Genomic DNA, 54,650 nt, shown 5'->3' with positions numbered 1-54,650 from the left:
CTGTGGATCCGCTCGCTGACTTCGTGGTGCTGGTGAAGCCGCAGTTCGAGGTCGGCCGCTTGGGAGTGCGGGAGGGGATCGTCCGGGATCCGGAGCTGCGTCGCGAGGCCCTCTCGGACGTCCTGTGGTCGGCCTGGGACCTGGGGCTCGGCGTCGTCGGGCTGGCCGAGTCGCCACTCCCGGGGGGCGCTGGGAATCGCGAGTATCTGGCGCACCTCCACCGCGACCGCGGAACGATTCCGACAGAATGGAGGGACGCGGTCACCGCGTTCACCACCGGGTGACGCGATCGTGTCCGCCGCTGTCGACCGACCAGAAGGACACACCCTCGATGCAGTCCCCTCGTGACGAGCGCAACATCCTCGTCGTCGCCCACACCGGACGGACGGACTCCCTCGATGCGGCGGTCCTCGTCGTCGAGCGTCTCCGGAACTCCGGCGCCCACCCCGTCCTCTGCGCCGACGACAAGGGCGACATCGTCGCGGTCGCTCCGGATCTGAGCGACGTCGCCGTGCTCGGGTCCGACGTGCCGCTCGAGTCCATCGAGCTCGTGTTCGTGCTCGGCGGGGACGGGACTATCCTCCGCGCGGCGGAGATCGTCCGGTCCGGGACGGCCCCTCTGCTCGGCGTGAACCTCGGTCACGTCGGGTTCCTCGCCGAGAGCGAGCGGGACGATCTCGACGACGCCGTCGCCCGTGCGCTCGACGGCGACTACGCGGTCGAGGAGCGGATGACCCTGCAGGTGCGCGTCAAGATCGACGAGGCCGTCGTCTACGAGACCTGGGCGCTCAACGAGGCCACCGTCGAGAAGGGCAGCCGCGAGCGGATGCTCGAGGTCATGGTGGGCGTCGACGGACGGCCGCTGTCGAGCTTCGGCTGCGACGGCATCGTCGTGTCCACTCCGACCGGTTCCACCGCTTACGCCTTCTCCGGAGGCGGCCCCGTCGTGTGGCCGACCGTCGAGGCGATGCTCCTCGTTCCGCTCAGTGCCCATGCGCTCTTCGCGCGGCCCCTCGTCGTGGGTCCGTCGTCGAGCCTCGCCGTCGAGGTCAAGGAGAGGACCGACGGCGTCGGCGTCCTCTGGGCCGACGGCCGGCGCGCCTACGAGCTGCCGCCGGGAGCGCGCGTCGTCTACCGTCGCTCGCCCGTGCCCGTGCGCTTCGCGCGCCTGCACGACGCCCCCTTCACCGATCGACTCGTGCACAAGTTCGGTCTCCCCATCCGCGGATGGCGGGGGTCGGCGGAGACGGAGTAAGGCCCGATGCTCGAAGAGCTGCAGATCCGCGACCTCGGAGTGATCGCCGAGGCGACGCTCCCGCTCGGACCGGGCTTCACCGCGGTCACCGGCGAGACCGGCGCCGGCAAGACGATGGTGGTCACGGCGCTCGGCCTCGTGCTGGGCGCGCGCTCGGACGCGTCCGCGGTGCGCTCGGGAGCGAAGCAGGCCTGGGTGTCGGGGCGCTGGCTGGTCCCCGAGGAGGGCCCGGTCGCCGAGCGCGTCCATGACGCCGGCGGTGATCTCGACGGCCCGGAGCTGCTCCTCGCGCGGTCGGTCTCGGCGGAGGGACGCGGGCGAGCCGTCGTCGGCGGCCGGAGCGCACCTGTCAGCGTGCTGAGCGAGCTCGCCGATCAGCTGGTCGTCGTGCACGGGCAGTCGGACCAGATTCGCCTCCGCTCCGCCGCGGCGCAGCGCGAGGCGCTCGACCGGTTCGGGGGACCCGGTCTCGCCGACGCCCTCCGCGACTACGCGAGCGCCTTCGAGCGCTGGCGGGCCAACCGGGAGGAGCTCGACTCGCTCACCGAGGCCCGGGAGACGCGCGCCCGCGAAGCCGAACGGCTCCGCTCGGCCCTCGCCGAGATCGAGGTGGTCGCCCCCCAGCGCGGGGAGGACGTCGAGCTCGCGGCGCAGTCCGCCCGGCTCGGGAGCATCGAGCAGCTCCGGCTCGCCGCCGGCGAGGCCCGCGAGGCGATCTCGTCCGAGGAGCTGGACGGGCGGGACGCGCTCGGGCTCCTCGAGACGGCGCGGCGCGTGCTGGAGCGGGCGGCCGAGCACGACGCCGCCCTGCAGCCGACGGTCCAGACGCTCGGCGAGGCGGCGGTGCTCCTCGTCGACGCCGCCGGCGGGCTCTCCTCCTACCTGGCGGAGCTCGACCTCGACGGCGCGCACGACCTGGAGCTGATCGAGAACCGGCGGGCGGAGCTGTCCCTGCTCGCCCGCACCTACGGACCGACGCTGGACGACGTGCTCGACCTGGTGGACTCCTCCGGACTCCGCCTGCTCGAGCTCGACGGCGACGACGAGAGGATCGCGGCTCTCGAGGCCGACACCGCGGCCGACGCGGACCTCGTCGACCGCCTCGCGACCCGGCTGACCGAGCTGCGGACCGCGGCGGCCGCCGAGCTGGGGGAGCGGGTCAGCGACGAGCTCACCGCGCTGGCCATGGCGGATGCGCGCCTGCACGTGAAGGTGACGGCCGCGGGGGAGCCGAGCGTCCACGGGCGCGACTCCGTCGAGATGCTGCTCCAGCCGCACACCGGGGCCGCACCCCGGCCCCTCGCCCGCGGAGCCTCGGGCGGCGAGCTCTCGAGGGTGATGCTCGCGATCGAGGTCGTGGTCGCCGCCAACGACCCGGTGCCGACGTTCGTCTTCGACGAGGTCGACGCGGGGGTCGGCGGAGCAGCGGCGATCGAGATCGGCCGACGGCTCGCGCGGCTCGCCGAGACGTCGCAGGTCATCGTGGTGACCCACCTCGCGCAGGTCGCCGCATTCGCCACGAACCACCTCCGCGTCGAGAAGGGCTCGGACGGCGCGGTGACCTCGAGCGCCGTGACGCAGCTCGACTCCGAGGAGCGGGTGTCCGAGATGGCGCGCCTGCTCTCGGGGCTCACCGACTCCGCCAACGCTCTCGCTCATGCGCGGGAGCTCCTCGAATCGAGCCGACGGGGCTGATCGCGAGCGGCCCGGGACGACATCGATCCGTCCCGGGCGGTCCGCCGCCGCCGTTCTGCTGTTACGGTGGAACCCCGTGGTGGACTTTACGAACGCGGGCCTTTCCTCTTCTTCTCCCTCGGATCCCGAGGGCTCCTCCGGGTCCTCGACCCGGAACGCTTCGACGGCCGGGCAGGACGCCCCCTCGAAGATCACGAAGCACATCTTCGTCACCGGCGGTGTCGTCTCCTCGCTCGGCAAGGGACTCACGGCCGCGAGCCTGGGCAACCTGCTGACCGCGCGCGGGCTGCGCGTCGTCATGCAGAAGCTCGACCCGTACCTCAACGTGGACCCGGGGACGATGAACCCGTTCCAGCACGGCGAGGTCTTCGTGACCGACGACGGCGCCGAGACCGATCTCGACATCGGCCACTACGAGCGCTTCCTCGACATCAACCTGAACCAGGCCGCGAACGTCACGACCGGCCAGATCTACTCGCGGGTCATCGCGCGCGAGCGCGCCGGCGAGTACCTCGGCGACACGGTCCAGGTCATCCCGCACATCACGGACGAGATCAAGCGGCGCATGCGCCTCCAGTCGGAGGACGACCCGCAGCCGGACGTCATCATCACCGAGATCGGCGGCACCGTCGGCGACATCGAGAGCCAGCCGTTCATCGAGTCGGCCCGCCAGGTCCGCCACGAGCTCGGCCGCCGCAACGTCTTCTTCGTGCACGTCTCGCTGGTGCCCTTCATGGGCGCCTCCGGCGAGCAGAAGACCAAGCCCACCCAGCACTCCGTCGCGGCGCTGCGCTCGATCGGCATCCAGCCGGACGCGCTGGTGCTGCGGAGCGACCGGCCCGTGTCGGAGTCGAACAAGCGCAAGATCGCGCTGATGTGCGACGTCGACGAGCAGGCCGTGGTCAACGCCAAGGACGTCGCGTCGATCTACGAGATCCCGCAGATGCTCAACGAGCAGGGCCTCGACGCTTACATCATCGACCAGCTGGGCCTCCCGGCCGGCGAGGTCGTCTGGGACGGCTGGTCGCGACTGCTCGAGGCCGTGCACGAGCCCAAGCACGAGGTCACCATCGGCCTGGTCGGGAAGTACATCGACCTGCCCGACGCCTACCTCTCCGTGACGGAGGCTCTGCGAGCCGGCGGCTTCGCGCAGCAGACGAAGGTCGCCATCCGCTGGATCGCCTCCGACGGGCTCGAGGACCCCGAGGCTGCGGCCAAGGCGCTCTCCGAGCTCGACGGCATCTGCGTGCCCGGCGGCTTCGGCATCCGCGGCATCGAGGGCAAGCTCGGCGCGCTGCGCTTCGCGCGGGAGAACGGGATACCGACCCTCGGGCTCTGCCTCGGCCTGCAGTGCATGGTCATCGAGTACGCCCGCAACGAGGCCGGCCTCGAGGGGGCCTCGTCGTCGGAGTTCGACCCGGAGACGGAGTTCCCCGTCATCGCGACGATGGCCGAGCAGGTCGAGATCCTCGCGTCCGGGGACATGGGCGGCACGATGCGCCTCGGCCTCTACACGGCCGAGCTAGCCGAGGGCTCGATCGTCGCCGAGGTGTACGGCGCACCTGAGGCGGCCGAGCGCCACCGGCACCGCTACGAGGTCAACAACCGCTACCGCGACCGGATCGCCGAGGCGGGGCTCTGGTTCTCCGGCCTCTCGCCCGACGGCCACCTCGTGGAGTACGTCGAGCTGCCCCGCGAGAAGCACCCCTACTACGTGGGCACGCAGGCGCACCCGGAGCTCCGCTCGCGCCCGAACGCCGCGCACCCGCTCTTCCGCGGCCTCGTGACCGCCGCCCTCGAGCGCCAGGAGGCCTCGCGCCTCTTCCCGGCATCGGAGGCGGGCGCCGATGAGTGAGCCGCTGTCGGACGAGCTCGTCGAGCCGGAGGTCCTGACCAGTGAGCGCGTCTTCGACGGGATGGTCTGGGGCGTCCGCGCGGAGACGTTCCGCTACGGCGGCGGCGAGCTGCGCCGGGAGTTCCTCGATCACACGGGAGCCGTCGCGGTGCTGGCCCTCGACGACGAGGACCGCGTCGCCCTGATCAAGCAGTACCGGCACCCGGTCCGCACCCGCGAGTGGGAGATCCCGGCCGGCCTGCTCGACGTCGAGGGCGAGGATCCGCTGGTCGCCGCTCAGCGGGAGCTGGGCGAGGAGACGGACCTGCAGGCCGAGCGCTGGGACCTGCTCTCGGAGTTCGCCACCTCGCCGGGCGGCAGCGACGAGGTCATCCGGATCTACCTGGCCCGCGGGCTCTCGTCCACCGGCTCCGCCTTCGACCGCGAGGCGGAGGAGGCCGACATGGAGCTGCGGTGGGTGCCGCTGGACGAGGCGGTCGAGGCGGTCCTCGCCCGCCGGGTGCAGAACCCCTCGCTGACGATCGCGGTGCTCGCGGCGCACGCGTTCCGCTCGCGCGACTGGGACGGGCTGGGCGACGCGTCCTCGCCGTGGACGCGCCACCCGCGGGTCCGCCACCCCCGGGGGTGAGCCCCCGCGCCTGCGCCGAGGCGTACCTCCGGCAGGCGAGCGTGGAGCGCGGGCTCTCGGCGCACACGCTCGCGGCCTACCGGCGCGACCTGGAGCTCTACCTCGGCTGGCTCGAGGAGCGCGGGACCGTCGATCTGGCGCAGCTCGGACGCGTCGACGTGGGGGAGTTCTCCTCCTGGCTGGCCGCACGCCCGGAGCGGCCGCTCGCGGCGAGCTCGCGCGCACGGATCCTCTCGAGCGTCCGAGGGCTGCACCGCTTCGCCCTCGAGGAGGGGGTCGTCGCGGACGACGTGGCCCGGGACGTGCTGCCGCCGAAGATCCCGATGACCCTGCCGAAGGCGGTCACGGTCGAGCAGATGGCGGCGCTGCTCGACGCTGCGCGCGGCGAGGAGCTCGCGGACCTGCGGGACCGGGCCCTGCTGGAGCTGCTCTACGCGACGGGCGCGCGCATCTCGGAGGCGGTGGACCTGAACGTCGACGACGTGGTCGCCGCGGAGGTGGTGCGGCTGACGGGCAAGGGGTCCAAGCAGCGGATGGTGCCGCTCGGCCGCTTCGCCCGCGAGGCGGTCGACGAGTACCTCGTGCGTGCGCGGCCCGAGCTCTCGCGGAGGGGGCGCGCGACGCCGGCGCTCTTCCTGGGGGTCCGCGGGAGCCGCCTGTCGCGGCAGAGCGCCTGGCTGGTCATCCGCGCCGTCGCCGAGAAGGCTGGGCTGGACCGGGAGATCTCGCCGCACACCTTCCGGCACTCCTTCGCGACCCACCTGCTCGCGGGCGGCGCCGACGTCCGCGTGGTGCAGGAGCTCCTCGGGCACGCCTCGGTGGCGACGACGCAGATCTACACGCTGGTGACGGCGGACACGCTCCGGGACGTCTACACGTCCGCGCACCCGCGAGCGCGGCGCTAGAGCCGCGGACCCGCGCGGCGGGGCGCGGCGGCCGGGGAGCGGGGCGCCGGTACACTCGTCGGAGGCCGCGCGGGAGCGCACGCCGCCACGGAAGCGAGGACGACGCAGGTGACACGCAAGACGGACGACAAGGCCGAGCTCACCGGTCTCGAAGCCCCGACGCTCGGCCCGACCGGCCGCCCCCTGCGCGACTTCCCGCTGCCGGTGGAGCTCACCGGTCACGGCCCCGCCCGGATCATCTCGCTCTGCAACCAGAAGGGCGGCGTCGGCAAGACGACGACGACCATCAACCTGGGCGCGACCCTCGCCGAGTACGGCCGCCGCGTGCTGGCCATCGACTTCGACCCGCAGGGCGCCCTCTCGGCCGGCCTCGGGGTCACCACCTACGACGCCATCACGATCTACGACCTGCTCCTCGGCACCGTGAAGGACCCGGCCGAGGCGATCCGGAGGACCCGCGTGCCGGGCCTGGACGTCATCCCGGCCAACATCGACCTCTCCGCCGCCGAGGTCCACCTCGTCAACGAGGTCGCGCGCGAGCAGATCCTCGCCCGGGTGCTCCGCAAGGTGAGCGCGGACTACGACGTCATCCTGATCGACTGCCAGCCCTCGCTGGGCCTGCTCACGGTCAACGCGCTCACCGCGAGCCACGGCGTCCTCATCCCGCTCGAGTGCGAGTTCTTCGCGCTGCGCGGCGTCGCCCTGCTGATCGAGACGATCGACAAGGTCCGCGACCGGCTCAACCCGGTGATCGAGCTCGACGGCATCCTGCCCACGATGTACGACTCCCGCACCCTGCACTCGCGGGAGGTGCTCGACCGGGTGGTCGACGCCTTCGGCGACAGCGTGCTCGAGACGGTGATCGGCCGCACGGTGAAGTTCCCGGACGCCAGCGTGTCCGGCGTCCCGATCACCCAGTTCGCGCCCGAGCACAACGCCGCGAAGGCGTACCGCAAGCTCGCCAGGGAGCTGATCTCGCGTGGCGCGGTCGCCTGAGGTCCTCCTCGAGGAGCGCGCCGCTCCCCCCGGGTTCCACCTCGCGCTGACCAACTTCGAGGGTCCGTTCGACCTCCTGCTGAGCCTCATCGCGAAGCAGCAGGTCGACATCACCGAGATCGCGCTGAGCGCCGTGACGGACGAGTTCCTCTCGTACCTGCACGGGATCGACTCGCTCGAGGGGCTGGATCGCGCGTCGGAGTTCCTCGTCGTCGCCGCGACGCTCCTCGACCTGAAGATCGCCGGACTCCTGCCCCAGGGCGAGCTCGTCGACGCCGAGGACGCGGCGCTGCTGGAGGCGCGAGACCTGCTGTTCGCCCGGCTCCTGCAGTACCGCGCCTTCAAGCAGGTGTCGTCGTGGTTCGCCGAGCGGATCGCGATCGAGACCGCCCGCCACGTGCGGGACGTGCCTCTGGAGGAGGAGTACCGGTCCGCGAAGCCGGAGCTCGTCTGGACCCTGTCGCCCGCCGACTTCGCCGCCCTCGCGACCGTCGCCCTCGCTCCGCGCGAGCTGCCGACGGTGGGCCTGGACCACCTGCACGCCCCGCAGATCAGCATCCGGGAGCAGGCCGCGCACGTCGTGGCGATGCTGTGCGCCCGCGGGAGGGCCACCTTCGGCGAGCTGATCGCGGACGCCGACGAGAAGGGCGTGATCGTCGCGCGCTTCCTGGCCGTGCTCGAGCTCTACCGGCACGCCGCGATCTCGTTCGACCAGCCGGAGCCGCTCGGCGAGCTCACGCTGCGCTGGGTCGCCGAGCAGTGGAGCGATGCGAGCCTCGCCGCGCTCGGAGCCGACTATGACTCCTGACGCCGGCCCCGGGACCGTCGCGTTCGAGATCGACCGGGCGATCGAGGCGATCCTGATGGTCGCGGACGAGCCGCAGCCGCTCGCCTCCCTCGCGACCGCGCTGTCGAGGCCGATCGCCGTGGTCCGCCAGTCGATCGAGCGCCTGGTCGCCGACTACGACGGCGCCGACGGGGCGATCCGCCGGGGCTTCGAGCTGCGCGAGGTCGGTGCCGGCTGGCGGATCTACGTGCGCCGCGAGTACGACCCGGTGGTCAAGGACTTCGTCCTGACGCAGAACCCGACGCGGCTCTCGCAGGCGGCGCTCGAGACGCTCGCCGTGATCGCCTACAAGCAGCCGGTCTCGCGCGGTCAGGTCGCGCAGATCCGCGCGGTCAACGTCGACTCCGTCGCGCGCACCCTCCTCGGCCGCGGCCTCATCGCGGAGGTCGGCCACGACCCCGAGACGGGCGCGGTCCTCTACGGCACCACCGAGCAGCTGCTCGTGCACCTCGGCCTCACCTCGCTCGACGAGCTGCCGAAGATCTCCCCCCTACTGAGCGACGGAAGAGACGGATTCGATGAGCGCGCCTGACAGCGGCCCCGACGGCGAACGACTGCAGAAGGTCCTCGCGGCAGCGGGGGTCGCCTCCCGACGAGTGGTCGAGGAGATGATCGTGGCGCGGCGGATCCGCGTCAACGGCGAGGTGGCGGACGAGCTCGGCCGCCGCATCGATCCGGCGACCGACCGGATCGAGGTCGACGGGGTCGCGGTGCAGCTGGACACCTCGCGCCGCTACGTCATGCTCAACAAGCCGATCGGCGTCGTCAGCTCGCTGGCGGACGAGAACGGACGCACCGACCTCAGCCTCTACACGAAGAACTTCGAGGAGCGGCTGTTCAACGTCGGGCGCCTCGACGCCGAGACCTCGGGACTGCTGGTGCTGACCAACGACGGCGAGCTCGCCCACGTCCTCGCGCACCCGTCGTTCGGAGTGACGAAGACCTACATCGCGAAGGTGCACGGGCAGGTCCTCCCGCAGACGATCGCGACGCTGACCTCCGGGATCGAGCTCGACGACGGACCGGTGGCCGCCGACAAGGCGCGTCTCCTCGGCCGGCCGGAGGGCCGCTCGAACGCCTCGCTCGTCGAGATCACCCTGCACTCCGGTCGCAACCGGGTCGTCCGCCGGATGATGGCGGCTGTCGGCCACCCGGTGATCGAGCTCGTCCGGCGCCAGTTCGGGCCGCTGCACCTGGGCACCCTGCGCTCGGGCGATCTGCGCGACCTGACCCGGGAGGAGCTGGGCGCGCTGCTCACGATCGCGCGGCAGGGCGGCGAGGCGGTGGCGGCCGCTCCCGCGGTCCCCTCGAAGAAGGTGAGCGCGGGTGCGCGGCGGCCCCGGCCTGACAGCGGCGAGCGCGTCGCCCCGGCGGAGCGCGGCTCGGCCGGGCGATCCTCGGATCGCGGCGGATCGGCGGGACGGTCGTCCGACCGCGGCGGCTCGGCGGGACGGTCGTCCGATCGCGGCGGCTCCTCCGCCGGCGGCGGGCGGAGCGACGGTCCTCCGCGCCGGTCCGGCGCCGACAAGCAGCGCCGCGCCGATCGCTAGGCTGTCGGGGTGAACGAGCTCCTGCACCCCGCGCCGCCCGCGATGCGGACGACCGGGACGGTGCGGGTGGTCGGCTCCGGACTGCTCGGCGCCTCCATCGGCCTCGGCCTCGCCTCCCGCGGGATCGACGTCGTCCTCGACGACGCCTCGCCCGCGAGCCTCTCCCTCGCCATCGACTACGGGGCCGGCCGCGCCGCCTCCGCCGACGACCGGCCCTCCGTCGTCGTCGTCTGCGTCCCCCCTGACGTCACAGCGAGCGTCGTCGAGCGCGAGCTCGCGGCGCACCCCGGAGCCGTCGTCACCGACGTGGCGAGCGTCAAGACCCAGCCGCTGCGCGAGCTGCGCTCCCGCGGCGTCGACCTCGCCCGCTACATCGGCTCGCACCCGATGGCCGGCCGCGAGCGCGGCGGACCGGTCGCCGCGCGGGGAGACCTCTTCGTCGGCAGACCCTGGGTGATCTGCCGCGACGGCGAGACCGCGCCCGACGCGCTCGCAAGGGTGGAGGGCCTCGCTCTCGACCTCGGCGGCACCATCGTCGAGATGGACCCGGAGGAGCACGACCTCTCGGTCGGCCTCGTCTCGCACGCCCCGCAGGTGATCTCGTCACTGCTCGGCCAGCGCCTCCTCGACGCCCCGAACGCGGCGCTCCGCCTCGCCGGGCAGGGCGTCCGCGACGTCTCGCGCCTGGCGGCCTCGGCCCCCGAGCTCTGGATGCAGATCCTGGCCGCGAACCGCGAGCACGTCGTCGCGGTGCTCGACGCCTTCCGCGACGACGTCGCCGCGGTCGCCGACGCTCTCCGCGACCTCGAGGCGCCCGGCTCGCGCCGCGTGCTCGCCGAGCACCTGGCCGCGGGCAACGCCGGAGTGGCGCGCCTGCCCGGCAAGCACGGCCAGGACCAGCGCTTCTCGACCCTGATCGTCCTCGTCGACGACTCTCCCGGAACCCTCGCGCGGCTCCTGGTGGAGATCGGCGAGGCGGGCGTCAATCTCGAGGACGTGCGCCTCGAGCACGCGCAGGGGCGCCGAGTGGGTCTCGCCGAGATCTCGGTGGTGCCCGAAGCGGTCGCGCCGCTGACCGAAGAACTGACCATACGCGGCTGGAGGATCGCCGGATGAGCACCGAGCAGAACAGGCAGGAGGGCGGCCTGAACAGGATGACGCCCGCCCGCCGGGCACAGCAGAGCATCCCGGAGGACGGGGGCGCGGCTCCCGAGCGCGAGGCGCGCTCCGAGGCCGCCGAGCAGGGCGACTTCGGCGAGGCCGTCGTGGTCGCCATCGACGGCCCGGCCGGCAGCGGCAAGTCCAGCGTGTCGAGGGCTGCCGCCCGCCGCCTCGACTTCGAGTTCCTCGACACGGGAGCGGCCTACCGCGCGCTCGCCTGGCACGGGCTCGACCGCGGCCTCGACTTCAAGGACCAGGACGCGATCGTCGACGCGCTCGACGGCTTCGACTACTCCATCGGCACCGACCCCGAGTCGTACTCGGTGTGGGTCGGTCCGACCGAGGTGACCACCGCCATCCGCGAGCCCCGGGTGACCGCGCGCGTCTCGGCCGTGGCGAAGGTCCCCGAGGTCCGTCGGAGGATCACACTGCTGTTCCGGAGGATCATCGGCGAGACGCGTCGGGAGGGCATCATCGTCGAGGGCCGCGACATCACGACGGTCGTCGCACCGACCGCTCCGGTCCGGATCCTGCTGACGGCGAGCGAAGAGGCTAGAATGGCCAGGCGTTCGCGCGAGGTCACCACGGAATCCGCCGAGGCGACGGGTCAGGCGCTGCGGTCGAGGGACCGCGCCGACTCGCAGGTGGTCGACTTCATGAACGCCGCAGAAGGAGTCACTCTTCTCGACTCCACTCATCTCGACTTCGAGCAGACCGTCGACGCGGTCGTCGCCGAGGTCCGAACTTCGAGAGCAAGGGCCGGTCATGGCACAGGACACGCACGTCGGTGACGACGAGCTGAACTTCGGAGACGACGACCTCGTCGAGCGCCTCGGCGACCTCGACGAGCAGCTCGCCTCCTCACGCGCGCAGGCGCTCCGCAGCGGACTCGAGGACTACGACCTCGACGAGGAGGACCTCGACCTCCTCGAGTTCGCCGGGGAGGACTCGGACGAGGTCCGCTACCTCCCCGCCCTCCCGGTCGTGGCGATCGTGGGCCGCCCCAACGTCGGCAAGTCCGCGCTGGTGAACCGCATCCTCGGCCGCCGCGAGGCCGTCGTCGAGGACACCCCGGGCGTCACGCGCGACCGCGTGTCCTACAAGGCGGAGTGGATCGACCGGGCGTTCACCATCGTCGACACCGGCGGCTGGGAGCCCGACGCCCGCGGCATCGACGCCTCCGTCGCCATGCAGGCCGAGATCGCCATCGACCTCGCCGACGCCGTCATCTTCGTCGTCGACGCGAACGTCGGCGCGACCGCGACCGACGAGCACGTCGTGAAGCTGCTGCGCAAGACGAAGAAGCCGGTCTTCCTCGCCGCGAACAAGGTGGACGACGCCCGCCAGGAGCCGAACGCCGCCTCGCTGTGGTCGCTCGGCCTGGGCGAGCCCCGCCCCGTCTCGGCCGTCCACGGCCGCGGCGTCGCCGACCTTCTCGACGCGGTGCTCGAGAAGCTCCCTCTGGAGTCGGCCGTCGCCAAGCGCGAGGTCGGCGGACCGCGCCGCGTCGCGATCCTCGGCCGCCCGAACGTCGGCAAGTCCAGCCTGCTCAACAAGGCGGCGGGGGAGGAGCGGGTCGTCGTCAACGAGCTCGCCGGCACCACGCGCGACCCGGTCGACGAGCAGGTCGAGATCGCCGGCAAGGTCTGGCGCTTCGTCGACACCGCGGGCATCCGCCGCCGCGTGCACCTCCAGCAGGGCGCCGACTTCTACGCGTCGCTGCGCACCTCGACCGCGCTCGAGAAGGCCGAGGTCGCCGTCGTCGTCCTCGACGTCTCGCAGCCGATCTCGGAGCAGGACGTCCGCATCATCGACCTGGTGCTGGAGTCGGGCCGGGCGCTCGTGCTCGCCTTCAACAAGTGGGACCTCCTCGACGACGAGCGCCGCCGCTACCTCGAGCGCGAGATCGAGACCGACCTCGCCCACGTGGCGTGGGCGCCCCGCGTCAACATCTCGGCCCGCACCGGCCGCCACCTCGAGAAGCTCGTGCCGGCGCTCGAGCTCGCCCTCGAGTCGTGGGACACGCGCATCCCGACGGGCAAGTTCAACGCGTTCCTCGCCGAGCTCACCGCGGCGCACCCGCACCCCCTCCGCGGAGGCAAGCAGCCCCGCGTGCTCTTCGGCACGCAGGCCTCGTCCCGCCCGCCGACATTCGTCCTCTTCACGACGGGGTTCCTCGACCCGGGCTACCGCCGCTACATCGCGCGCCGCCTGCGCGAGATCTACGGCTTCCAGGGGTCGCCGGTGAACGTCAACATGCGCGTCCGCGAGAAGCGCGCGCGCTGAGCGCAGCCGCACCGTGTCCGGCCCGTGGGAGCTCCTCCCGCGGGCCGTCCGCGTCTCCGGGAGGAGCGGTCGTCGAGTCGAGGGGCGGATGCCGCTCCGATGCGGCTCGATCGAGCGGGTCGGCCTCGTCGCGAGCGGGAGTGACGGGCGGCGCGGTGCTGCCGAAGGCCCAGCGGCCTCCCTCGAACCGGGCGGTCGTCTCTCCGATCGGGCGTCGGCAGGGCCGGGAGGCCGATCAGTCGCCGGTGGCGAAGGGCCACCACGGCGGCAGGAGCCGTCGGTAGGCGGCGAGGTAGCTGCCGGGATCGCGGGGCGCGGGCAGGCGGAGCCACTGCTCCATCAGGCCGACGGAGCCCGCCGCGAGGAACGAGGCCGTCGCGTTCTCGAGGAACCCGAGCGGTGCGTCCGCGGCCGGGACGTCGAGGATCCCGGTGTCGAGCGTCGCGGAGACGGCGGTACGGAAGTGCCCCGCGAGCATCGCGCGGAGGCCCGAGTCGCCGCCGGGGGCGTCGAAGGCGCGGAGGTAGAGGTCGCGGTGGCCGTCCAGGTGGCCGAGGACGCGGGAGGTGCCCTCGCGGATGCTCGCGTCGGTCGCGGCGCCGCTCCGGAGCTGCTGCAGGTAGCCCTCGCGGATCGCGTCGAGCTCGTCCCGCAGGGCGGCGCAGAGCAGTTCTGCGGCGGAGGAGGCGTGGGCGTAGAAGGTGGAGCGGTTCACGCCGGCGAGATCCGTGATCTCGGAGACGGTGAGGGTGGCGACGTCGCGGCCGGTCGCGAGTTCGATGATGGCCCGGTGCAGGGCCACCTGTGATCGCTTCTGCCGCGCATCCACTGCTGACGCCTCCCGAGCTGCCGACGGCGCGTCGACCCGTGCCGACGCGTTCCGCGCAGCGAGTCTACGGGGCCCGCTCGTTTTCACTTCCGGCGTCGGCATCCGCTAAGGTAGTCGAGTTGCCCGGGCCTCGGCCCGGTCTGCCACGGGCTGTGGCGCAGCTTGGTAGCGCACTTGACTGGGGGTCAAGGGGTCGCAGGTTCAAATCCTGTCAGCCCGACGGAAAGCCCTGATGAGACCACTGGTCGTCGTCAGGGCTTCCGTCGTTTCCGGGCCTCGTCGTGAGGCTGCGGGCCGCTCACCGGAGCGCTGCGGCGACCTCGGCGAAGGCCTCGCGACGTCGGGCGGAGCGCGCCTCCCGCTCGGCGGGATCTCGTGCCCAGAGCGCCTGTCGCGACGGGTGGAAGGTGCGGATCACCGTGAGGCCGCGCTCGCGCTCGATCGCCGGGTGCCGCCTGAGGAGGCGCCGCCAGCCGTGATCGGCGTCGCCGCCCTGCAGGAGGACCACCTCGACGCCTGGGGCGAGCGCGAGCAGATGCAGGACGGTCTCGACGCCGGCGTCGAGCTGCTCGGCGTTCGGCGCCTGGTTGATGTACCAGGGGTAGGCGTTCCACGGCAGCAGGTCGGCGGGGGCGAGGCCCACCTCGTCCATCAGCCCGGCCATGAGCTCCGCCGTCGGGTCGTCGTTCTCGGTGCAGAGGAAGCCGCTTCCGACGCCGTCCTGGGTGGCGGGGCCGGGATCGCGGAGGACGCTGAGGACGCGCGCCTCCACTCCGCCGTGCAGGGGAGCGACGTAGGGCAGCCAGCCGCGTCCGTAGGGGTTCCGCAGCTCGTCGACCCAGCGGTTCACGGGAGCCACGTGCGGTGCATAGCGCTGCTCCCACTGGGCGCGGCGGAAGGAGAGGTCGGCCATGGAGCGGGGCATGTCCGCACCCTAGAGGGTCACCGGGGCGGCGCGGCACCCTTCCTGGTCGTCGGCCGTGCCGGCGGCGTCCGGACTGAGAAGCCGGAGCGGCATGCACGGCGTCTCCCCGACCGCCCGCAAGGGCGGCGGCAGGCCGGCTCCCTAGCGTCGGTGGACGTGACCCACTCCGCTCCGCTCGCCCGCTGGTGGCGCGAACCCTGGTGGGCGCGGCTCACCCTCCTCGCGATCCTGTGCGGTTCGACGGTCCTCACCGGCTGGAATCTCGCCCGGGGCGGAGACGCCGTCTTCTACGAGGCGGCGGCACGGTCGATGTCGGAGTCGTGGCACGCGCTGGCGTTCGGAGCCTTCGATCCCGCCGCCACGGTGACGCTGGACAAGCTGGCGGGGTTCGCGGTGCCGCAGGCGCTGAGCATCCGGCTGTTCGGCATGTCGACGTCGTCGATCGCGCTGCCGCAGCTGATCGAGGGGCTGATCACGGTCGCGGCGTGCTCGGTCGTCGGGCTCCGGTGGGGCGGCCGGGGGCTCGGGCTGGTCGCGGCGGCAGCGGCGGCGAGCACGCCGATCCTCGTGTCGATGTTCGGGCACCCGATGGAGGACGGGCTGCTCACGGCGGCACTCGCTGTGGCGCTGGTGTGGTGGCAGCGAGCGGTGCTGACCGGGCGGTGGTGGCCGCTCCTGATGACCGGGCTGTCCATCGGGATCGGCTTCCAGGCGAAGATGATGCAGGCCTGGTTCGTCCTGCCGGCGCTCGTGGTGGCGACTCTCGTCGGGGTGCACGGGTGGCGCCGAGCCCTCGCCTGGGCGGGCGGGCTCCTGGCCGTCGCGGTGGGTGCCTCCGTGGCGTGGACGGTCGCGATCCAGGCGGTGCCCGCGGGCGGCCGGCCGTACATCGACGGGTCGACGGGGAACGACGTGTTCGCGATGGTGTTCGGATTCAACGGGCTCGACCGGCTGATCTCGGGCGCGGTGCCCGGCGCCGTCGTCGCGTCCGCCCACGTCGCGGCGATGGGCGGAGCGGCGGGATCGTCGCCGGTGAAGCTTCTGCTCGCGCAGTACGCGACCCAGGTGGGCTGGCTGTACCCCGCGGCGCTCGCGGGGCTGATCCTGGGGGCGGTGCGCTGGCGGCCGCGGCGGGGGAGCACCCGCGGTCCGTTCGCCCTCCTGGTCCTGACCGCGGTGTGGCTGGCGACGGCGGCGGCGGTGCTCTCGGTGGCGACGGTGCCGCACACCGCCTACGTCGCGGCGATCGGAGTGCAGCTGGCGCTCCTCGCGGCGCTGGGCTGGGCGGAGGCGGTGCGGCTGCTCGCGTCGACCCGGGTCGTCGCGCGGCTGGTGCTGCCGCTCCTCCTCGTCGCGCAGACGGCGTGGAGCGCGGCGCTCGCCGTGGGCGGGCAGCTGCCCGCGGTGCTGGGCCTGCCGTTCGCGGCGCTCGCCGGAGCAGGGCTCGTCGTGGTCGCGGTGGCGGCGCGGCGACGGAGGGGCGGTGCGGTGGAGCGAGCGGTCGGGAGCCGGAGGGAAGCGGCCCGGCGTCGTCCCGTCGCGCTCGCGGCAGCGGTCGTGATCCTGGCCGGGCCGGTCGCGTTCAGCCTGCAGGTGCTCGACGCGTCCCTCGACGGGTCGGGCGGCGACGCGCTCGTCGGCCTGCGCTTCCCGCAGCGGGCCGAGACCTCGGCTCCGTTCGCGGTCTCGTCGCCGGACGCGGTCGGCGGGCACGACTCGATGACCGCCGACGAGACCGGCCTGGTCGCCGCCGCTCGTGCCGCCGGCGGCGGGGTGGACGGGGCGCCCCTGTTCCTCACCGACTCCTGGGCGATCTCGGCGCCGATCATCACGGCGACCGGCGCGAGCGTGCTCACCGACGGCGGCTACTCCGGCCAGGCGCGGGTCTTCACCGAGCAGGACGTCACCCGGATGATCGCGGCAGGACGCACGCCTCTGCTGGTGCTGAAGAACTCCGCTCCGCCGACCGAGTCGGTGCGGAAGGCCGCAGTGGCGGACGGGTGCACCGAGCTGCAGGAGTGGGGGCCGGCGGCGACGGAGTCGGGGGAGCACGCCTCCGCGGTCACCGGGTTCTCCTTGTGGAGGTGCGGACCGGTGCCGCAGAGCTCGGCGGGCGGGGTGGCGGCTGTCGGCCGGTGACGGCGTCTGGTGATTCTCGCGTCGATGCGATCGCGACCCCGGCGGAACGGCGAGGAGCGGCTGCCGCCTGCCGCTCGGAGGATCGAGCCGGGCCGAGGAGGTCGGGTCCGCGAGCGGGAGGGCCCCTGGCGCCCCGTCCGCGCGATGGCGGCCCGCCGCCTATCCTTGAGGGCGATGTCGAACTCCCGCGCCGAGGCCGCCTACCTGCGCTCCCTCGGCGCCTTCCGGACGCCGACCCTCGATCTCCTCCACGGCCGCTACGCGCCGTTCGTCGTCGCCGCCCTGTCGCTCGTGTTCACCGTCGACCGGCAGGCCGTGGCGGTCGCCGACGCGCACGCCGAGGTGGGGGAGCTGCTCGAGGAGCTGCGCTCGGCCGGGTACGACGAGGGCGAGCGCGCTCTGCCGAGCGGCACGGCGCGCGAGGTGTGCCGCTACTGGGTCCGCGTCGGCTGGCTCGTGCCGCAGATCGAGGGCGAGGCCGAGGTCTACCGGCTGAGCGCCCACGCCGTGAGCGCCCTCGAGATCACCGGGCGCACCGGAGGTGGCCGCACGCGCGTCTCGAACTCGCGGGTGCGCACCCTGCTGGAGGCGGTCGAGCGACTGGCCGCGGACGTCGAGCCCGACCCGGAGGCCCGGCTCTCGCGGCTCCGCGAGGAGCGGGCGCGCCTGGACGTCGAGATCGCCGCCCTCGAGGAGGGCGCCGGTCTCGAGCCGGCCGACGACGAGCAGCTCCTGGAGGAGGCCGAGAACGTGGTGCACCTCGCCCGCGAGCTGCCGGCCGACTTCGCGCGGGTGGCGGAGTCGATCAAGGCGATGCAGCGCGACGTGGTCGCGGATCTGCGCCGCGACGTCCGCCCGACCGGCGAGGTGCTGCGGGAGTACCTCGAGCGCGGGCAGCACGTGATGCAGGCGACCAGCGAGGGCCGTGCGTTCGCCGGAGCCCTCCGCCTCCTGGGCGACCCCGAGCGGATCGACGCGCTCGCCGACCAGCTCCACACGGTGCTCGTGCAGCCGTTCTCCCGCCTGATGGACCCGGCCCAGCGCGGGGAGCTGGCCGCGATCGGCCGCCGGGTGGAGCTGGGCGTGCAGGAGGTCCTGACCGCGCAGCGTCGCGCGTCCCACGTCATCACGGGCCAGGTCCGCACCCACGACCCCGCTCGCGACCGCCAGGTGGACGAGCTGCTGCGCGACGTGATGGCGGGGCTCCAGGAGTGGACGGGCGGGATCTCGCCGGACGCGCCGGTCACGCCGCTGCGGCACCTGCCCGTCGCCGGGATCGGCCACCTGCGCCAGACCCTGGGAGACGTGCGCCCGGCCGGCGGGCCGGCGCCCCTGGCCGGAGACGACGGCGACGCCGAGTTTGTCGGCGACGACAGCCGGGCCTGGGGCGGTCCCCGCTACGCGGAGCTGGAGGCCTACGTGGCGGAGCTCGGCGACGAGTTCGATCTGGCGGACGCGTTCAGCGCGGCTCCGGAGGACACGCGACGGCCCGTCGACCTGCTCGGGCTGCTCGAGATCGCGCACCGGACGGGCCTCGTCGACCGCGAGGGCTACTCCGTCGTGAGCACGCGCCGACCCGACGGGACCGTGCGCCGCTTCGCCTTCGGATCCGTGACCGCCCGCACCGAGGAGGAGACCGACGATGAGTGACACCCTGGCGACCGACGGGCCCGCCGCCGATCCGTTCATCGCGCCCGTGTCGATGGAGGAGGACCCCGACGAGCTCTTCCCCGGCGACCGCGGCGTCCTCGACACCGAGGTGCGCCGGGTGCTCGTGCACGTGCTGCAGCGCCGCTTCCTCCTCGCCGACCGCCACCGCGAGCAGTGGGCCGTGCTCCAGGAGCACCGGCAGCTGATCGAGTCGCGGCTGAACGACCTGTTCGTGCGGCTCGTCGTCGACCACGAGCGCGGGGTCGCCTACAAGCAGCAGGTGCGCTCCGACGAGGTGGAGATGCCGGTGCTGCTGCGCGACCTCCCCTACACCCGCGCCGAGACGCTGGTGCTGGTGCACCTGCGCACGGTCCATCAGCGGGAGTCGGCGGCCGGCGAGGCGTCGGCGCGCGTGGACGTCGAGGAGGTCGAGCAGACGGTGCTCAGCTACTTCGCCGACGCCGAGCGCGACACCGCCCGCCGGCAGCGCATGGTCCGCAAGGCGCTGGAGCGGCTCGGCCGCGACGGCATCGTCGACGAGGAGTCCGCAGGGCGGTACCGGATCAGCCCGATCGTGGAGATCGTGCTGAGCGCGCCGAAGCTGCGGGAGCTGAGCGACTGGCTGCGCGGGCGGGCGGGCGAGGCCGCTTCCTCGGTGGTCGCAGACGCGGCGCTCGCCGAGGAGCCCGGCTCGGACGACGCGGAGCAGGCGGACGACGACGCGCTCGAGGGCGACGGCCTCGACGAGGACGCGGACCCGCCCACGGACGGCGTCCTGCCCGGAGCCGATGTCGCGGACGACGAGCCGCTGGACGACGAGCCGACCGACGACGACACCCCCGACCCGGAGGACGACCCCCGATGACGATGCTCGACACCCTCTTCGGCCTGATCCCCGCCGCCTCCCGCGGTCAGCAGTGGCTCGCCGAGGACCTGCAGCTGGTCAACTGGGGCGGCTACGACGGCGCGCACCGGGTCCGCTTCTCGCCGGGGGCCACACTGCTCTGCGGCGGCTCCGGCTCCGGCAAGTCCACGCTGATGGACGCCTACATCGCCCTGATGATGCCGCACACCACGCCGTTCAACGGCGCCTCGAACGGCGGAGTGACGGGCCGTCCGCGCGGCGAGGACCAGCGCAACATCCTCTCCTACGCGCGCGGCAAGCTCGACGAGTCGCGCACGGACGAGGGCACGACCATGCGCGTCCTGCGCGGCGACGGAGTCGACACCTGGACCGCCGTCGCGATGACCTGGGTCGACCACGACGGCTCGCGCTTCAGCGCGGTCCGCGCCTGGTACGTCCCGGCCGGCTCCCGGGTGCTCGAGGAGACCGTGCGGATCCGCGCGAGCGCCGAGGGCCCGGTCGACGTCGCCGCGCTCGACCGGGCGGCGGCGCACCGCTTCTCCGACGCGTCGCTGCGCGCGGCGGGCCTGGATCCGCTCGGCACCGATCGCGAGTTCTCGGCGCGTCTGCACGCGGTGCTCGGCATCGGAGCGGCGGGAGCCGGATCGAAGGCGATGAGCCTGCTCGCCCGCATCCAGGCCGGTCAGCAGATCACGACCGTCGACGACCTCTACAAGCGGCTCGTGCTCGAGGAGCCCGAGACCCTGGCCTCCGCCGACGCGGTCGTCGCCCACTTCGACGAGCTCGAGAGCACCCGGCAGCGGATGCTCACCGCGCGCCAGCAGGTCGCGGCACTCGAGCCGTTGCGGGGCCTGCGCCTGCGCATCGCCGCGTCCGCGGAGCGCGTGCGCCTCATCGACGCACTCGGGGAGTTCGATGCCCCGGTGTCGCCGGCGGCTCTGTGGCGCGCTGAGCAGCGCCTCGGCCTGCTGCGCGACGTCGAGGCCGAGCTGCGCGAGCGCACCCGCGCCGTCGACGCCGTGCTCCGCGAGAAGCGAGCCCTCGCCGAGGCGGCGGAGTCGGAGCGGGACGGGCTCGCCGAGGTGCTGCGGGCCTCCGGCGGCGACCGCCTCGAGACGGCCCAGCGCGAGCTCCGCGAGGTGGAGCGGCGGCTGGGCGCGGCGCGCGAGAACCGCGCCCGGCTCGAGGAGGACCTGCACGCTCTCGGCGAGCCGGAGACCACCCGCGAGCGGTTCGAGGCGGTGCTCGCCCGGGCGGCGAGCGCGGCCGACGCCAAGCGCAGCACCCGTGCGGCCTGGTCGGACGCGGTCGCCGAGCGGAAGGCCGCGGCGCGCGAGCTCGCCGAGCTCGAGGCGGAGCAGCGCTCGGCCTCGGACCGTCGGGACAGCATCCCCCGGCCTCTGCACGAGGCGCGGGAGCGGATCGCGGAGGCAGCCGGCCTCACCGCCGACGACCTGCCCTTCGTCGGCGAGCTGGTCGAGGTGCGTGCCGAGTTCGAGCCCTGGCGCGAGGCGTTCACGCTCGCCCTCGGCGGCTTCGCGACGACGCTGATGATCGACTCCGCCCACCTCGACCGCTTCCGCCGCGCCATCGACTCCCTCCGGCTCCCGGTCCGGCTCCGCTACGAGGGCGTGGAGACCGGGCTCGAGGAGGTGCGGGGCCTCGACCCGCAGACGCTCCCCGGGCGCCTCGACTACCGCGCCACCGCCTTCACCGGCTGGCTGCAGGACCGGCTCGAGGACCGCTTCGGCTACGTGTGCGTCGACAGCGCTGCGGAGCTCGGACGCCACCGGCTCGCCCTGACCCTCACCGGTCAGCTCTCGCAGGGGCAGCGCGGTGCGCACGGCGGCCACGGCGCCGCGAACGTCCTCGGCTTCTCCAACTCCCGTCGACTCCGCGAGCTGAACGCCCTGGTCGAGGCGGCCCGGGCCCGCAGCGCGGCGGCGGTCTCGGCGGCGTCGGCGGCGGAGGAATCCCTCGATGCACTCGACGACCGGATGACGCGTCACGCCCGCCTCGCGCTGGTGAGCTGGGAGACGGTCGACGTCGAGTCGCTGCTCGCCGAGCAGGAGCGCTGGGAGGCGGTCGGCGCCGAGGCTGCGGAGGCGAACCCCGAGCTCGCCGGGCTGCAGGAGCAGATCGACGGGCTGCGCGGCCGCCTCGAGCGCCTCCGCCAGGAGATCGCCCGCGCCGGTGTGGAGCGCGAGCGGATCGAGGCGGAGTGGGCCGTCGTGGTCGACGACGTCGACGCGAGCCAGGCGGTTCTCGATGCGGCGGAGCGCGCAGGACGCGAGCTCGACGACGACCAGCGCGCCTTCCTGGACGCCCGGTTCACGCTGACCGAGGCCGCGGCGTCCGGCAGCGCCTCGGACGTCCTGGTCCGCTTCGACGCAGCGCTCGCCACGGCAGCGCAGCGACTGGCGGAGGACCGCCGCTCCGCGGCCGAGGCGCACGAGCAGCAGCGCGAGAGCGCCGGCCGGATCATGGCCGGCTTCCTCGACCGCTGGCCGAACCCCAACCTGCTCGCGGACCCCGAGGCGTCCGCGGGCGACTTCGAGCGGCTGCTCGACGCCCTCGAGACCAGCGGCCTGCACCGGCTCGAGGCCGAGTGGCGCGACAGCCTGCTCACGCTCTCCGGCAACGACCTCACGAGCTTCGACTCCACGCTCGGCCGCTCGCTGCGAGAGATCCGCGAGCGGATCGAGCCGATCAACGTGATCATGCAGGATCTGCCGTTCTACGACGACGGCCACCGCCTGCAGATCACGACGCGCGAGAACCAGTCGGAGGTGCGCCGTCGCTTCCGCCGCGAGCTCCGCGAGGTGCGCGCGCAGATCCAGGCCGTGTCCGCGGAGGAGGAGCGCGAGCAGGTCTACCGGCGGATGTCCCGGCTCATCCAGCGGCTGCGGCGCACCGCGCCCGACTTCGGCGACCTCGTCGACGTCCGCAACCACGTCCGGGTCAGCGCCGAGCGCGTGGACGCCGTCACCCGAGCGCACGTGGCGCTGTACGACCACATCGGCGAGAAGTCCGGCGGGGAGTCGCAGGAGCTGATCGCCTTCATCGTCGGAGCGGCGCTGCGCTACCAGCTCGGCGACGCGGGAGCCGACCGCCCCCGGTACGCCCCGGTCTTCATGGACGAGGCGCTGATCAAGGCCGACGCCCACTTCACCAAGCGGGCGATCGGTGCGTGGCGCGGTCTCGGCTTCCAGCTCGTGATCGGCGCCCCGAACGACAAGTACAGCGCGATCGAGCCGCACGTCGAGGTGGAGTACGACATCCTCAAGGACACGCGCGGACGCTCCTGGGCCAGGCCGAAGGTGGGCCTGGCCCCCTAGGGCTTCGTGCCGATCTTCGCGTGGCTGCGCGAGTAGGCGAAGTAGATCGCGAAGCCCACGGCCAGCCAGATCAGGAAGCGCAGCCAGGTCTCGATCGAGAGGTTGAGCATCAGGTAGGTGCAGATCAGGGCGGAGAGGAGCGGGAGCCACGGGTTCAGCGGGACCCGGAAGCCGCGCTTCAGGTCGGGCCGCTTGCGGCGCAGCACCACGACGCCGACCGAGACCAGCACGAACGCCGAGAGCGTGCCGATGTTGACCATCTCCTCGAGCACGCCGATCGGAGTGAGCCCGGCGAGCAGCGCGACGACGATGGTCACGACCACGGAGGTGAACCACGGCGTGCGCAGGCGCGGGTGGACGGTGGCCAGGCGCCGGGGGAGGAGTCCGTCGCGCGCCATCGCGAAGATGATGCGCGTCGCTCCGATCAGCAGCGTCAGCACGACGGTGGTCAGACCGGCGACGGCGCCGGCCGAGATGACCGTCGCCATCCAGGTCTGCCCGTGGTAGGCGAACGCGTTGGCGAGCGCGGCCGACGGGTCGAGCTCGCGGTAGGGGACCATGCCGGTCACGACGAGGGCGACGGCGCAGTACAGGACCGTGCAGATGATCAGCGACGCGATGATGCCGATGGGCAGGTCGCGCTGGGGGCGGCGGGTCTCCTCCGCGGTCGTCGCGACGACGTCGAACCCGATGTAGGCGAAGAACACCAGGGAGGCGCCGGCGATGATGCCGCCGACCCCGAACGTGGCCGGCTCGATGCCCGAGAGGAACTGGAGCAGCGGCTGGGTCAGACCGGACGCGGACTGCGAGGGCTCGGCGGCGGGGACGAACGGCGTGTAGTTGGCTGTGTTGACGAACTGCAGGCCCGCGATGATGACGAACAGGACGATGAACAGCTTGATCGCGACGAGCACCAGGTTGACGCGCAGCGATTCCTTGATCCCGAAGGTCATCAGCGCGCCGAGCACGAGGACGAGCAGGATCGCCGGCACGTCGACCACGCCGCCGTAGGTGAGCGCCGGCGGGAGAGTCACTCCCAGCTGCTGCAGCAGCGACCCGAGGTACGCGCTCCACCCCTGCGCGACCACGCTCGCTCCGAGGAACAGCTCGAGGATCAGGTCCCAGCCGATGATCCAGGCGAAGAGCTCGCCGAGGGAGGCGTAGGAGAAGGTGTAGGCGGAGCCCGACACCGGGACCGTGGAGGCGAACTCGGCGTAGCACATGGCCGCGAGGGCGCAGGCGAAGGCGGCGACGACGAAGCTCAGGACGATCGCCGGTCCGGCGATGTCATGGGCGGCGCGGCCGGTGAGGGTGAAGATGCCGGCGCCGATGACGACTCCGACGCCGAAGACCGTGAGATCGAGCGCGGTCAGCGACTTCTTGAGCTTGTACTCGGGCTCATCGGTGTCGGCGATCGACTGCTCGACGGACTTGGTGCGGAGGAGGCTCACGGTGGTTCTCTCTGTGGGCTGCGGGGTGGAGGCGCGAGGGCCACTGGGGAGGATAGCGGGGCGGGCGCCTCTGCCGCGCCGGGCGTCGCGCGAGTACGCTTCCCGGCCATGAGCAGGATCTTCTCCGTGGCGTTCGCCGACGTGCACCCCCTCTACGTGGCGAAGGCGGAGCGCAAGGGCCGGACGAGGGAGGAGGTCGACGAGGCGGTCCGCTGGCTCACAGGCTTCTCGGACGAGGAGCTGGCCCGGCACCTCGAGAGCAGGACGACCTTCGAGGAGTTCTTCGCGGCGGCGCGCCTGCCTCCGCAGGCCTCGGCGATCACGGGAGTGATCTGCGGCGTGCGAGTCGAGACGATCGAGGATCCGCTGATGCAGCACATCCGGTACCTCGACAAGCTGATCGACGAGATCGCGAAGGGACGGCCGATGGCGAAGGTGCTGCGGGCTCCCGCGGCCGACTGAGCCGCCGGCCCCGGACGCTCCTCCACAGGCGCCGGTCCGCCCCGGTTCTCCCCGGTCCGGGCCGGCGGGATCCTGCACCGCCGGCGACGCGAGCAGGTTGTCGGACATGACATCCCCACAGCGAACCCCTGCTCCTCCGTCCCGCCGCCGCGATCCCGAAGTCCTGCGGGCGAGCGCGATCCAGGACCTCCTGGCGGCCGTCCCCTCCATCATCGGCATCCGTCCGGAGGAGTCCGTCGTGGTGGTGCCGTTCCTCGGCACGCGCGCCGGGGGAGGCTTCCGGATCCCGCTCCCGGAGACGCTGCGCGGGATGGAGGCGGAGGCGCTGGCGGGCGGCTGCGCGGCCATGATGGAGACGATGCCGCGGGCCACCGGTGTGCTGGTGGTGGTCTGCACCCGTGCGGGCTACGCCGAGGAGCGGGGGATCCCGCATCTCGACCTCGGCCACGCGGTGCTCCGGCGCCTGGAGCGCACGCGCCTGGACATCATCGCCGTGGCCTGCATCGCCGCCGACGGATGGGGGCGCTACACGGACGCCGAGGAGTGCCGCAGGCCACGTCCGCTCCTCGAGATCGAGCGGAGCGAGACCGGCGTCCTCGCACGAGCGGTGGCAGACGAGCCACTGGACATCGACGCGCTCTCCGTGCTGCCGCCGGTCGCCGAGGAGGATCGCGCGCTCGTCGCGGAGGTGCTCCGCCGGCCGCCCCTGGTCGGCGACACGGAACGGCTCGTCGAGCGCTGGCTCAGCGGACCGCGGGACGTCCGCCGCGAAGGACTGATCGTGCGGACCCTGCAGTCGCCGCCCCTCCGCGACCGGGTGACCGTGCAGATCGCGCGGAGCCCGCAGGCAGGAGTGGGAGTGCCGCCCGGCGCGGTGGGCGACGCCCGCGCCGGAACGGACGACGACCACGACCTCGAGCTGTCGGCCCTGCTGCTCGGCAGCGGGCGTGCTCCGGAGCGCGGCCGTCTGGCGCGGGCGACCGGGCTCCTCGCCCGCGCCGCCGCGCTGGCGCCGGAGGAGGCGCGCTCCTCCGTGCTCACCGTTCTCGCGTGGTGCTGGTGGGCGAGGGGTGTCTCGAGCCTCGCCGGGCTCCACCTCGACGAGGCGCTGCGGCTCGACCCCGACGACTCGATGGCCCGGCTCTACGCCTCGCTGTTCGCGGCCCGCCCCCTGCCGGACTGGGTGCTCGCGGCCGCTGCCGAGGCGCTCGACGCCGCGAGCGCCTGAGGTCGGGCGCCGGCCGGTGCGCTCGTCCCGGAGACGGATGCTCTTGCGCGGGGGAGGGGACGGCCCTAATGTGCAACCACATGGTTGTACGAACGGACGCCGACATCGACCTGCTCTTCCGGGCGCTGGCCGACAGCACCCGCCGCGACATCGTCGCCCGGGTGCTGGTCGGCGAGCAGTCCGTCTCCGCACTCGCGGCGCGCTACGAGATGTCGTTCGCGGCGGTGCAGAAGCACGTGGCCGTCCTCGAGCGGGCGGTACTCGTCCGCAAGCGGAGGAGCGGGCGGGAGCAGCTGGTGCAGGGTGAGGTCGCCGCAGTGCGGCGGGCGTCGCGCCTGCTCGACGCCTACGAGCAGCTGTGGGCGGGGAGGATCGACCGCATGTCGGACCTCCTCGACGAGGAGTGACACCCGCGAGCCGACCGGCGCCCGGGATCTGCTGGAGGGAGAGGCGCGATGAGCGTGCTGCAGTCCGTGAAGGACATCGAGGAACTGACCCTGACCGTGACCGCCGAGTTCGACGCGGGGATCGAGCGCGTCTGGCTCCTCTGGACGGATCCGCGCCGCCTCGAGCGCTGGTGGGGGCCGCCGACCTGGCCGGCGACCTTCGAGCGGCACGAGCCGGTCGAGGGCGGACGGAGCGCCTACGTCATGACGGGACCGGACGGCGAGCAGGCGCGCGGCTGGTGGCGCGTGACCCGGGTGGAGGAGCCGACGCGGTTCGAGTTCGAGGACGGCTTCGCCGACGAGCGCGGCGACCCGGTCGACGCGCTGGGGATCACCCGGGCCACGGTCACCCTCGACGAGATCGAGCCGGGGCGCACGCGGATGGTCCTCAGCAGCCGTTTCGAGTCGGTCGAGCAGCTCGAGCAGATGGTCCAGATGGGCATGGAGGAGGGACTCCGCCAGGCGATGGGGCAGATCGACGCGATCCTGCTCGAGGACTGAGTCGGCGCCCATGGAGGCTCAGCGCTCGCCGCGCCGAGCCTTCGGGCGGAGGAGCCTTCCGCGCTACTGCTCGGGGTCGGTGAGGGCGGCGGCGTAGGCGCGGACGGAGCGCTGGTACCGGGGGAGCCCCGGAGCCAGCGCCTCCAGCGCGATCCGCAGGGCCTCGTCGACGCGCCCGGCGCTGTGCAGGGCGAGCGCGAGGAACACCTCCCGCGCGGAGCCCACCGCGGGGTGCGCGGCGGCGCCGGCGAGGAGGTCGATCGCCTCATCGGTGCGGCCGAGGTTCCGGAGTGTCGAGGCGTACTGGATCGTCAACCGCGCCCGCCGCTCGTCATCCAGGCCGGCTGCGAGGGCGCGCTCGTACTCGACCGCCGCCTCCGCCTCGTGTCCCGCGCTGTCGAGGGCGCCGCCCAGCTCGAAAGCGGCGACTCCGTCGTGTCCCGGGTAGCGGGCTGCAAGGACGCGCATCCGCTCGACGACGCCGTCCGGGTCGTCCTGAGCGTCGAGGCGCTCGACCGCCGCGAGCCAGAGGGCGAGCGCGTCGGTCTCGGGGCGGTCGGAGTCGGAGGCGCGTGTCTCGGTCACGCCTCCGACGCTACCGCGCCCGCACAGTGCGGCGGAGCGGGGCTACGAGGCGGTCGAGTCGGCGCCGTCGTCGTCCGACCCGCCGTCGTCGGAGCCGGAGGTGCCCGCTCCGACCGGCGCGGCGCGTCGCCCGGCCTCGATCAGGGCGGTCGACGCAGCCGCTCCGCCGATCAGGGCGAACAGCGCCCAGCCGGCTCCCCACTTGCGCTTGCCGAACAGGGCGTCGAACGAGAGCGCGCCGGGGCCGTCCGCGACGATCGCGGCCGTCGCCGCGACGAGGACGGCGTTGTACTCCCACCCGCCGCCCGCGTTCCACAGGCCGTTGCTCCAGTGCACCTTGCGCACGGCGGTGACCATCGTGGCGACGAGTCCGGCGGCGGCGAGCGGAGTCGCGGCGCCGAGAGCGAGAGCGGCGCCTCCGGCCGTCTCGGTCACCGCTGCGGCGACGGCGTTGCGCCGGGCCGGGTGCATCTCCAGGCTCGACATCATCTGCTCGGTGCCGTCGAGGCCGGGGCCGTCGAACGAGCCCCGCAGCTTCTGCAGACCGTGTCCGACGAAGAGCCCGCCGACGGCGAGACGGAGAACGAGTGAGCCGACCTTCATGGTGACCTCCGGGGTGGGGTGGGGACGTGTAGTGCGAGGGTCCCGGCTGCGCCGCGCCCGGTCAAGGGGTCGCGCCCGGTGAGCGGGCCGCGCGGGAGGCGTGCGCGCTCGGCGAGGGCTCAGAGCAGTGTGTAGGCGGACGCGTCCATCATCACGGTGCCGTCGGTGCACACCTGGAGCTCGGCGGGGGCGCGGACCGCGCCGTCCGGAGCATCGAGGACCTCGGCGACGAGGAACGCGGAGGTCCCGACCGCGCAGCCGTAGGCGCCGGGGGAGTGCCAGGCTACCCGGACGTCCGCCCGGGCGCCGGGGACGAGGATCACGGGAGCATCGGGGTTCGGGCCGGACGCGTCGGCGACCGCGCTGATCCGGTTCCCGTCGGCGTCGGTCGCGTAGACGCCGGGGATGCCCGCGAGAGCGCAGTCCGAGGAGGAGGTGCTGGTGAGCACGAGGTCGAAGGCGCTGTTCCCGGCACCCGACGCGTCGAGGTCGGGGCGGTACTCCATCGTCAGGTCGGAGCCTGTGCAGCGCGCCGCCGCCGGATCCGCGGCGGGAGAACCGGTCGACGAGGGCTCGGGGGTCGCCGTGACCGTCACGGTCGCGGCGGGAGTCGGCGTCGCAGCGGGAGTCGGCGAAGACGTCGGGGTCGCCGTCGCGGTCGGCGTCGGGAGCGGCGTCCGCGCGGACGGGGCTCCGCCGCTGCCCGCGCAGCCGGAGAGGACGAGGACGAGTGCTGCTGCTGCCGGCGCGGAGGCGCCGGTCCGGTGCGAGAACGTGCTCATGTCCGCAGTCTGCCACCGCCCGGACCGAACGGCCCCGCGGATCCGCGAGCATGCTCGGAGATCCCGGACAGGGAGGCGCAGGACGGGTGCGGCGGGCGTCCGGAGGTGCCCCCTCCTCGCGCCCGCCGCACCGGGGTCGGCGCTAGACGCGGACGACCATCTTCCCGGTGTTGCCGCCGCGCATCATCGAGAGGAACGCGTCCACGGCGTGGTCGATGCCGTCGACGACGGTCTCGTCGTAGGCGATCTCTCCGTCGGCGAACCAGCCGGCCATCAGCCGGTTGAACTCCGGCGCGTGGTCGAGGTAGCCGGACAGCGTGAATCCGCGCAGCGTGAGACCTCGGGTGATGATGTTCGCCATGTTGTCGGGGCCGGGCGTCTTCTCGGTGCTGTTGTAGCCGGCGATCGCTCCGCAGAGCGCCGCGCGGCCGCCGTCGCGGAAGGCGTCGAGGGCCGCCTCGAGGTGGTCGCCGCCGACGTTGTCGAAGTACACGTCGATCCCGTCGGGCGCGGCCTCGGCCAGCTGCTCGCGGACCGGGCCGGAGTGGTAGTCGAAGGCGGCGTCGTAGCCGTACTTCTCGGTCAGCAGGGCGACCTTCTCGGCCGAACCCGCGGATCCGACGACCCGCTCGGCTCCGAGGAGGCGCGCGATCTGGCCGGCGGCCGAGCCGACGGCTCCCGCGGCGCCCGAGACGAAGACGGTGTCGCCCTCCTTCATGCCCGCGATGGCGGTGAGCCCGACGTACGCGGTGAGTCCGGTCATCCCGAGGATGCCGAGGCGGAGCGAGAGCGGCACTCCGGGGATCTCGGGGACGACGCGGAACTGCGACGATTCGGCCTGCACGACGTCGCGCCAGCCGAGCTGGTGCAGGACCGCGCTGCCGACGGGGAACGCGGGGTCGTCGGAGACGGTCACCCGGCCGACGGCACCGCCGGTCATGGTCTCGCCGAGGGCGAAGGGCGGGGTGTAGCTCTTCACGTCGTTCATGCGGCCGCGCATGTAGGGGTCGACCGAGAGGAAGGCGTTCTCGACGCGGATCTCGCCCGCGGCCGGATCGCCGTACTCGACGGTCGCGGTCCGGAAGTCCTCGGCGACGGGCCAGCCGTCGGGGCGGCGGACGAGCTGGATCTGGGTGCTGGTGACGGTGCTCATAGGACCTTTCGTGGTGGTGGAGCGGAGGGGATCAGAGTGCGAGGCCGACGGCGAGAGCGATCACCGCGAGCAGACCCGGGGTCATCTGGGTCAGCGCGGCGCGGCGCTTGGTCGGAGCGGAGAGGAGCAGGACGAGTGCTGCGGCGACCATCGATCCGGCGCCGGCGAACACGAGGGCCGCGCCGACGGCGGTGGCGCCGATCGCGACGGCGACGATGCCCGCCACGGTGACGACGGCGAGGAAGAGGTTGTAGAAGCCCTGGTTGTAGGCCATCTCCTTCGTCGCCTCCGCCTCGCCGGCGGTCGTGCCGAACGTCGATCGGGCGCGCGAGGTCGTCCAGAGGACCGACTCGAGCACGAAGATGTAGACGTGCAGCGCCGCGGCGAGAGCGGCGAGCACCAGTCCGAGAACGATCACGGCGGGCCTCCAGGCGATGGTCGTGATGCGGAGGGCTCCGCACCGATTGTGTAACGACCAGTCCACAATATACTGGAGCCAGCGGTCCGCGCCAGTGCGGCGCCGCAGCTGTCACCCCTCAGGAGGAGCACCGTGGGTCGCACGCAGGGCTTCGACACCGAGCAGGTCGTCCGCGCCGCCCGCGCCGTCTTCTGGGAGAGCGGCTTCGAGGAGGCGTCGCTCCCGGACCTGGAGTCCGCGACCGGACTGCGCCGCTCCAGCCTCTACCACGCCTTCGGCAGCAAGCGCGGGCTCTTCGACGCTGCCGTGCAGAGCTACCTCGACGAGGTGGTGCGGCCCCGGCTCGCCCCGCTCGTCGATCCGCGAGGGGCGTCGCCGACGGCGCTCGAGGAGTACTTCACCGGGCTGCGGGCGGCGCTCGCCGACTCCCGCACGCTCTCCGCGAGGAGCGGCTGCCTGCTGCTCAACGCCGCGGGCGCGCCGATCGCGCGCGACGACGCCGTGCGCGAGGTGATCGCCGACTACCGGGCCGAGCTGCTGGGCGCACTGCGCGCCGGAGCGCTGGCCCGCTGGCCCCACGCGCAGGCGTGGGCGTCGGCTCAGGCGGACGTCCTCGTGTCGCTCCTGGTGGCCGCGCTCGTGCTGGCCCGCGTCGATCCGGCGCAGTCGCTCGCCACCGTGGACGCCGCGCTCGCGCTCGTCCGATCCTCCGCGCCCTGACGGCCGTCGCGACGAACGCCGGAGCACCGCTCTCGCGCCGGGCCCGCCCTCGCACCCGGCGCGCCGGGTCGGCCCGCACAGCACGACGCCCCCGTGCGCCTCGCGTCCCGGTGGGACGGATGCTCGCGGGGGCGTCGGACGGGCGGGGTCAGTCGGTGCCGGCGTCGAACGCCGCACCCTCCGAGGCCAGGTCGGTGGCGCGTCCGAGCGCATCGGCCGCTGCGGACCCGCCGCCCTCGGTGATCGCGTCGGCCTCGCCGATCTCGAGCTCGCCGACGAGCTCGGCGGTCGGACCGCCGACGAGGCCGGCGGCCGCGTACTGCTCGAGCCGCGAGCGGGAGTCGGCGATGTCGAGGTTGCGCATCGTGAGCTGCCCGATGCGGTCCTCGGGGCCGAAGGCGGCGTCGCCGACCCGCTCCATCGAGAGCTTGTCGGGGTGGTAGCTCAGCGCGGGGCCGGTCGTGTCGAGGATCGTGTAGTCGTCGCCGCGGCGCAGTCGCAGGGTGACCTCCCCGGAGACGGCCGAGCCGACCCAGCGCTGGATGGACTCGCGCAGCATCAGCGACTGCGGGTCGAGCCAGCGGCCCTCGTACATCAGGCGGCCGAGACGGCGGCCCTCCGAGTGGTACTGGGCGACGGTGTCCTCGTTGTGGATCGCGTTCAGCAGGCGCTCGTAGGCGATGTGCAGCAGCGCCATGCCGGGGGCCTCGTAGATGCCGCGGCTCTTGGCCTCGATGATCCGGTTCTCGATCTGGTCCGAGACGCCGAGCCCGTGGCGTCCGCCGATCGCGTTCGCCTCGAGCACGAGCGCGACGGCGTCCGAGAACTCGACGCCGTTCAGCGCGACGGGACGGCCGGCCTCGAAGCGCACCGAGACGACCTCGGAGGCGATCTCGACCTCGTCGCGCCACGACGCGACCCCCATGATCGGCTCGACGAGCTCGAGGCCGCTGGAGAGCTCCTCGAGGCGCTTGGCCTCGTGGGTGGCGCCCCAGATGTTGGCGTCGGTCGAGTAGGCCTTCTCGGTGGCGTCGCGGTAGGGGAAGCCGCGGGCGACCAGCCACTCCGACATCTCGGTGCGGCCGCCGAGCTCGTTGACGAACTGCACGTCGAGCCAGGGCTTGTAGATGCGCAGGCGGGGGTTGGCGAGCAGGCCGTAGCGGTAGAACCGCTCGATGTCGTTGCCCTTGTAGGTCGAGCCGTCGCCCCAGATGTCGACGCCGTCCTCGCGCATGGCGCGGACGAGGAGGGTGCCGGTCACGGCGCGGCCGAGGGGGGTGGTGTTGAAGTAGGTCTTGCCGCCGGAGCGGATGTGGAAGGCGCCGCACTGCAGGGCGACGAGCCCCTCCTCGACCAGCGCGCTCTTCGCGTCGACGAGGCGCGAGATCTCGGCGCCGTACTGGGCCGCGCGGGACGGGACGCTCTCGATGTCGGGCTCGTCGTACTGGCCGATGTCGGCCGTGTACGTGCAGGGCACCGCGCCCTTCTCGCGCATCCAGGCGACGGCGACGGATGTGTCGAGGCCTCCCGAGAATGCGATTCCGACACGCTCGCCCACGGGCAGACTGCTCAACACTTTCGACATGCCTCCGATTTTAGGAGGAACGGGGACCTTCTCCGTGCCGCGGGAGGTCCGAGCCGCCTCCCGGGGCGCCCGCGCGGGGTGCGCTCCGGCCGTGGGAGCACGTCCTCCGTCGATCCGCGTCGATCGCCGACAACCCCGACCGGGGCGCGCGAGCCGGCCGGAGGCTCCGTGGTCCGGAGGCGGCGCCCGCGCAGCCGGCGCGGATCGCCCGCTCCGGCTGAGTAGTTCCGCGCGGCCCCGATGGACGGCCGTGGCGAGCGCGTGCCAGGCTCCGCTCGACCCCGGCTTCCGCCGCCGCCTCCGAAAGGGCTCTCCGTGCCACGACCTCCTCATCGCCTCGCGGCGATGGCCCTCGCCTGCCTGCTCGCCGCGGGCGGTTCCGCCGCTCTGGCGCCGTCCGCCCTCGCGACGCAGACCGTCGCCGAGACTCCGACCGCCTTCGTCCCGGGGGAGACTCCGCCCGCAGAGGCGCGCGGATCGCAGACCTACACGTACGCCCTCCTCGGCGGCGACTCGCTCGACGCGGGGGAGCGCATCTTCTCGAACGGAGACTCCGCGAGCTTCGAGATGCAGGCGGACGGCAACGCCGTGATCTACGACGCCGGGCGCCGCCCCGTTTGGAGCACCAGGACCCAGGGCTCCGGAGCGACCACGGTGCGGATGCAGGAGGACGGCAACCTCGTCGTCGTGACCGGCTCCGGCACGCCCGTCTGGGCGTCCGGGACCGCGGGAGAGACCGGCGCGCTCGCCCTCATCCAGGACGACGGGCAGCTCGTGCTCGTCCGCCCGAACGGGGACGCGGCCTGGTCCTCGGCCGACGAGCAGGAGCCCGAGCCGGAGCCGATCGCCGACGTCCTCGACAGCGGGCGCGAGCTCTCTCCGGGACAGCAGCTGACCGCCTCCGACGGCCGCTCGCGCGCCGCGATGCAGAGCGACGGCAATCTTGTCGTCTACGTGGACGGATCGCCGCGCTGGAGCTCCGCCACCTCCGGAGCGGGCAACCGCCTCGCGATGCAGACCGACGGGAACGCGGTGGTCTCGGCCCCCGGGTCCGGCGTGCGCTGGCAGGCGGGAACGCCCGGGAACCCGGGCGCGCGGATGCGGATGCAGAACGACGGCAACCTGGTGATCACCGCCGCCTCCGGACGGCCGCTCTGGGCGAGCTCGACCTCGCGCGCGCCTGAGATCCGCGACGTCCTCTCCTCCGGCTCGCGGCTCAGCCGGGGACAGCAGCTCACCTCGCCGGACGGCCGGTCGCGCGCCTCCCTGCAGGGCGACGGCAATCTCGCGGTCTACTCGCGGGGGGACGTCCGCTGGGGCGCCGGCACCCAGGGCGAGGGCGAGACGCTCTCGATGCAGTCCGACGGCAATGCCGTGGTCACCTCCGCCTCGGGCCGACCCCTGTGGGCCTCGGGTACGGCGGGCAACCCGGGATCCCGCCTGCAGATGCAGAACGACGGCAACCTGGTCGTCTACTCCGCCTCGGGCCGCGCGCTGTGGGCGAGCGACACTCCTCCGGCGCCGCCCGCGCCCGCCGTCCGGGACACCCTCTCCTCCGGGAGCCGGCTCGCGTCCGGACAGATGCTGCGCTCCTCCGACGGAGGGAGCGAGGCGGTCATGCAGGGCGACGGCAACCTCGTCGTCTACTCGCGCGGCTCGGCCCGCTGGGCGGCCGGCACGTCAGGAGGCGGCAACCGGCTCGAGATGCAGTCCGACGGCAACGCCGTGGTCTACGCGGGCTCCGGCGGAGCGCGCTGGCAGTCCGGCACGGCGGGCAGCCCGGGCTCCCGGATGGTCATGCAGAACGACGGCAACCTGGTGATCTACTCGCCGCAGGGCCGCGCACTCTGGGCGAGCACGCAGGCCGCGGCACCTGCACCGGCGCCAGGACCGGGACGACCTGCTTATCCCGGCGACGCCGTGAACTGCGACGACTTCCCGGACCAAGCTTCAGCTCAGCGGTACTTCGACCTGTACTACCCGTACTACGGCGATGTCGCCGGGCTCGACAGGGACGACGACGGGCTCGCCTGCGAGTCCAACTGAAGGCAGCGAAGGTCCGCCCTGACGGAGGGGCGGGCCTTCGGCCGTGCTCCGACGACGAGAGCCTCACCCTCCTCTCTCAGGCCCGAGCGGTCCCCTGCCGGCCTCCGGGCCACGCTCGCGGGTATCGAGTGGCGAAGACGACCCGCCTGCGCGAGAGGCTCTGCGGCGGACGACCATCGACAAGGCGCCTTGCGCACTGATGCTCCGCTGCCGCGCGAGCTCCCGCGCCGCCGGGCGACCCGGCATGCTGGGGCAGGACTCCGCCGACGACGCGGATCGGAAGGACGCCATGACCCCGACGACCCCCTCCAGCCGCGAGAGCCTGCTGGTCACCCCTGACGAGCTCGCCGAGCTCATGGCCTCCACCGAGCCGCCGCTCGTCCTCGACGTGCGCTGGCGCCTCGACCGGCCCGACGGCCGCCCGGAGTACCTCGCGGGCCACCTGCCCGGCGCGGTGCACGTCGACCTCGATCACGAGCTGGCCGCCCACGGCGAGCCGGAGGAGGGGCGCCACCCGCTGCCTCCGATCGAGGTGCTGCAGGAGGCGGCGCGCGGCTGGGGGCTCCGCCGGGGCCGGTCCGTCGTCGTGTACGACGACGCGCAGAGCGTCCCGGCCGCGCGGGCCTGGTGGCTGCTGCGGGCGACGGGAGTGGAGGACGTCCGCCTGCTCGACGGGTCGCTCGCCGGCTGGATCCGCTCCGGGCGGGAGCTCGAGACGGGCGACGTCCCGCGCGAGCGGGGCGACGTCGAGCTGGCCTACGGTCGGCTCCCGGTGCTGGACATCGACGAGGCGGCGGCGCTGCCCTCGGCGGGCGTCCTGCTCGACGCCCGCGCGCCTGAGCGGTACCGCGGCGAGGTCGAGCCGATCGACCCGCGGGCGGGCCACATCCCCGGCGCTCGGAACGCTCCCGCGTCCGCGGCGCTCGACTCCGAGGGGCGGTTCCGGCCCGCCTCCGACCTGCGCGCCGGATTCGAGGCGCTCGGCGTGCGGGAGGACGCCCCCGTCGGCGTGTACTGCGGCAGCGGCGTCTCGGCCGCGGTCGACGTCGTCGCGCTCACGCTCGCGGGCTTCGCGCCGGCGCTCTACCCGGGCTCCTGGTCGCAGTGGTCGAGCACGCCGGGCCGGACGGTGGCGACCGGCCCGGAGGTCTGAACCGCCTGCTCCGGAGCGCCCGCGGAGCTCAGCTGAGGCGGGAGTGCTCGCCGAGGTGGTGCCAGGTGCGGTTGTGGTAGACGAGCGGCGCCGTGGTCTCGGAGTCCTCGGGCACGTGGGCCTCGAGGGCGTGCACGGCGACGATCGTGGATGATCCCGCCTCCATGCGGTTGATCACCGTGCCGCGGATCCAGGCGGCGGCGCCCGGGAAGAACGGCTCGCCCGTGGGCAGCCGCGACCAGAGCGACGTGTCGGCGAAGCGGTCGATGCCGCTGGTCGAGCCCAGACGCGCCAGGTCGAGCTGCTCCGCCCCGAGCAGGTGCACGACCAGCGTCTCGGACGCCTGGATGGCCGGAGAGCTGGACGAGGCGGACGAGAGCGAGAAGACGAACAGCGGCGGCTCGGCGCTCACCGAGAAGACGGAGGTCGCGGTCAGGGCGACCGGGCCGGTGCCCGGGTCGGCGGTGATCAGCGCGACTCCGGCGGCGTGGTTGCGGAACGCAAGCTTGAAGTCCTCCGGGGAGAGTCCGGCGAAGGCGCGGTGCTCCGGCTCGCGGTCCGGGGTGGTGGCGAGGTTCTCGCGGCTCATCGGAGACTCCTGATCGATCGAGGGTGCGGCACGGGGTGGTGGCCCGCCGTCGCGCCGCAGCACGGCTCCTCCAGACTGGCGCACAGGCCGGGGGAGGGCCGCCCCATTGCGGAGTATGACGCCGCCACCTCGGGGAACGCCGATCCGCCGCTCCCTGTTCCCGATCACGCCGGATCGGGTGCGCGTCGTCGGCGCCGGCGTCCGCGCACCCGTCGCTCGCCCTCAGCGCAACCCGTCGCTGCGGCCGCGGTCTGCGCGCAGACTCGAGGGCATGGCCCACCGTCAGCGCACGTCCACCGCGCATCCCGAGAGCAAGACCTGCGCCTCCTGCGGTCGCGAGATCGAGTGGCGCGCGAAGTGGGCGCGCGACTGGGAGGACGTCCGCTACTGCTCGGACGCCTGCCGCCGTCGCGGAGTCGGTCCGGAGGAGGCGCGCCTCGAGGAGGAGATCCGCACCGTCCTGCTCGCGCGAGCGGCGTCGTCGACGGCGTGCCCGTCCGAAGTCGCGCGCCGGGTCGGCGGCGAGGAGTGGCGGCCGCTGATGGAGCCCGTCCGCCGGGCCGCGCGCCGCCTGGTCGACCGGGGCGAGATCGACATCGTGCAGGGCGGACAGGTCGTCGACCCCTCGCGGGCGAAGGGCCCGATCCGGCTGCGGCGGCGCCCCGGAGGACCCCTGTCGCCGGGCGGCGCCGCGGGCTAGCCTCAGCAGATGCCCAGCAGCGACGCCGTCGTCCTCACCGTCCCCGGACCGCACGGCGACCGGGAGGTGCGGATCTCGAGCCCCGAGCGCGTGCTGTTCCCGGAGCCGGGCATCACCAAGCGCGAGGTCGCGGAGTACCTGATCGCCGTCGGCGAGCCGTTCGTCGCGGCGAACGGCGGCCGCCCCGTCTCGCTGCAGCGGTTCTCCTCCGGGATCGAGGGCGAGCAGTTCTTCTCGAAGAACCCGCCCAAGGGCGCGCCCGAGTACGTCCGGTCCGTCCCGGTGACGTACCCGAGCGGGCGGGTGCATCCGCAGCTCGTGATCGACGAGCCCGCGGCCGCCGTCTGGGCGGCGCAGATGAACACCGTCGTCTTCCACCCGTGGGCGTCCCGCGCCGATGCGCCCGACCTGCCCGACCAGCTCCGGATCGACCTCGACCCGCAGCCCGGCACCGACGTCGCCGACGCGGTCGTCGCCGCGCACGCGCTGCGGGAGGTCCTGCGGGAGGCCGGCCTCGACCCGTTCGTGAAGACGTCCGGCAACCGCGGCCTGCACGTCTTCGCGCCGATCGTCGCCGAGCACGAGTTCCTCGACGTCCGCCACGCGGTGATCGCCGCGGCGCGCGAGCTGGAGCGGCGGATGCCCGAGCAGGTCACGACGGCGTGGTGGAAGGAGGAGCGCGGCGAGCGGATCTTCGTCGACTTCAACCAGGCCAACCGCGACCGGACGATCGCCGGTGCCTACAGCCCGCGGCCGCTCGCGCACGCTCCCGTCTCCACTCCGCTGGACTGGGACGAGCTCGACGGCGTCGACCCGCGGGCCTTCACGATCCGCACGGTCCCGGCGCGCCTCGCCGAGCGCGGCGATCCGTGGGCCCGGATGCACGACGCCCCCGGCCGCCTCGACGCCCTGCTCGGCTGGTGGGAGCGCGATGTCGCCGCCGGCCTCGGCGAGCTGCCGTTCCCGCCCGACTTCCCCAAGATGCCGGGCGAGCCGCCCCGCGTGCAGCCCAGCCGCGCGAAGAAGGCCTAGCCGAGGACGTCGCCGAGGTCGTACGCGGTCGGCTGCTCCAGCTGCTCCATGGTGCAGGAGGCGGCGTCGCGGTCCGGGCGCCAGCGCTCGAACTGCACGGTGTGCCGGAAGCGGTCGCCCTCGCGCTGGTCGTAGCGGACCTCGAGCACGAGCTCGGGACGCAGACGCACGAAGGAGGTGTCGCGGCCGCTCGAGAACCGGCTCCGCTCGCCCTCGCCGCGCACCGGTGCTCCCTCCGCGTCGCGCTCGACCGCGGGCGCGAGCTCCTCCAGCAGCTGCACGCGACGCTCGTCGCTGAAGGCCGAGGCCCCGCCGACCTGGCGGACCTCTCCGTCGTCGCCGTGCAGGCCGAGCAGGATCGAGCCCACGCCCGGCTTGGAGGCGTGCTCGCGGTACCCGATCGCGATCACGTCGGCCGTGCGGCGGTGCTTGACCTTGAGCACGGCGCGCTTCCCGGGGGAGTAGGGCGCGGCCAGGGGCTTCGCCACGACGCCGTCCAGTCCTGCGCCCTCGAAGCGCTCCAGCCAGTCGCGCGCCAGGGCCTCGTCGTCGGTGGCGCGGCCGAGGTGCAGCGGATGCGGGACGCCGGCCATCACCGCGGCGAGCGCCTCCCGCCGCGCCGAGTACGGCTCCTCGAGCATGCTGCGCCCGTCCACGGCGAGCAGGTCGAAGGCGACGAGCATCGCCGGGGTGGTCTCCGCCAGCATCCTCACGCGGCTCGCGGCCGGATGGATGCGCTGCGAGAGCAGGTCCCAGTCGAGCCGCTGCACTCCCGGCTCGCCGGTCGCCAGGACGATCTCGCCGTCGAGCACGCAGCCGTCGGGGAGCAGCCGGAGGAAGGCCTCGACGAGCTCGGGGAAGTACCGGGTCAGCGGCTTGGAGCCGCGGCTCCCGATCTCGCACTCCCCGCCGGAGACCGAGACGATCGCGCGGAACCCGTCCCACTTCGGCTCGTAGGAGTATCCGCCCTCGACTGCGGTCTGCTCCGGCACCGCAGGAACGGCCTTGGCGAGCATCGGGGCGACGGGGAGCGCGAACGGGAGGTCCATGCCCTGATCATCCCGGCCGCGGTCTCGGACCGCACCCCCTTCCGGAAGGCTGTGGACCGGGACGTTCCAGGCCCGCCGCGGAGGTTCGAGGCGTAGCGTTCCCGGCATGAGCATTGACTGGAAGCGCTGGACGCCCGTCGCCGTCGTCCCCGCGGTCGTCGTCGCCGCGGCCGTCGCCCTCCCCCTCTCGGCGAGCGCCGCGGGGGACCTCCCCGAGAAGTCCGCCGCCGACCTCCTCGCCTTCGTCGCCGAGAGCGACGCCACGGCGTTCTCCGGCGAGATCCAGCAGACCTCGGACCTCGGCCTGCCCGACCTCTCGGCGCTCGGCGGCTCCGCCGGCTCGGCGTCCGCCGACCCCGCCGACTCCCTCGTCGAGCTCGCCACCGGCTCGCACCAGGCGCGCGTGTACGTCGACGCCGAAAAGGGCGTGCGCCTCCAGGTGCTCGACCGGCTCGCCGAGCGCGACGTCGTCGCCTCGACGACCGACGGAGTCTGGATCTACGACTCGAGCGCGAACACCGCCACCCACCTCGTGCCTCCCGCGGGCGGAGCCCCCGCGGCCTCGCCGGGCGATCAGGTCGTCACGCCGTCGTCCGCCGCCGAGCAGCTGCTCGCCGCGATCGACCCGACGACCACGGTCGCGGTCGGTTCGGACGTCAGCGTCGCCGGGCGCGACGCGTACGAGCTCGTGCTCACGCCCCGCGACGGCGGCACCCTCGTGGGCTCCGTGACCGTCTCGGTCGACGGCGAGACGGGTCTCCCGCTCGGAGTGGCCGTGACCGCCCGCGGGGGCACCGCGCCCGCGTTCAGCGTCGCGTACACGAGCATCGACTTCTCGACGCCCGATGCGTCCCTCTTCTCCTTCACGCCCCCGGCCGGCGCCGAGGTGACGGAGCAGGCCGCTCCGGTCGACGACGAGGCGGACGCCTCCGACGCGCCCGCCGCGGGCACGGCCGAGCACTCCGACGTCGTCACCACGGGGTCCGGCTGGACGAGCGTCGTCGAGCTGCCCGCCGATGACGCCGACGCGCTCTCCTCGCTCGACGCGGTCACCACGCCGGTCGACGGCGGCCGCGTCCTCTCCTCCGCCCTGCTGACCGTTCTCGTCACCGACGACGGACGCGTCCTCGCCGGCGCGGTCCCGGCCGAGACGCTCCGCGACGCGGCCTCCGCTCGGTGACGGCGGGCGAGCTCGCCGTCGAGACGCGGGGCCTCTCCAAGCGCTTCGGGCGCCAGGAGGCGGTCTCCGGTCTCGACCTCGCCGTTCCCCGCGGCGCCGTCTTCGGCTTCCTCGGCCCGAACGGCTCGGGCAAGACCACGACGATCCGGATGCTGCTCGCCCTCGCCGCGCCGACCGCGGGCAGCATCACCGTCCTCGGGCAGGCCATGCCCCGGCGCGCGGCCGAGGTCCTGCCCCGGGTGGGGGCGCTGGTCGAGGGGCCGGGCTTCTACCCGTTCCTCTCCGGAGCGGCCAACCTCCGGCGCTTCGACGCCGCGGAGGCGGGCACCTCGTCCCGCACCCGCGACACCCGCGCGAAGGAGGCCCTCGCCCGCGTCGGCCTCTCGGCCGCGGCGCGCAAGAAGGTCGGCTCCTACTCCCTGGGCATGAAGCAGCGGCTCGGCATCGCGGTCGCCCTGCTCTCGCCGCGCGACCTGATCGTGCTGGACGAGCCCACGAACGGCCTCGACCCGCAGGGCACCCGAGAGGTCCGCGCTCTCGTGCGCGGACTGAACCAGGACGGCACGACCGTCCTCGTCTCCAGCCACCTCCTGGCCGAGATCGAGCAGCTCTGCACCCACGCCGCCATCATGCGCACCGGGCGCCTCGTCGCCCAGGGCGGGCTCGACGAGCTGCGCGGGGACGCCGCCTCGGTCGAGCTGCTGACGCCCGACCGCGAGCGCGCGATCGTGGCTCTGCACACCCGGGGTCTGGAGCCGCGCACCGCGCCGGGCCCGCACCCCGCCGATCCGCCGCTGGTCGTCGCCGCACTGCCGCCCGGGCTCGAGGCCGAGACGCTGGTCGCCGACCTCGTGCGGGCCGACGTCCGCGTCCGCGGGTTCGCCGTCCGCCGCCCCTCGCTCGAGGAGCGCTTCGTCGAGCTGACCGGGGAGGGTTTCGATGTCGAGCGCTGACGCGACCGTCCGCCGCGCGGGGATCGGGTCCCTGCTCGCCTCCGAGCTCGCCCTGCTCTTCCGCCGGCGCCGCACCTGGGCGCTGCTCGCGGCCCTGGCCGCCATCCCGATCCTGCTCGCCGTCGCGGTGCGGCTCTCGGGCGGCGACGGAGGCGGGCCGTCCTTCGTGGGAGCGATCGCCGGCAACGGCCTCTTCACCGGCTTCGCGGCCATCACGGTCGCCGTCCCGCTGTTCCTCCCGCTCACGGTCGGGGTCGTCGCCGGCGACGCGATCGCGGGCGAGGCCTCGCTCGGGACGCTGCGCTACCTGCTGGTCAGCCCCGTCGGCCGCGTGCGGCTGCTCGCGGTGAAGTTCGCCGCCTCCCTCGCCTTCTGCCTCGCCGCAGCACTCACCGTCATGGTGGTCGGGATCCTGATCGGCCTGGCGCTCTTCCCGGCGGGACCGGTGACGCTGCTCTCCGGCAGCACCGTCCCGCTCGCCGACGCGATCGGCCGGGCCCTGGCGATCGCCGTGTACGCGGCGCTCTCGCTGGTCGGGCTCTCGGCGATCGGCCTCTTCATCTCGACGCTGACCGATGTGCCGGTCGGCGCCATGGCGGCCACCGTGGTCGTCTCCATCGCGGCGCAGATCGTCGGCTCGCTCTCGCAGCTGGACGCCCTCCACCCGTTCCTGCTGACCGATCGGTGGTTCGACTTCGCCGACCTCCTGCGCGACCCGATCGCGTGGAGCTCCTTCGGCGAGAACGCGCTGCTCCAGCTCGCCTACGTCGCCGTGTTCGGGTCGCTCGCGATCGGCCGCTTCACCACTCGCGACGTCCTCTCCTGATCCGGGGGACGACGGAGGCCGCCCTCCCGCACTGCGGTGGGGGCGGCCTCCGGGTCGACGGGGTCAGCTCTGCGGAGCGATCCCGAAGCTGACGGAGCCGCCCTCGTCCACCTGCGCGTCGAGGACCTTGTCGCCGAGAGCGACGGAGGCGGCGACGTCGAGGAACACGCGCGCTCCGTCCTGCTCCACGACGGCGTCCGTCGTCTCGGGGGCCGCGGCGACCGCGACAGCGAAGTTGCGGGCGTCGAGATCGGTGCCGCTGATGCGCAGGCCTCCCTCGATGGGGGTCTCGGTCTGCCCGGTGATGGTCTTGACGACGGTGCTGGAGTTGTCGGTGAGCGTGAGCATCGGGTCGTTCCTTCCGTCCGTGGTCGATGAGGGGGCCACGTTGCCGGGATCCGGCGGCACCCTCAAGGCGGCGGAGCGGATGTGGAGGGGATGCACACATGGACGGCCCAGGGAGTCGCGGCGCTCGCCGGAGCCGCGCCGGACCGGGGGCGCCGCATCGCCTGCCACACTGGCCGGATGCATCCCGCCGACTCCTGCCCCTGCGGAAGCCGCCGCCACTACGCCGACTGCTGCCGCCCCGCCCACCTCGGCGAGGAGACCTCGCCGACGGCGGAGCGCCTGATGCGCAGCCGCTACAGCGCGAACGTCCTCGGCAGCGCTCCCTACCTGCTCGCGAGCTGGCACCCCTCGACCCGGCCGCGCCGCATCGACCTCGATCCCGACCTCCAGTGGCGCCGGCTCCAGATCGTCGACACCTCGTTCGGGCGGGAGGGCGACGAGGAGGGCCTGGTCGAGTTCCGCGCCTCCTACCGCTCGCCCGCCGGCCCCGGCCTCGTGCACGAGCGCAGCCGCTTCCTGCGCGAGGACGGTCGCTGGCTCTACGCCGACGGCGAGATGCTCGGCGACGAGACCTGATCCGTCCGAGCCGTCCTACTCTGGAGGCATGGCCAAGGACTTCCGCCGGGCGGACGACGCGTCGCGCTACGAGCTCCACCTCGACGGCGCCCTGGTGGGCGTCCTCGACTACCGCGAGGCGCCCGGCAGCGTCTCCCTCGTCCGCTCCTTCACGACCCCGCCCTTCCGAGGCCGCGGGCTCGCAGGGGAGCTGGTCTCCTTCGCCGTCGACGACATCGAGGCCGCCGGCGGGCGAAGCGTCGTACCGATGTGCTGGTACGTCGGGCAGTGGTTCGAGCAGCACCCCGAGAAGGCGCACCTCCTCGCTCTCTCCTGAGCCGCTCACTCACTCGCGGACCGCGGGCTCCACTCCGGCCAGGTCCGGGCCGAGGCCGATGTCGACCAGGCGCAGACGGCCCGCGTAGGAGTCGCCCGGAGGCAGCAGCAGACCGGCCTTGATCGCGCCGAAGGCGACCGTCACATCGGCGCGCAGCACGGTGGGATCGGGGACCGACCCGTCGTCGGGATGGACGCCGCTCGGCAGGTCGACCGCGACGACCACCGGGCGCTCGGCCCGCCGCTCGAGCGCGTCGAGCACCGCCTCGACGACGACGCGCGGCCGCCCCCGCAGCGCGGGCTCCGTCGCTCCGATGCCGAGGATCCCGTCGACCAGGACATCCGCCCGCGCCACCGCCGCGGCGAGGCCGGGCGCGTCGTCGGCCGGCACCTGCCCGCAGCCCTCGTCGAGCGCCACGGCGAGGCCCCGGCGGTGCACCCGCTCGGCCGTGAGGACGAGGACGACGTCAATTCCGGAGGAGGAGAGCTCGGCGGCCGCGTAGAGCGCGTCACCGCCGTTGTCGCCCGGACCGACCAGGACGAGCACCGAGCCCGGACGGGAGCGGTCGGAGCGCCCGGCGAGCACGAGACGCAGCTCGCGGGCGAGGCCGTCGGCGGCGCGCTGCATCAGCGGCTCCCGCCGGGCCAGGTGCGGAGCCTCGGCGGCCCGCACCTGCGCGGACGTGTATCCCTCGACCATGCGCTCCACTGTGCGCGCGGCGCAGCGGGCGTGCAACCCCGTCAGCTCTCCTGCACCGCCCGGTCCGACTCCTCGACGATCGCCCGCATCGCGGCCTCCGCAGCGTCCGCGTCGCCCGAGGCGACGGCGGCGGCCACCGCCCGGTGCAGCCGCACCGCGGTGGAGTCGGCCTCGCGCGGCATGAGCGCATTGCGGGTGCGGCCGGCGAGGACCTCGGCGACCAGATCGCCCAGCTGCGCGAGCATCCGGTTGCCGGACGCGGCCAGGAGGGAGCGGTGGAAGGCGGTGTCGGCGGCGAGGTAGGCGGACTGGTCGGCTGCGCGGGAGTGGGTGGAGAGGGCGTCGCCCGCCTCCGTGAGCGCCCGCCGCTGCTCCTCGGTCGCGTTCGCCGCGGCGAGCCGGGCGGCGAGCGGCTCCACCCCGAGTCGGAGCTCGCTGAGCTGGTGCAGCTGGCGCCGCCGGTCCGGGCCGTCCAGTCCCCACGCGACGACCCGCGTGTCCAGGGCGTTCCAGCACTCCGGAGGCTGGACCCGCGTCCCCGCGCGGCGGCGGGACGTCACGAGCCCGAGCGTCTCGAGGACGCGCACCGCCTCCCGCATCACCGAGCGGGAGACCCCGCGCCGCTCCGCACGCTCGTCGGCGCTGAAGGTGGTGCCCGGCGCGAGCTCGCCGCGCACGATCTGCGAACCGAGCTCGTCCAGCACCGAGTGGTGCAGCGAGGGCGTCGGCGCGGGCATGCGGTCATCCTGCCATCGCCGGAGTCGCGCCCCGGCCGAACTTCGGGCATGATCGGGACACACGCAGGTTATGTCGGACAAAAGCCGGCCGCTGGCCGTCGGCTCGACCAAGGACGCTCATGACACCGACCCTCCTCCCCGCCCTCCGCGCCGCCGCCGGGGACGCCCCCGCCACCACCGCCGGGCAGGGGCAGCTGATCCTCGCCGCCGTCGTCGGCATCGCCGTGATCGTCGTGCTGATCACCTGGCTGAAGCTGCACCCCTTCGTCTCCCTGCTGATCGGAGCGCTGACGACGGGCCTGATCGCGGGGCTGGCGGCGGCGGACGCGGTCGCCAGCTTCGCGCTGGGGTTCGGCAACACCATGGGCGGCGTCGGCATCCTCATCGGCCTCGGCGCGATGTACGGCAAGCTCCTCGCCGACTCGGGCGGCGCGGACCGCATCGTGGACACCCTCATCGCCCGCTCGAGCACTCGCGCGCTGCCCTGGATGATGGGCTTCGTCGGCGCGCTGATCGGGCTGCCGATGTTCTTCGAGGTCGGGCTCGTGCTGCTGATCCCGGTCGTGATCCTGGTCGCCCGCCGGAGCGGTCTGCCGCTGATGAAGGTGGCGATCCCGACGCTCGCCGGCCTCTCGGTGATGCACGGCCTCGTCCCGCCCCACCCCGGACCGCTGGTCGCGATCGACGCACTCGGCGCGAACCTCGGCGTGACCCTCGCGTTCGGCGTCCTGGTCGCGATCCCCACCGTCGTCGTCGCCGGCCCGCTCTTCGGCCGGGTCGCCGCCCGCTGGGCGCCGGTGGAGACGCCGCCGCTCTTCGGCGAGGGCGCGGGCGAGACGCGCGAGCACCGCCCGGGCTTCGCCGCCGCCGTCGCGAGCATCCTGCTGCCGGTCGTGCTGATGCTGGGCAAGGCGATCGCCGACATCGCGGCCCCCGGATCCGCGGACGCCTGGAAGGGCGCCCTCGACTTCCTCGGCACGCCGACCATCGCGCTGGGGATCGCGCTCCTGGCCGGTCTGGTCCTGCTCGGCCGCGGCGGCCGGATGAACCGCACCGAGCTGCAGGCCTCGCTCTCGAGCTCGCTGCCGCCGATCGCGGGCATCCTGCTCATCGTCGGCGCAGGCGGCGGTTTCAAGCAGGTCCTCGTCGACACCGGGATCGGCGGCGTGGTCGCCCAGCTCGCGGAGGGGAGCGGCGCCTCGGCGCTGCTGCTCGCCTGGCTCGTGGCCGTCGTGATCCGCGTGGCCACCGGCTCCGCGACCGTCGCCACCGTGACCGCCGCAGGCATCCTCCAGCCGCTGACCGAGACCATGGACGGGCCGATGGTCGCCCTCATGGTGCTCGCGATCGGCGCCGGCTCGGTGTTCCTGTCGCACGTCAACGACGCCGGGTTCTGGCTGGTGAAGGAGTACCTCGGGCTCAGCATCGGCCAGACGCTCAAGACCTGGACCGTGATGGAGTGCCTGGTCTCGGTGACCGGGCTCGCCGGGGTCCTCCTGATCGGTCTCTTCGTAGGAGGTATCTGATGACCGCTCTTCCCACCGTCCCCGTCCGCGCCGTCGTCGTCATGGGCGTCTCCGGCAGCGGCAAGTCGACCGTCGCGTCGTTCCTGGCGCGCCGACTGGGCTGGGAGTTCCTCGAGGGGGACGACCTGCACCCGCAGGCGAATGTCGACAAGATGCACGCCGGCATCCCGCTGACCGACGAGGACCGGGCGCCCTGGCTGGCCGAGATCGCCCGCGTGGTGGACCAGCGGATCGCCGCGGGCGGCTCGGTCGTCGTGACCTGCTCGGCCCTGCGCCGCCGCTACCGCGACGTCCTCCGCCGCGACGACCTCGTCTTCGCGCACCTCGCGGGATCGAGGGACCGGATCGCCGGGCGGCTCGCCTCGCGGGTCGGCCACTTCATGCCGACCACGCTGCTCGACTCGCAGTTCGAGGCGCTCGAGCCCCTCGGTGACGACGAGCTCCACGTCACGGTCGACGTGGGCGGCGCTCCGGAGGAGGAGATCGCCGAGATCCTCGGGGGGCTCGGCCTCGCCCCCGCGGGCGCCTAGCCCAGCAGCGACTCCACCGGCACGGCCGGGAGGTCGAAGGCCGCGGCGACGGCGGCGTTCGTCACCCGGCCGTCGTGGGTGCTCAGGCCGCGGGCGAGCGCCGGGTCGGCGGCCAGGGCGGCCCGCCACCCGCGGTCGGCCAGCGCGAGCGCGTAGGGGAGCGTCGCGTTGGTGAGCGCGCGGGTCGAGGTCTCGGGAACGGCGCCGGGCATGTTCGCGACGCAGTAGTAGACGCTCCGGTGCACGGGGAACACCGGGTCGTCGTGCGTGGTCGGACGCGAGCCCTCGAAGCAGCCGCCCTGGTCGATCGCGATGTCGACCAGCACCGAGCCCGGCTTCATCGTGGCGACCATCTCGTCGGTCACCAGCTTGGGCGCCTTGGCGCCCGGGATGAGGACGGATCCGATCACGAGGTCGGCGTCGGCCAGCTGCGCGGCGATCTCGTAGGCCGAGGAGGCGCGGGTCTGGATCGCGCCCTGGAAGCGGTTCTCGAGCTGCGCGAGGCGGGGGAGCGAGAGGTCGACGATCGTGACGTCGGCCCCCATGCCGAGGGCGTTGGCCGCGGCGTGCTCGCCGGCCGTGCCGCCGCCGATCACGACGACCTTCGCCTTCGGAGTGCCGGGGACCCCGCCGAGCAGCGTGCCCCGTCCGCCGACGGCACTCATGAGGTGGTAGGCGCCGACCGTGATCGACAGGCGCCCGGCGACCTCGCTCATCGGCGAGAGCAGCGGCAGCCGCCGGTCGTCCAGCTGGACCGTCTCGTAGGCGATGGAGGTCGTCCCGGCGGCGAGCAGCGCATCGGTGCACGGGCGGGAGGCGGCGAGGTGGAGGTAGGTGAAGAGCACCTGGTCGCGGTGCATCCGCGGGTACTCGGCCTCGATCGGCTCCTTGACCTTGAGGACCAGCTCGGACTCGCCCCAGACCTCGTCGGGCCCGTCGACGACGAGGGCGCCGGCGCGGCGGAAGTCGTCGTCCGACACGCGCGAGCCCAGGCCCGCGCCGGCCTCGACGAGGACCTCGTGGCCGCGGCGCACCAGCTCGTGGACGCCGGCCGGAGTGGCGGCGACCCGGTTCTCGTTGTTCTTGATCTCGGTGGGGATCCCGACGCGCACGGCGGCTCCTTCGCTGCGGCCCGCGGGGCGGGCGGTGGGCGCCGATCCTGCACCGGCTCTGCCCCCATCGTGCGAAGATCGTGCCCGGAGCGGAGGAACTCCGCAGGATCGGTCGGAAGTCACCGCACGGGCCGAAGGTTCGTCGGCGGAGTGAGGGAGCGGGCGCATGCCACCGAAGGATCTGCACGACCTCGACGACCTGGATCCGGTCGATCGGACCCTGGTGCGCCTCCTCCGCGCCGACGCGCGGACGCCCAACAGCCGGCTCGCCGAGCGCGCCGGCATCGCCCCGTCGACCTGCGTCGCACGCGTCCGGGGCCTCGTCGAGCGCGGCGTCATCACCGGCTTCACCGCCGAGCTCGACCCGGCGGCGCTCGGCCTGACCCTGCAGGCGCTGATCAGCGTCAGCATCCGCGTCGGCCAGCGCCAGGCGATCACGCGCTTCGCGGAGGAGATCCGCGCGCTGCCCGAGGTGGTGCAGGTGTTCTTCCTCGGCGGCTCGGAGGACTTCATCATCCACGTCGCGGTCCGCGACTCCAGCGACGTGCGGGACTTCGTGGTCTCGAACCTCTCGGCGAACCCGGCGGTGGCCTCGACGCGCACGAGCCTGGTGTTCGACCACCACCGCAAGGGCCCGGCGGTCCCCGAGTAGCGCGAGCCGGCGCGGCCCGAGCAGCCGCTCGGCCCGCGCCCGTCCCTCGGGGCTAGTGCGCCCCGGGGTTCACGTCGCCGCCCCCGCGCTGCATGAGTCCGGGGATGCGCTTGGCGAGCCCCGGGATCGCCTCGTCCGAGATCGAGATCCGCGTGTCGCGCAGGCGCTGGCGCAGCAGGGTCTCGACGTCCTCCTCCGGTCGCAGCTCGGCGTCGCCGGCGACCTGCAGCAGCACGCCGCGCAGCTTCTCGTCGAGCTGCGCGTCGTCGCTGCCGTGCTGGATCGGGTGGTCCTGGGATGCGTTCGTCATGCCTCCATGCTGGCACCGGCGACCCCGAGCCGAGAGGACTTGCGCCGCGGCAGGATGGTCGCATGCCGTTCACCCGCGCCGAGCTCGCAGCGTTCCAGGACCGCACCGTCGAGGACCTGCTGGGCGACGACGTCCGGCTCCTCTTCGTCGGCATCAACCCGGGACTGTGGACCGCCGCCACCGGCGCGCACTTCGCCCACCCCGGCAACCGCTTCTACCCGGCGCTCGTCGCGGCCGGGATCCTCGAGCGCGCGCCGCGCGTGTCCGAGGGGATGAGCGCCGCGGACCGCGCGGAGCTCGTCTCCCGCGGCGTCGGCATCACCAATCTCGCCTCCCGGGCGACCGCCCGTGCCGACGAGCTGACCGCGGAGGAGCTGCGCGAGGGCGCTCAGCGGCTGGTCGCCACCGTGGAGCGGGTGCGGCCCCGGGCCGTCGCGGTCGTCGGCATCACCGCCTACCGGATCGCGTTCGGACGCCGCAGGGCGGTGCAGGGCAGGCAGGAGGAGGACGTGGCGGGCGCGCCGCTCTGGGTGCTGCCGAACCCGAGCGGCCTGAACGCGCACGACACCGTCGCCTCGCTCGGGCGCGCCTACCGCGAGCCGGCGCTCGAGGCGGGGATCGTCTCTTCCGACGCGCTCCTGCCCGGGGACGTCGGACCCCGCCCGCAGGAATAGCCGTCGACCCCCGGAGGTTGCAGAAGTCCATGAGTATGCATGAAGTCAAGTTCGGCGTCGACACGTTCGGCGACGTCACCGCCGGCCCCGACGGCGCCCCGCTGCCGCACGGCCAGGTCCTCCGCGACGTGGTCGAGGAGGGAGTCCTGGCCGACCGGGTCGGCATCGACTTCTTCGGGATCGGCGAGCACCACCGCGCCGACTTCGCCGTGAGCGCACCGGACGTCGTGCTCGCCGCCATCGCGGCCCGCACCGAGCGCATCCACCTCGGCTCCGCCGTGACGGTCCTCTCCTCGGACGACCCGGTGCGCGTCTACCAGCGCTTCGCCACCCTCGACGGACTCTCCGGCGGCCGGGCCGAGGTCATCCTCGGCCGCGGCTCCTTCACCGAGTCCTTCCCGCTCTTCGGCTACGACCTCGCGCAGTACGAGGTCCTCTTCGAGGAGAAGCTCGACCTCTTCCACGCCCTGATCCAGGGCGGCCCGGTCACCTGGCAGGGCACGACCCGCCCCGCGCTCACCGAGCAGAGCGTCTACCCGACCCTCGACAACGGCACCCTCCGCACCTGGATCGGCGTCGGCGGCAGCCCCGAGTCGGTCGTCCGCGCCGCCCGGTACGGCTTCCCGCTCGTCCTGGCGATCATCGGCGGCTCGCCGGCCCGCTTCCGCCCCTACGTCGACCTCTTCGGCCGCGCGCTCGACCAGCTCGAGCAGCCCCGCCTCCCGGTCGCCGTGCACTCGCCCGGCTTCGTCGCCGACACCGACGAGGAGGCGCGCGAGCTGTACTTCCCGCACCACAAGGCGATGATGGACGCCATCGGCCGCGAGCGCGGCTGGTCCCCGATGACCCGCGAGCGCTTCGAGGAGGAGGCCGGCCCCGACGGCGCCATCCACCTCGGCTCGCCCGAGACGGTCGCCCGGAAGATCGCGCGAACGGTCGAGGCCCTGGGCATCGACCGCTTCGACCTCAAGTACAGCGCCGGGACGCTGCCGCACCCGGCGATCATGCGCAACATCGAGCTCTACGGCACGCAGGTCATCCCGCGGGTGCGCGAGCTGCTCGCGCACTGACCCCCGCCGGGCGCCCCTTCCCCCGCTGGGCGCTCGGCGCGTTCCGAGCCGACGCGGTGCGCGCTCCCACCGGGCGCCCGGCCCGCGTCGATACACTCGGAACCCCCCGCCCCGACCCTTCCGGAAGCACATGCCCGACAGCCACGCCGCCCGCACCCCCTACGAGGTGCTGGGCGTCGCCGCCACCGCGTCCGACGACGAGCTCCGCCGGGCGTACCGGCTCCGCCTCCGCGAGACCCATCCGGACACGGGAGGCGACGCCGCGTCGTTCCACGCGGTGCAGCTCGCCTGGGAGCGGATCGGCAGCGCCTCCGCCCGCGGCGACTACGACCGAGGCGCTCCCGCCCCCGGGAGGTCCTCCCCGCAGTCGCCGTACACCGGCTCACCGCGCCCGCAGACCGCCTCGGCCGTGCGCGCCCGCTCCTACGGTCACCCGGGAGGCGCGGCGCGCGAGTACTACCTGCGCCTGGTGCGCGAGTGGCTCGGCCGCGGCGTCGAGACCGAGGACCCCTTCGACCCGGCGATCGTCCGCTCCGCTCCTCGCGAGGTCCGCTCCTGGCTCGCGAAGGCTCAGGCCGAGGAGGCGACGGCCGCGCTCGTCGGCGCGCTCGGCATCGCCTACACGATCTGGAACGACGTCGCGGTCGGCGACGGCGGGCTCAAGATCGACCACCTCGTGCTCGGGCCGGCCGGCCTGCTCGCGCTGACCTCCGCCGACTGGGGCGACCCGGTCCGTCTGAGGAAGGGCGAGCTCGAGGGCCCCGGGATCGCCGAGGACGAGAAGCCGATCGCCTCGCTCGCGAAGGCCGCGCGCCGTCTCGGCCGCGAGCTGGGCGTCCGCTTCTCGACGAGCGTCGTGGTCGTGCCGGACGACGCGCTGGAGCAGCCGTTCGAGCAGGTCGAGCGCGGCAGGCACCAGGGCGCCGTCGTCATCCGCCGCTCGCTGCTGCCGCAGCTGCTGCGCTCCGGCACGGACGACCCGCGGCTCGGCGGGTACGGCGAGTCGTTCGAGGTCCGCACCCGCGTGCAGAACCGCATCCGCTTCGTCTGACGCCGCGCTAGCCGCCGCTCGCGACCGGGGCAAGGGGTTAGCGCGCATCCGGCGCCCCGCCCACCATGGGACGTGCCCCCGGGCATCCCACGACGAGCGGAACGAGGACGGACCATGGTGCGATTCGGATACACCCTGATGACCGAGCAGAGCGGACCCAAGCAGCTGGTGGGCTACGCGGTCGACGCCGAGAGGCTCGGCTTCGAGTTCGCGGTCTCGAGCGACCACTACTCGCCGTGGCTGACCGAGCAGGGGCACGCCTCCTACGCCTGGACGCTGCTCGGAGCGGTCGCGCAGGCCACGTCGACCATCGACCTCACGACCTACGTCACCGCGCCGACCATCCGCTACCACCCGGCCGTGGTGGCGCAGAAGGCCGCGACGCTCGCGATCCTCTCCGACGACCGCTTCACGCTCGGCCTAGGCTCGGGCGAGAACCTCAACGAGCACGTCGTCGGTGAGGGCTGGCCCTCGGTCGCCGTGCGCCAGGACATGCTCGAGGAGGCCGTCCACCTCATCCGCGAGCTGCACACCGGCGAGCTGGTGACCTGGGAGGGCGAGTACTTCCGCGTCGACTCCGCCCGCATCTGGGACCTGCCGGACACGCCGGTCGAGATCGGCCTGGCGGTCTCGGGGGAGAAGTCGATCGCCCGCTTCGCGCCGATCGGCGACCACCTCATCACGACCGAGCCCGACGCCGAGCTGATCTCGCAGTGGACCGCGGTCCGCGGTGCGGACGCCGCCCCCTCGCGCACGATCGGCCAGATCCCGATCTGCTGGGCGCCGGACAAGGAGCAGGGAGTGGCGCTGGCCCACGAGCAGTTCCGCTGGTTCGCCGGCGGCTGGGCGGTCAACTCCGATCTGCCGACCCCCGCCGGCTTCGCCGGAGCGAGCCAGTTCGTGCGCCCGGAGGACGTCGCCGAGCAGATCGCCTGCGGCCCCGACCTCGACGAGCTCGCCCAGAGCTTCGTGCCCTACATCGAGGCGGGCTTCACCGACATCGCCCTCGTCCAGGTCGGCGACGAGCTGCAGCAGCGGTTCCTCGACGAGGCGGCGGAGGGGCTCCTGGAGCGCCTGCGCGCACTCGCCCCCTGAGGCCGCTGCCGGGTCGCGCGGTCAGAATCCGCGGAGCCGCTCGATGTCGCGCCGGTCGCGCTTCGTCGGGCGGCCCGCTCCGCGGTCACGGACGATCACGCCCGGCGCGGACTCCCGGGGTGGCGGCGGGGGCGTCCGGTCCTCCATGCACTCGGCGGCCACCGGCGCACCGACCCGCTTGACCACGAGTCCGCGGACGATCAGCTCCCGGTCGAAGCCGCCGATCCGGGCGCGGACCTCGTCGCCGACCCGCACAGTCTGCGCCGCCTTGGCCCGCTCGCCGTTGACGCGGATGTGGCCGGCCCGGGCAGCGGTCGTCGCGGCGGAGCGCGTCTTGTAGATGCGCACCGCCCAGAGCCACGCGTCCACCCGCACGGCACCGGTCACCGGGATCTGCATCCCCCCAGTCTACGAACGGCGCCCGCTCGCCACCCACCCCGCGGTCCTACACTGGCCGCCGACAAGGAGGTTCCCATGAACCGAGACGACAGCATCTACACCGGAGCGGACGCCGCGCTGCGGAGCGGCGACGACCGCATGGTCGCGGCGAACGACAGCTCCGGAGCCGGCGGAACCCGTGGCGACGTCGGCATGAGCACGACGAGCGGCGAGGGCACCGGGGTCCCCACCCGCGGCGCGCCTCCGCAGAGCGGATCCCCGTCCGAGCTGCGCCCCACGGGCTTCCCGCACGCGGGCCTGGAGTTCTCGCTCGTGCCGTCCGGGCACGAGGAGTGGCGGATCGAGCACCCGGGGGGTCGCACCGTCGGCGTCCTCGCCGTCATCTCGCACGCGGGCGAGGAGTCGGAGGCCGTGTTCGTCACGCGCCGCGTCGGCTCCGAGGACGCCGTGGCCGAGGGCACCGACTGGCGCGGCATCGTCTCGGCCGTGATCAACGACGAGGCGGCGGACGAGCGCGATCCGGTCCAGCTCGACCCCACCGTCGAGCACGTCCGCGGCGGACTGATCAGCCGCGGCCCCGCGGACGTCGACGGCCTCTCCTGAGCCCTCTTCTCCTCCGGGACGCCGTCCGCGCTCGGCGCGGGGCGTCCCACGGAGGAGGGTCGGACGCTCAGCGGGCGAGCAGCGCGGCGTTGATCCGGGCCGAGAGGTCGGCGTCGACGCGGCGGTCGGTCCCGTCGACGGCGCGGACGGGAGCGGCGTTGCGTGCGCTCGAGACCAGCCACGCCGCGTCCGCCGCCTCCAGATCGCCCGAGCGCAGCGGACGCACCGCCGTCCCGAGGCCGAGGCCCGGCGCGAGCGCGAACAGGTCGGCCTGCGTGGTGCCGGGCAGCAGCCCGAGGCTCGGCGGAGGAGTCACGAGCTCCCCGCCCGTCAGCAGCACGAGGTTCGAGGTCGGCCCCTCGAGCAGGTAGCCGTCGCTCGACACGAACAGGGCGTCGTCGGCACCGCGCCGGGCGGCCTCCCGCGCGGCCGCACGGTTCACCGCGTACGAGAGCGTCTTGGCGCCGACGAGCAGCCAGGGGGACGTCGACTGCACGTCCGAGCGCAGCCCGCGGTCCAGGAGCACCACGCGCACGCCGTCGCGCCGGGCCGGGCCGAAGTCCGGG

Annotated in this window: 56 protein-coding genes, 1 tRNA gene and 1 pseudogene (2 of these 58 only partly in view); 40 read left to right on the top strand and 18 right to left on the bottom strand. The window is 73.6% G+C overall.

The window, feature by feature from the left end; all coding sequences use genetic code 11:
- From C5C63_RS03215 to der, 13 genes and pseudogenes are all read left to right on the top strand, one after another.
- On the top strand, positions 1-284 hold the 3' end of the coding sequence (locus C5C63_RS03215; RefSeq protein WP_104292432.1) for a TlyA family RNA methyltransferase. 523 nt of this gene lie to the left of the window's left edge; only the last 284 of its 807 coding nucleotides appear in the window; its start codon lies off the left edge, out of view; its stop codon occupies positions 282-284.
- A 47-nt stretch (positions 285-331) separates the two neighbouring features.
- A complete protein-coding gene (locus C5C63_RS03210) occupies positions 332-1,255 on the top strand; it encodes an NAD kinase (protein WP_104222498.1) in 924 nt (307 codons plus the stop codon).
- Between the two features lie 6 nt (positions 1,256-1,261).
- Positions 1,262-2,950, top strand: coding sequence for a DNA repair protein RecN (gene recN / locus C5C63_RS03205; protein WP_104247183.1), 1,689 nt, complete (start codon positions 1,262-1,264; stop codon positions 2,948-2,950).
- Positions 2,951-3,140: 190 nt separating this feature from the next.
- Positions 3,141-4,805: a CTP synthase gene (locus tag C5C63_RS03200; RefSeq protein ID WP_104222604.1), complete on the top strand. Its 1,665-nt coding sequence runs from the start codon at positions 3,141-3,143 to the stop codon at positions 4,803-4,805.
- The gene (locus C5C63_RS03195; protein ID WP_104233392.1) at positions 4,798-5,433 is read left to right on the top strand and encodes an NUDIX hydrolase; all 636 of its coding nucleotides are present in this window, start codon (positions 4,798-4,800) and stop codon (positions 5,431-5,433) included. Before C5C63_RS03200 ends, C5C63_RS03195 begins: the two co-directional genes overlap by 8 nt.
- On the top strand, positions 5,430-6,338 hold the full coding sequence (xerD, locus tag C5C63_RS03190; RefSeq protein ID WP_104292433.1) for a site-specific tyrosine recombinase XerD: 909 nt from the start codon (positions 5,430-5,432) through the stop codon (positions 6,336-6,338). The genes C5C63_RS03195 and xerD overlap by 4 nt, the downstream gene beginning before the upstream one ends.
- 108 nt (positions 6,339-6,446) lie before the next feature.
- Positions 6,447-7,334 (top strand): ParA family protein, encoded by an 888-nt coding sequence (locus C5C63_RS03185; RefSeq protein ID WP_104222502.1) that lies wholly within the window; start codon positions 6,447-6,449, stop codon positions 7,332-7,334.
- A complete protein-coding gene (locus C5C63_RS03180; protein WP_104292434.1) occupies positions 7,318-8,142 on the top strand; it encodes a ScpA family protein in 825 nt (274 codons plus the stop codon). Before C5C63_RS03185 ends, C5C63_RS03180 begins: the two co-directional genes overlap by 17 nt.
- Positions 8,132-8,713, top strand: a complete 582-nt coding sequence (gene scpB / locus C5C63_RS03175) for an SMC-Scp complex subunit ScpB (RefSeq protein ID WP_104238575.1) — start codon at positions 8,132-8,134, stop codon at positions 8,711-8,713. Before C5C63_RS03180 ends, scpB begins: the two co-directional genes overlap by 11 nt.
- Positions 8,700-9,458 (top strand): annotated as a pseudogene (locus tag C5C63_RS03170) (pseudouridine synthase); the annotation flags it as partial. The gene scpB and the pseudogene C5C63_RS03170, both read left to right, overlap by 14 nt.
- A 315-nt stretch (positions 9,459-9,773) precedes the next feature.
- Complete coding sequence (locus C5C63_RS03165) at positions 9,774-10,847, top strand: prephenate dehydrogenase (RefSeq protein WP_104222605.1); 1,074 nt, start codon at positions 9,774-9,776, stop codon at positions 10,845-10,847.
- Entirely contained in the window at positions 10,844-11,683 is an 840-nt protein-coding gene (gene cmk / locus C5C63_RS03160) for a (d)CMP kinase (protein ID WP_258065373.1), read from the top strand. Before C5C63_RS03165 ends, cmk begins: the two co-directional genes overlap by 4 nt.
- Positions 11,658-13,178 (top strand): ribosome biogenesis GTPase Der, encoded by a 1,521-nt coding sequence (gene der / locus C5C63_RS03155; RefSeq protein WP_104222506.1) that lies wholly within the window; start codon positions 11,658-11,660, stop codon positions 13,176-13,178. Before cmk ends, der begins: the two co-directional genes overlap by 26 nt.
- A gap of 235 nt (positions 13,179-13,413) precedes the next feature.
- Here the strand turns inward: der and C5C63_RS03150 are convergent, their stop codons facing one another.
- Entirely contained in the window at positions 13,414-13,980 is a 567-nt protein-coding gene (locus tag C5C63_RS03150) for a TetR/AcrR family transcriptional regulator (RefSeq protein WP_104250723.1), read from the bottom strand.
- A gap of 173 nt (positions 13,981-14,153) precedes the next feature.
- On the opposite strand from C5C63_RS03150, the gene C5C63_RS03145 reads away from it, so the two are divergent.
- Positions 14,154-14,227: transfer RNA gene (locus C5C63_RS03145), tRNA-Pro, on the top strand.
- A gap of 78 nt (positions 14,228-14,305) precedes the next feature.
- On the opposite strand, the gene C5C63_RS17325 is transcribed toward C5C63_RS03145, so the two are convergent.
- Positions 14,306-14,932: a uracil-DNA glycosylase gene (locus tag C5C63_RS17325; RefSeq protein ID WP_104295619.1), complete on the bottom strand. Its 627-nt coding sequence runs from the start codon at positions 14,930-14,932 to the stop codon at positions 14,306-14,308.
- 156 nt (positions 14,933-15,088) lie between these two features.
- Here C5C63_RS17325 and C5C63_RS03135 point away from each other — a divergent pair, with 156 nt between their 5' ends.
- From C5C63_RS03135 to C5C63_RS03120, 4 genes are all read left to right on the top strand, one after another.
- The gene (locus tag C5C63_RS03135; RefSeq protein ID WP_104292436.1) at positions 15,089-17,071 is read left to right on the top strand and encodes a glycosyltransferase family 39 protein; all 1,983 of its coding nucleotides are present in this window, start codon (positions 15,089-15,091) and stop codon (positions 17,069-17,071) included.
- Positions 17,072-17,245: 174 nt separating this feature from the next.
- A complete protein-coding gene (locus C5C63_RS03130; protein ID WP_104250726.1) occupies positions 17,246-18,721 on the top strand; it encodes a DUF3375 domain-containing protein in 1,476 nt (491 codons plus the stop codon).
- Positions 18,714-19,586 carry a DUF4194 domain-containing protein gene (locus C5C63_RS03125; RefSeq protein ID WP_104292437.1) on the top strand — a complete coding sequence of 291 codons (873 nt, stop codon included), beginning with the start codon at positions 18,714-18,716 and terminating at the stop codon, positions 19,584-19,586. The genes C5C63_RS03130 and C5C63_RS03125 overlap by 8 nt, the downstream gene beginning before the upstream one ends.
- The gene (locus tag C5C63_RS03120; protein ID WP_104292438.1) at positions 19,583-22,924 is read left to right on the top strand and encodes an ATP-binding protein; all 3,342 of its coding nucleotides are present in this window, start codon (positions 19,583-19,585) and stop codon (positions 22,922-22,924) included. Before C5C63_RS03125 ends, C5C63_RS03120 begins: the two co-directional genes overlap by 4 nt.
- On the opposite strand, the gene C5C63_RS03115 is transcribed toward C5C63_RS03120, so the two are convergent.
- Positions 22,921-24,375, bottom strand: a complete 1,455-nt coding sequence (locus C5C63_RS03115; RefSeq protein WP_104292439.1) for an amino acid permease — start codon at positions 24,373-24,375, stop codon at positions 22,921-22,923. The two genes, C5C63_RS03120 and C5C63_RS03115, sit on opposite strands and share 4 nt — an antisense overlap.
- Before the next feature lie 108 nt (positions 24,376-24,483).
- On the opposite strand from C5C63_RS03115, the gene C5C63_RS03110 reads away from it, so the two are divergent.
- From C5C63_RS03110 to C5C63_RS03095, 4 genes are all read left to right on the top strand, one after another.
- A complete protein-coding gene (locus tag C5C63_RS03110; protein WP_104325472.1) occupies positions 24,484-24,837 on the top strand; it encodes a DUF2200 domain-containing protein in 354 nt (117 codons plus the stop codon).
- A 106-nt stretch (positions 24,838-24,943) separates the two neighbouring features.
- A complete protein-coding gene (locus C5C63_RS03105) occupies positions 24,944-26,065 on the top strand; it encodes a DUF4192 family protein (RefSeq protein ID WP_104325471.1) in 1,122 nt (373 codons plus the stop codon).
- 80 nt (positions 26,066-26,145) lie between these two features.
- The gene (locus C5C63_RS03100) at positions 26,146-26,472 is read left to right on the top strand and encodes a helix-turn-helix domain-containing protein (protein WP_104325482.1); all 327 of its coding nucleotides are present in this window, start codon (positions 26,146-26,148) and stop codon (positions 26,470-26,472) included.
- 48 nt (positions 26,473-26,520) lie between these two features.
- Entirely contained in the window at positions 26,521-27,012 is a 492-nt protein-coding gene (locus tag C5C63_RS03095; protein ID WP_104222538.1) for an SRPBCC domain-containing protein, read from the top strand.
- A 63-nt stretch (positions 27,013-27,075) separates the two neighbouring features.
- On the opposite strand, the gene C5C63_RS03090 is transcribed toward C5C63_RS03095, so the two are convergent.
- From C5C63_RS03090 to C5C63_RS03070, 5 genes are all read right to left on the bottom strand, one after another.
- Complete coding sequence (locus C5C63_RS03090; RefSeq protein ID WP_258060472.1) at positions 27,076-27,597, bottom strand: tetratricopeptide repeat protein; 522 nt, start codon at positions 27,595-27,597, stop codon at positions 27,076-27,078.
- Positions 27,598-27,639: 42 nt separating this feature from the next.
- The gene (locus C5C63_RS03085) at positions 27,640-28,200 is read right to left on the bottom strand and encodes a DoxX family protein (protein ID WP_104238585.1); all 561 of its coding nucleotides are present in this window, start codon (positions 28,198-28,200) and stop codon (positions 27,640-27,642) included.
- A 119-nt stretch (positions 28,201-28,319) separates the two neighbouring features.
- Complete coding sequence (locus C5C63_RS03080; RefSeq protein ID WP_104325470.1) at positions 28,320-28,982, bottom strand: DUF4232 domain-containing protein; 663 nt, start codon at positions 28,980-28,982, stop codon at positions 28,320-28,322.
- A 142-nt stretch (positions 28,983-29,124) separates the two neighbouring features.
- Positions 29,125-30,135, bottom strand: coding sequence for an NADP-dependent oxidoreductase (locus tag C5C63_RS03075; RefSeq protein WP_104222542.1), 1,011 nt, complete (start codon positions 30,133-30,135; stop codon positions 29,125-29,127).
- A gap of 31 nt (positions 30,136-30,166) precedes the next feature.
- Positions 30,167-30,553: a DUF1304 domain-containing protein gene (locus tag C5C63_RS03070; protein WP_104325469.1), complete on the bottom strand. Its 387-nt coding sequence runs from the start codon at positions 30,551-30,553 to the stop codon at positions 30,167-30,169.
- A 132-nt stretch (positions 30,554-30,685) separates the two neighbouring features.
- Between C5C63_RS03070 and C5C63_RS03065 the strand changes: the two genes are divergently transcribed.
- Entirely contained in the window at positions 30,686-31,273 is a 588-nt protein-coding gene (locus C5C63_RS03065; protein WP_104267416.1) for a TetR/AcrR family transcriptional regulator, read from the top strand.
- A 148-nt stretch (positions 31,274-31,421) separates the two neighbouring features.
- Here the strand turns inward: C5C63_RS03065 and argG are convergent, their stop codons facing one another.
- On the bottom strand, positions 31,422-32,858 hold the full coding sequence (gene argG, locus C5C63_RS03060) for an argininosuccinate synthase (RefSeq protein ID WP_104222545.1): 1,437 nt from the start codon (positions 32,856-32,858) through the stop codon (positions 31,422-31,424).
- 345 nt (positions 32,859-33,203) lie between these two features.
- On the opposite strand from argG, the gene C5C63_RS03055 reads away from it, so the two are divergent.
- Both C5C63_RS03055 and C5C63_RS03050 read left to right on the top strand, forming a co-directional pair.
- Entirely contained in the window at positions 33,204-34,904 is a 1,701-nt protein-coding gene (locus C5C63_RS03055) for an excalibur calcium-binding domain-containing protein (RefSeq protein ID WP_181110542.1), read from the top strand.
- Positions 34,905-35,193: 289 nt separating this feature from the next.
- Positions 35,194-36,057, top strand: coding sequence for a sulfurtransferase (locus C5C63_RS03050; protein WP_104325481.1), 864 nt, complete (start codon positions 35,194-35,196; stop codon positions 36,055-36,057).
- Between the two features lie 28 nt (positions 36,058-36,085).
- Here the strand turns inward: C5C63_RS03050 and C5C63_RS03045 are convergent, their stop codons facing one another.
- Positions 36,086-36,646, bottom strand: coding sequence for a flavin reductase family protein (locus C5C63_RS03045; RefSeq protein ID WP_104222547.1), 561 nt, complete (start codon positions 36,644-36,646; stop codon positions 36,086-36,088).
- 271 nt (positions 36,647-36,917) lie between these two features.
- On the opposite strand from C5C63_RS03045, the gene C5C63_RS03040 reads away from it, so the two are divergent.
- Positions 36,918-37,346: a DUF2256 and DUF3253 domain-containing protein gene (locus tag C5C63_RS03040; RefSeq protein ID WP_104233370.1), complete on the top strand. Its 429-nt coding sequence runs from the start codon at positions 36,918-36,920 to the stop codon at positions 37,344-37,346.
- Between the two features lie 9 nt (positions 37,347-37,355).
- Complete coding sequence (ligD, locus tag C5C63_RS03035; RefSeq protein ID WP_181028781.1) at positions 37,356-38,378, top strand: non-homologous end-joining DNA ligase; 1,023 nt, start codon at positions 37,356-37,358, stop codon at positions 38,376-38,378.
- On the opposite strand, the gene C5C63_RS03030 is transcribed toward ligD, so the two are convergent.
- Positions 38,375-39,427: an ATP-dependent DNA ligase gene (locus C5C63_RS03030; protein ID WP_104325467.1), complete on the bottom strand. Its 1,053-nt coding sequence runs from the start codon at positions 39,425-39,427 to the stop codon at positions 38,375-38,377. The two genes, ligD and C5C63_RS03030, sit on opposite strands and share 4 nt — an antisense overlap.
- Before the next feature lie 106 nt (positions 39,428-39,533).
- Between C5C63_RS03030 and C5C63_RS03025 the strand changes: the two genes are divergently transcribed.
- The 3 genes from C5C63_RS03025 to C5C63_RS03015 are packed head-to-tail and all read left to right on the top strand — an operon-like array spanning position 39,534 to position 42,386.
- The gene (locus tag C5C63_RS03025) at positions 39,534-40,607 is read left to right on the top strand and encodes a DUF2092 domain-containing protein (protein WP_104325466.1); all 1,074 of its coding nucleotides are present in this window, start codon (positions 39,534-39,536) and stop codon (positions 40,605-40,607) included.
- On the top strand, positions 40,604-41,560 hold the full coding sequence (locus C5C63_RS03020) for an ABC transporter ATP-binding protein (protein ID WP_104325465.1): 957 nt from the start codon (positions 40,604-40,606) through the stop codon (positions 41,558-41,560). The genes C5C63_RS03025 and C5C63_RS03020 overlap by 4 nt, the downstream gene beginning before the upstream one ends.
- Positions 41,547-42,386: an ABC transporter permease gene (locus C5C63_RS03015; RefSeq protein ID WP_104325464.1), complete on the top strand. Its 840-nt coding sequence runs from the start codon at positions 41,547-41,549 to the stop codon at positions 42,384-42,386. Before C5C63_RS03020 ends, C5C63_RS03015 begins: the two co-directional genes overlap by 14 nt.
- 63 nt (positions 42,387-42,449) lie before the next feature.
- Here C5C63_RS03015 and C5C63_RS03010 read toward each other — a convergent pair whose 3' ends face one another.
- Positions 42,450-42,734 (bottom strand): hypothetical protein, encoded by a 285-nt coding sequence (locus C5C63_RS03010; protein ID WP_104325463.1) that lies wholly within the window; start codon positions 42,732-42,734, stop codon positions 42,450-42,452.
- A gap of 177 nt (positions 42,735-42,911) precedes the next feature.
- Between C5C63_RS03010 and C5C63_RS03005 the strand changes: the two genes are divergently transcribed.
- Together C5C63_RS03005 and C5C63_RS03000 are read left to right on the top strand one after the other, a co-directional pair.
- Complete coding sequence (locus tag C5C63_RS03005; protein WP_104325480.1) at positions 42,912-43,310, top strand: YchJ family protein; 399 nt, start codon at positions 42,912-42,914, stop codon at positions 43,308-43,310.
- 28 nt (positions 43,311-43,338) lie between these two features.
- The gene (locus tag C5C63_RS03000; RefSeq protein ID WP_104288291.1) at positions 43,339-43,626 is read left to right on the top strand and encodes a GNAT family N-acetyltransferase; all 288 of its coding nucleotides are present in this window, start codon (positions 43,339-43,341) and stop codon (positions 43,624-43,626) included.
- Between the two features lie 9 nt (positions 43,627-43,635).
- On the opposite strand, the gene C5C63_RS02995 is transcribed toward C5C63_RS03000, so the two are convergent.
- Entirely contained in the window at positions 43,636-44,325 is a 690-nt protein-coding gene (locus tag C5C63_RS02995) for an NAD(P)H-hydrate epimerase (RefSeq protein WP_104325462.1), read from the bottom strand.
- Between the two features lie 41 nt (positions 44,326-44,366).
- Positions 44,367-45,062: a FadR/GntR family transcriptional regulator gene (locus tag C5C63_RS02990; protein WP_104225394.1), complete on the bottom strand. Its 696-nt coding sequence runs from the start codon at positions 45,060-45,062 to the stop codon at positions 44,367-44,369.
- A gap of 119 nt (positions 45,063-45,181) precedes the next feature.
- Here C5C63_RS02990 and C5C63_RS02985 point away from each other — a divergent pair, with 119 nt between their 5' ends.
- Complete coding sequence (locus tag C5C63_RS02985; RefSeq protein WP_104325461.1) at positions 45,182-46,588, top strand: GntP family permease; 1,407 nt, start codon at positions 45,182-45,184, stop codon at positions 46,586-46,588.
- Positions 46,588-47,118 (top strand): gluconokinase, encoded by a 531-nt coding sequence (locus tag C5C63_RS02980; RefSeq protein WP_104325460.1) that lies wholly within the window; start codon positions 46,588-46,590, stop codon positions 47,116-47,118. Before C5C63_RS02985 ends, C5C63_RS02980 begins: the two co-directional genes overlap by 1 nt.
- On the opposite strand, the gene ald is transcribed toward C5C63_RS02980, so the two are convergent.
- Positions 47,115-48,230, bottom strand: coding sequence for an alanine dehydrogenase (gene ald, locus C5C63_RS02975; RefSeq protein ID WP_104325459.1), 1,116 nt, complete (start codon positions 48,228-48,230; stop codon positions 47,115-47,117). The two genes, C5C63_RS02980 and ald, sit on opposite strands and share 4 nt — an antisense overlap.
- A 166-nt stretch (positions 48,231-48,396) precedes the next feature.
- Here ald and C5C63_RS02970 point away from each other — a divergent pair, with 166 nt between their 5' ends.
- Positions 48,397-48,882 (top strand): Lrp/AsnC family transcriptional regulator, encoded by a 486-nt coding sequence (locus C5C63_RS02970; RefSeq protein WP_104222560.1) that lies wholly within the window; start codon positions 48,397-48,399, stop codon positions 48,880-48,882.
- A gap of 52 nt (positions 48,883-48,934) precedes the next feature.
- Here the strand turns inward: C5C63_RS02970 and C5C63_RS02965 are convergent, their stop codons facing one another.
- Positions 48,935-49,192, bottom strand: a complete 258-nt coding sequence (locus C5C63_RS02965; RefSeq protein ID WP_104222561.1) for a hypothetical protein — start codon at positions 49,190-49,192, stop codon at positions 48,935-48,937.
- 62 nt (positions 49,193-49,254) lie between these two features.
- On the opposite strand from C5C63_RS02965, the gene C5C63_RS02960 reads away from it, so the two are divergent.
- The 4 genes from C5C63_RS02960 to C5C63_RS02945 all read left to right on the top strand — a co-directional run bounded on the left by C5C63_RS02960 (position 49,255) and on the right by C5C63_RS02945 (position 53,082).
- Positions 49,255-49,866 carry a mismatch-specific DNA-glycosylase gene (locus C5C63_RS02960; RefSeq protein ID WP_104222562.1) on the top strand — a complete coding sequence of 204 codons (612 nt, stop codon included), beginning with the start codon at positions 49,255-49,257 and terminating at the stop codon, positions 49,864-49,866.
- A 35-nt stretch (positions 49,867-49,901) separates the two neighbouring features.
- Positions 49,902-50,936, top strand: a complete 1,035-nt coding sequence (locus C5C63_RS02955) for an LLM class flavin-dependent oxidoreductase (RefSeq protein WP_104225389.1) — start codon at positions 49,902-49,904, stop codon at positions 50,934-50,936.
- Positions 50,937-51,066: 130 nt separating this feature from the next.
- Entirely contained in the window at positions 51,067-51,987 is a 921-nt protein-coding gene (locus tag C5C63_RS02950) for a J domain-containing protein (protein ID WP_104222564.1), read from the top strand.
- A gap of 114 nt (positions 51,988-52,101) precedes the next feature.
- Positions 52,102-53,082: a TIGR03557 family F420-dependent LLM class oxidoreductase gene (locus C5C63_RS02945; RefSeq protein WP_104222565.1), complete on the top strand. Its 981-nt coding sequence runs from the start codon at positions 52,102-52,104 to the stop codon at positions 53,080-53,082.
- Positions 53,083-53,103: 21 nt separating this feature from the next.
- On the opposite strand, the gene C5C63_RS02940 is transcribed toward C5C63_RS02945, so the two are convergent.
- Positions 53,104-53,481 carry an RNA-binding S4 domain-containing protein gene (locus tag C5C63_RS02940; protein ID WP_181027140.1) on the bottom strand — a complete coding sequence of 126 codons (378 nt, stop codon included), beginning with the start codon at positions 53,479-53,481 and terminating at the stop codon, positions 53,104-53,106.
- Positions 53,482-53,556: 75 nt separating this feature from the next.
- Here C5C63_RS02940 and C5C63_RS02935 point away from each other — a divergent pair, with 75 nt between their 5' ends.
- The gene (locus C5C63_RS02935; RefSeq protein ID WP_104295633.1) at positions 53,557-54,084 is read left to right on the top strand and encodes a hypothetical protein; all 528 of its coding nucleotides are present in this window, start codon (positions 53,557-53,559) and stop codon (positions 54,082-54,084) included.
- Positions 54,085-54,151: 67 nt separating this feature from the next.
- Here the strand turns inward: C5C63_RS02935 and C5C63_RS02930 are convergent, their stop codons facing one another.
- Positions 54,152-54,650, bottom strand: partial view of an aminotransferase class IV gene (locus tag C5C63_RS02930; protein WP_104325458.1) — the 3' portion only. The gene runs 386 nt beyond the window's last position; the window shows 499 of its 885 coding nt (coding positions 387-885); the start codon falls outside the window, past its right edge; its stop codon occupies positions 54,152-54,154.

Origin of the sequence: Rathayibacter sp. AY1B8, from assembly GCF_002932775.1 — a bacterium.
In the GTDB taxonomy this organism is placed as follows: Bacteria; Actinomycetota; Actinomycetes; order Actinomycetales; family Microbacteriaceae; genus Rathayibacter.
This window is presented reverse-complemented; position numbering and strand designations above follow the sequence as displayed.

Coding starts and splice junctions, on each gene's coding strand:
- C5C63_RS03210 (WP_104222498.1), top strand. CDS start 332: ATGCAGTCCCCTCGTGACGAGCGCAACATCCTCGTCGTCGCCCACACC.
- recN (WP_104247183.1), top strand. CDS start 1,262: ATGCTCGAAGAGCTGCAGATCCGCGACCTCGGAGTGATCGCCGAGGCG.
- C5C63_RS03195 (WP_104233392.1), top strand. CDS start 4,798: ATGAGTGAGCCGCTGTCGGACGAGCTCGTCGAGCCGGAGGTCCTGACC.
- scpB (WP_104238575.1), top strand. CDS start 8,132: ATGACTCCTGACGCCGGCCCCGGGACCGTCGCGTTCGAGATCGACCGG.
- C5C63_RS03165 (WP_104222605.1), top strand. CDS start 9,774: ATGCGGACGACCGGGACGGTGCGGGTGGTCGGCTCCGGACTGCTCGGC.
- cmk (WP_258065373.1), top strand. CDS start 10,844: ATGAGCACCGAGCAGAACAGGCAGGAGGGCGGCCTGAACAGGATGACG.
- der (WP_104222506.1), top strand. CDS start 11,658: ATGGCACAGGACACGCACGTCGGTGACGACGAGCTGAACTTCGGAGAC.
- C5C63_RS17325 (WP_104295619.1), bottom strand. CDS start 14,932: ATGCCCCGCTCCATGGCCGACCTCTCCTTCCGCCGCGCCCAGTGGGAG.
- C5C63_RS03130 (WP_104250726.1), top strand. CDS start 17,246: ATGTCGAACTCCCGCGCCGAGGCCGCCTACCTGCGCTCCCTCGGCGCC.
- C5C63_RS03125 (WP_104292437.1), top strand. CDS start 18,714: ATGAGTGACACCCTGGCGACCGACGGGCCCGCCGCCGATCCGTTCATC.
- C5C63_RS03120 (WP_104292438.1), top strand. CDS start 19,583: ATGACGATGCTCGACACCCTCTTCGGCCTGATCCCCGCCGCCTCCCGC.
- C5C63_RS03110 (WP_104325472.1), top strand. CDS start 24,484: ATGAGCAGGATCTTCTCCGTGGCGTTCGCCGACGTGCACCCCCTCTAC.
- C5C63_RS03105 (WP_104325471.1), top strand. CDS start 24,944: ATGACATCCCCACAGCGAACCCCTGCTCCTCCGTCCCGCCGCCGCGAT.
- C5C63_RS03100 (WP_104325482.1), top strand. CDS start 26,146: ATGGTTGTACGAACGGACGCCGACATCGACCTGCTCTTCCGGGCGCTG.
- C5C63_RS03095 (WP_104222538.1), top strand. CDS start 26,521: ATGAGCGTGCTGCAGTCCGTGAAGGACATCGAGGAACTGACCCTGACC.
- C5C63_RS03085 (WP_104238585.1), bottom strand. CDS start 28,200: ATGAAGGTCGGCTCACTCGTTCTCCGTCTCGCCGTCGGCGGGCTCTTC.
- C5C63_RS03080 (WP_104325470.1), bottom strand. CDS start 28,982: ATGAGCACGTTCTCGCACCGGACCGGCGCCTCCGCGCCGGCAGCAGCA.
- C5C63_RS03075 (WP_104222542.1), bottom strand. CDS start 30,135: ATGAGCACCGTCACCAGCACCCAGATCCAGCTCGTCCGCCGCCCCGAC.
- argG (WP_104222545.1), bottom strand. CDS start 32,858: ATGTCGAAAGTGTTGAGCAGTCTGCCCGTGGGCGAGCGTGTCGGAATC.
- C5C63_RS03055 (WP_181110542.1), top strand. CDS start 33,204: ATGGCCCTCGCCTGCCTGCTCGCCGCGGGCGGTTCCGCCGCTCTGGCG.
- C5C63_RS03050 (WP_104325481.1), top strand. CDS start 35,194: ATGACCCCGACGACCCCCTCCAGCCGCGAGAGCCTGCTGGTCACCCCT.
- C5C63_RS03045 (WP_104222547.1), bottom strand. CDS start 36,646: ATGAGCCGCGAGAACCTCGCCACCACCCCGGACCGCGAGCCGGAGCAC.
- C5C63_RS03040 (WP_104233370.1), top strand. CDS start 36,918: ATGGCCCACCGTCAGCGCACGTCCACCGCGCATCCCGAGAGCAAGACC.
- ligD (WP_181028781.1), top strand. CDS start 37,356: ATGCCCAGCAGCGACGCCGTCGTCCTCACCGTCCCCGGACCGCACGGC.
- C5C63_RS03030 (WP_104325467.1), bottom strand. CDS start 39,427: ATGGACCTCCCGTTCGCGCTCCCCGTCGCCCCGATGCTCGCCAAGGCC.
- C5C63_RS03025 (WP_104325466.1), top strand. CDS start 39,534: ATGAGCATTGACTGGAAGCGCTGGACGCCCGTCGCCGTCGTCCCCGCG.
- C5C63_RS03015 (WP_104325464.1), top strand. CDS start 41,547: ATGTCGAGCGCTGACGCGACCGTCCGCCGCGCGGGGATCGGGTCCCTG.
- C5C63_RS03010 (WP_104325463.1), bottom strand. CDS start 42,734: ATGCTCACGCTCACCGACAACTCCAGCACCGTCGTCAAGACCATCACC.
- C5C63_RS03005 (WP_104325480.1), top strand. CDS start 42,912: ATGCATCCCGCCGACTCCTGCCCCTGCGGAAGCCGCCGCCACTACGCC.
- C5C63_RS03000 (WP_104288291.1), top strand. CDS start 43,339: ATGGCCAAGGACTTCCGCCGGGCGGACGACGCGTCGCGCTACGAGCTC.
- C5C63_RS02995 (WP_104325462.1), bottom strand. CDS start 44,325: ATGGTCGAGGGATACACGTCCGCGCAGGTGCGGGCCGCCGAGGCTCCG.
- C5C63_RS02990 (WP_104225394.1), bottom strand. CDS start 45,062: ATGCCCGCGCCGACGCCCTCGCTGCACCACTCGGTGCTGGACGAGCTC.
- C5C63_RS02985 (WP_104325461.1), top strand. CDS start 45,182: ATGACACCGACCCTCCTCCCCGCCCTCCGCGCCGCCGCCGGGGACGCC.
- C5C63_RS02980 (WP_104325460.1), top strand. CDS start 46,588: ATGACCGCTCTTCCCACCGTCCCCGTCCGCGCCGTCGTCGTCATGGGC.
- C5C63_RS02970 (WP_104222560.1), top strand. CDS start 48,397: ATGCCACCGAAGGATCTGCACGACCTCGACGACCTGGATCCGGTCGAT.
- C5C63_RS02965 (WP_104222561.1), bottom strand. CDS start 49,192: ATGACGAACGCATCCCAGGACCACCCGATCCAGCACGGCAGCGACGAC.
- C5C63_RS02960 (WP_104222562.1), top strand. CDS start 49,255: ATGCCGTTCACCCGCGCCGAGCTCGCAGCGTTCCAGGACCGCACCGTC.
- C5C63_RS02955 (WP_104225389.1), top strand. CDS start 49,902: ATGCATGAAGTCAAGTTCGGCGTCGACACGTTCGGCGACGTCACCGCC.
- C5C63_RS02950 (WP_104222564.1), top strand. CDS start 51,067: ATGCCCGACAGCCACGCCGCCCGCACCCCCTACGAGGTGCTGGGCGTC.
- C5C63_RS02945 (WP_104222565.1), top strand. CDS start 52,102: ATGGTGCGATTCGGATACACCCTGATGACCGAGCAGAGCGGACCCAAG.
- C5C63_RS02940 (WP_181027140.1), bottom strand. CDS start 53,481: ATGCAGATCCCGGTGACCGGTGCCGTGCGGGTGGACGCGTGGCTCTGG.
- C5C63_RS02935 (WP_104295633.1), top strand. CDS start 53,557: ATGAACCGAGACGACAGCATCTACACCGGAGCGGACGCCGCGCTGCGG.